This is a genomic window from Flavobacterium sp. HBTb2-11-1 (assembly GCF_009826975.1).
Lineage (GTDB): Bacteria > Bacteroidota > Bacteroidia > Flavobacteriales > Flavobacteriaceae > Flavobacterium.
This window is the reverse complement of the sequence record NZ_WUMO01000012.1, coordinates 57,672-115,342: the sequence shown is the minus strand read 5'-3', so window position 1 is coordinate 115,342 and position 57,671 is coordinate 57,672. Positions and strand designations below refer to the sequence as shown.

At 34.6% G+C, this 57,671-nt stretch carries 45 protein-coding genes and 2 other RNA genes (2 of these 47 cut by a window edge); 15 read left to right on the top strand and 32 right to left on the bottom strand.

Annotation, left to right across the window (positions count from 1 at the left end; genetic code table 11):
* On the bottom strand, window positions 1-59 hold the start of the coding sequence (locus GR162_RS20890; protein WP_160783704.1) for a cation:dicarboxylate symporter family transporter. Its footprint begins 1,189 nt before the window's first position; the window shows 59 of its 1,248 coding nt (coding positions 1-59); its start codon is at window positions 57-59; its stop codon lies off the left edge, out of view.
* 30 nt (window positions 60-89) lie between these two features.
* Window positions 90-422: RNase P RNA component class A (rnpB, locus tag GR162_RS20885), an RNA gene on the bottom strand.
* 125 nt (window positions 423-547) lie between these two features.
* Between rnpB and GR162_RS20880 the strand changes: the two genes are divergently transcribed.
* Complete coding sequence (locus tag GR162_RS20880) at window positions 548-841, top strand: hypothetical protein (protein WP_008467915.1); 294 nt, start codon at window positions 548-550, stop codon at window positions 839-841.
* Window positions 842-943: 102 nt separating this feature from the next.
* On the opposite strand, the gene GR162_RS20875 is transcribed toward GR162_RS20880, so the two are convergent.
* From GR162_RS20875 to GR162_RS20860, 4 genes are all read right to left on the bottom strand, one after another.
* Entirely contained in the window at window positions 944-1,315 is a 372-nt protein-coding gene (locus GR162_RS20875; protein ID WP_066034114.1) for a LysM peptidoglycan-binding domain-containing protein, read from the bottom strand.
* A gap of 7 nt (window positions 1,316-1,322) precedes the next feature.
* Window positions 1,323-1,802, bottom strand: coding sequence for a BON domain-containing protein (locus tag GR162_RS20870; protein ID WP_160783703.1), 480 nt, complete (start codon window positions 1,800-1,802; stop codon window positions 1,323-1,325).
* Window positions 1,803-1,987: 185 nt separating this feature from the next.
* Window positions 1,988-2,383: an NIPSNAP family protein gene (locus tag GR162_RS20865; protein ID WP_160783702.1), complete on the bottom strand. Its 396-nt coding sequence runs from the start codon at window positions 2,381-2,383 to the stop codon at window positions 1,988-1,990.
* Between the two features lie 14 nt (window positions 2,384-2,397).
* Complete coding sequence (locus GR162_RS20860) at window positions 2,398-3,198, bottom strand: peptidase (RefSeq protein WP_160783701.1); 801 nt, start codon at window positions 3,196-3,198, stop codon at window positions 2,398-2,400.
* Between the two features lie 111 nt (window positions 3,199-3,309).
* Between GR162_RS20860 and GR162_RS20855 the strand changes: the two genes are divergently transcribed.
* From GR162_RS20855 to GR162_RS20845, 3 genes are all read left to right on the top strand, one after another.
* Window positions 3,310-3,972, top strand: a complete 663-nt coding sequence (locus GR162_RS20855) for a hypothetical protein (RefSeq protein ID WP_160783700.1) — start codon at window positions 3,310-3,312, stop codon at window positions 3,970-3,972.
* Window positions 3,973-4,033: 61 nt separating this feature from the next.
* Window positions 4,034-5,119: a DNA polymerase III subunit gamma/tau gene (gene dnaX / locus GR162_RS20850; protein ID WP_066034110.1), complete on the top strand. Its 1,086-nt coding sequence runs from the start codon at window positions 4,034-4,036 to the stop codon at window positions 5,117-5,119.
* A gap of 275 nt (window positions 5,120-5,394) precedes the next feature.
* Window positions 5,395-5,811 (top strand): DNA polymerase III subunit gamma/tau, encoded by a 417-nt coding sequence (locus tag GR162_RS20845; RefSeq protein WP_129747649.1) that lies wholly within the window; start codon window positions 5,395-5,397, stop codon window positions 5,809-5,811.
* Window positions 5,812-5,854: 43 nt separating this feature from the next.
* Here GR162_RS20845 and GR162_RS20840 read toward each other — a convergent pair whose 3' ends face one another.
* The 7 genes from GR162_RS20840 to GR162_RS20810 all read right to left on the bottom strand — a co-directional run bounded on the left by GR162_RS20840 (window position 5,855) and on the right by GR162_RS20810 (window position 12,192).
* Window positions 5,855-6,433, bottom strand: a complete 579-nt coding sequence (locus tag GR162_RS20840) for an NAD(P)H-dependent oxidoreductase (RefSeq protein ID WP_160783699.1) — start codon at window positions 6,431-6,433, stop codon at window positions 5,855-5,857.
* A gap of 4 nt (window positions 6,434-6,437) precedes the next feature.
* The gene (locus GR162_RS20835) at window positions 6,438-7,466 is read right to left on the bottom strand and encodes a saccharopine dehydrogenase NADP-binding domain-containing protein (protein WP_160783698.1); all 1,029 of its coding nucleotides are present in this window, start codon (window positions 7,464-7,466) and stop codon (window positions 6,438-6,440) included.
* A gap of 61 nt (window positions 7,467-7,527) precedes the next feature.
* Window positions 7,528-8,088: a Crp/Fnr family transcriptional regulator gene (locus tag GR162_RS20830; protein WP_160783697.1), complete on the bottom strand. Its 561-nt coding sequence runs from the start codon at window positions 8,086-8,088 to the stop codon at window positions 7,528-7,530.
* An 11-nt stretch (window positions 8,089-8,099) separates the two neighbouring features.
* The gene (locus GR162_RS20825; protein WP_160783696.1) at window positions 8,100-8,681 is read right to left on the bottom strand and encodes a TMEM175 family protein; all 582 of its coding nucleotides are present in this window, start codon (window positions 8,679-8,681) and stop codon (window positions 8,100-8,102) included.
* Window positions 8,682-8,696: 15 nt separating this feature from the next.
* Window positions 8,697-9,587, bottom strand: a complete 891-nt coding sequence (locus tag GR162_RS20820; RefSeq protein WP_111363603.1) for a Ppx/GppA phosphatase family protein — start codon at window positions 9,585-9,587, stop codon at window positions 8,697-8,699.
* A 35-nt stretch (window positions 9,588-9,622) separates the two neighbouring features.
* On the bottom strand, window positions 9,623-11,701 hold the full coding sequence (gene ppk1 / locus GR162_RS20815) for a polyphosphate kinase 1 (protein WP_160783695.1): 2,079 nt from the start codon (window positions 11,699-11,701) through the stop codon (window positions 9,623-9,625).
* Between the two features lie 5 nt (window positions 11,702-11,706).
* Entirely contained in the window at window positions 11,707-12,192 is a 486-nt protein-coding gene (locus tag GR162_RS20810) for a histidine phosphatase family protein (protein WP_160783694.1), read from the bottom strand.
* Window positions 12,193-13,006: 814 nt separating this feature from the next.
* On the opposite strand from GR162_RS20810, the gene GR162_RS20805 reads away from it, so the two are divergent.
* From GR162_RS20805 to GR162_RS20795, 3 genes are all read left to right on the top strand, one after another.
* Complete coding sequence (locus GR162_RS20805; protein WP_160783693.1) at window positions 13,007-21,988, top strand: gliding motility-associated C-terminal domain-containing protein; 8,982 nt, start codon at window positions 13,007-13,009, stop codon at window positions 21,986-21,988.
* 116 nt (window positions 21,989-22,104) lie between these two features.
* Window positions 22,105-23,022, top strand: coding sequence for a type IX secretion system membrane protein PorP/SprF (locus GR162_RS20800; protein ID WP_160783692.1), 918 nt, complete (start codon window positions 22,105-22,107; stop codon window positions 23,020-23,022).
* Window positions 23,023-23,034: 12 nt separating this feature from the next.
* The gene (locus tag GR162_RS20795; protein WP_160783691.1) at window positions 23,035-24,978 is read left to right on the top strand and encodes an OmpA family protein; all 1,944 of its coding nucleotides are present in this window, start codon (window positions 23,035-23,037) and stop codon (window positions 24,976-24,978) included.
* A 116-nt stretch (window positions 24,979-25,094) separates the two neighbouring features.
* Here the strand turns inward: GR162_RS20795 and GR162_RS20790 are convergent, their stop codons facing one another.
* The 6 genes from GR162_RS20790 to pyrR all read right to left on the bottom strand — a co-directional run bounded on the left by GR162_RS20790 (window position 25,095) and on the right by pyrR (window position 29,727).
* Window positions 25,095-25,601 (bottom strand): CAP domain-containing protein, encoded by a 507-nt coding sequence (locus GR162_RS20790; protein ID WP_202393978.1) that lies wholly within the window; start codon window positions 25,599-25,601, stop codon window positions 25,095-25,097.
* Window positions 25,602-25,786: 185 nt separating this feature from the next.
* Window positions 25,787-26,431, bottom strand: a complete 645-nt coding sequence (gene pdxH, locus GR162_RS20785; RefSeq protein ID WP_160783690.1) for a pyridoxamine 5'-phosphate oxidase — start codon at window positions 26,429-26,431, stop codon at window positions 25,787-25,789.
* A 139-nt stretch (window positions 26,432-26,570) separates the two neighbouring features.
* Window positions 26,571-27,476 carry a ribonuclease Z gene (locus GR162_RS20780; RefSeq protein ID WP_160783689.1) on the bottom strand — a complete coding sequence of 302 codons (906 nt, stop codon included), beginning with the start codon at window positions 27,474-27,476 and terminating at the stop codon, window positions 26,571-26,573.
* Between the two features lie 82 nt (window positions 27,477-27,558).
* On the bottom strand, window positions 27,559-27,891 hold the full coding sequence (locus GR162_RS20775; protein ID WP_066034102.1) for a ribonuclease Z: 333 nt from the start codon (window positions 27,889-27,891) through the stop codon (window positions 27,559-27,561).
* 214 nt (window positions 27,892-28,105) lie between these two features.
* The gene (locus GR162_RS20770) at window positions 28,106-29,032 is read right to left on the bottom strand and encodes an aspartate carbamoyltransferase catalytic subunit (protein ID WP_160783688.1); all 927 of its coding nucleotides are present in this window, start codon (window positions 29,030-29,032) and stop codon (window positions 28,106-28,108) included.
* 155 nt (window positions 29,033-29,187) lie between these two features.
* Window positions 29,188-29,727 carry a bifunctional pyr operon transcriptional regulator/uracil phosphoribosyltransferase PyrR gene (gene pyrR / locus GR162_RS20765; protein WP_008468864.1) on the bottom strand — a complete coding sequence of 180 codons (540 nt, stop codon included), beginning with the start codon at window positions 29,725-29,727 and terminating at the stop codon, window positions 29,188-29,190.
* 219 nt (window positions 29,728-29,946) lie between these two features.
* On the opposite strand from pyrR, the gene GR162_RS20760 reads away from it, so the two are divergent.
* From GR162_RS20760 to GR162_RS22195, 3 genes are all read left to right on the top strand, one after another.
* Window positions 29,947-31,221: an AAA family ATPase gene (locus GR162_RS20760; RefSeq protein WP_160783687.1), complete on the top strand. Its 1,275-nt coding sequence runs from the start codon at window positions 29,947-29,949 to the stop codon at window positions 31,219-31,221.
* Window positions 31,214-31,810 (top strand): retron system putative HNH endonuclease, encoded by a 597-nt coding sequence (locus tag GR162_RS20755; RefSeq protein ID WP_160783686.1) that lies wholly within the window; start codon window positions 31,214-31,216, stop codon window positions 31,808-31,810. Before GR162_RS20760 ends, GR162_RS20755 begins: the two co-directional genes overlap by 8 nt.
* 101 nt (window positions 31,811-31,911) lie before the next feature.
* Complete coding sequence (locus GR162_RS22195; protein ID WP_165352393.1) at window positions 31,912-32,085, top strand: hypothetical protein; 174 nt, start codon at window positions 31,912-31,914, stop codon at window positions 32,083-32,085.
* 197 nt (window positions 32,086-32,282) lie between these two features.
* On the opposite strand, the gene GR162_RS20750 is transcribed toward GR162_RS22195, so the two are convergent.
* From GR162_RS20750 to GR162_RS20740, 3 genes are all read right to left on the bottom strand, one after another.
* On the bottom strand, window positions 32,283-33,902 hold the full coding sequence (locus GR162_RS20750) for an ABC-F family ATP-binding cassette domain-containing protein (protein ID WP_091132969.1): 1,620 nt from the start codon (window positions 33,900-33,902) through the stop codon (window positions 32,283-32,285).
* A gap of 301 nt (window positions 33,903-34,203) precedes the next feature.
* Window positions 34,204-34,977, bottom strand: coding sequence for a TlpA disulfide reductase family protein (locus GR162_RS20745; protein WP_160783685.1), 774 nt, complete (start codon window positions 34,975-34,977; stop codon window positions 34,204-34,206).
* 148 nt (window positions 34,978-35,125) lie between these two features.
* Window positions 35,126-35,356 (bottom strand): helix-turn-helix domain-containing protein, encoded by a 231-nt coding sequence (locus GR162_RS20740; protein ID WP_066034095.1) that lies wholly within the window; start codon window positions 35,354-35,356, stop codon window positions 35,126-35,128.
* A gap of 82 nt (window positions 35,357-35,438) precedes the next feature.
* Here GR162_RS20740 and GR162_RS20735 point away from each other — a divergent pair, with 82 nt between their 5' ends.
* Entirely contained in the window at window positions 35,439-35,669 is a 231-nt protein-coding gene (locus GR162_RS20735) for a hypothetical protein (RefSeq protein ID WP_160783684.1), read from the top strand.
* 196 nt (window positions 35,670-35,865) lie between these two features.
* Here the strand turns inward: GR162_RS20735 and chiA are convergent, their stop codons facing one another.
* The 5 genes from chiA to GR162_RS20710 all read right to left on the bottom strand — a co-directional run bounded on the left by chiA (window position 35,866) and on the right by GR162_RS20710 (window position 49,977).
* Window positions 35,866-40,602, bottom strand: coding sequence for a T9SS-translocated chitinase ChiA (gene chiA / locus GR162_RS20730; RefSeq protein ID WP_160783683.1), 4,737 nt, complete (start codon window positions 40,600-40,602; stop codon window positions 35,866-35,868).
* 487 nt (window positions 40,603-41,089) lie between these two features.
* A complete protein-coding gene (locus GR162_RS20725) occupies window positions 41,090-43,156 on the bottom strand; it encodes a beta-N-acetylhexosaminidase (protein ID WP_160783682.1) in 2,067 nt (688 codons plus the stop codon).
* Between the two features lie 155 nt (window positions 43,157-43,311).
* Complete coding sequence (gene nagB / locus GR162_RS20720; protein ID WP_160783681.1) at window positions 43,312-45,249, bottom strand: glucosamine-6-phosphate deaminase; 1,938 nt, start codon at window positions 45,247-45,249, stop codon at window positions 43,312-43,314.
* 104 nt (window positions 45,250-45,353) lie between these two features.
* On the bottom strand, window positions 45,354-46,934 hold the full coding sequence (locus GR162_RS20715; protein WP_160783680.1) for a RagB/SusD family nutrient uptake outer membrane protein: 1,581 nt from the start codon (window positions 46,932-46,934) through the stop codon (window positions 45,354-45,356).
* A 10-nt stretch (window positions 46,935-46,944) separates the two neighbouring features.
* The gene (locus GR162_RS20710) at window positions 46,945-49,977 is read right to left on the bottom strand and encodes a SusC/RagA family TonB-linked outer membrane protein (protein WP_160783679.1); all 3,033 of its coding nucleotides are present in this window, start codon (window positions 49,975-49,977) and stop codon (window positions 46,945-46,947) included.
* Window positions 49,978-50,255: 278 nt separating this feature from the next.
* Between GR162_RS20710 and GR162_RS20705 the strand changes: the two genes are divergently transcribed.
* The 3 genes from GR162_RS20705 (at window position 50,256) to GR162_RS20695 (ending at window position 53,644) form a co-directional block, all read left to right on the top strand.
* Window positions 50,256-51,308, top strand: a complete 1,053-nt coding sequence (locus GR162_RS20705; protein WP_160783678.1) for a sensor histidine kinase — start codon at window positions 50,256-50,258, stop codon at window positions 51,306-51,308.
* Window positions 51,298-51,999, top strand: coding sequence for a LytTR family DNA-binding domain-containing protein (locus tag GR162_RS20700; RefSeq protein WP_160783677.1), 702 nt, complete (start codon window positions 51,298-51,300; stop codon window positions 51,997-51,999). The genes GR162_RS20705 and GR162_RS20700 overlap by 11 nt, the downstream gene beginning before the upstream one ends.
* Before the next feature lie 175 nt (window positions 52,000-52,174).
* Window positions 52,175-53,644 carry an MFS transporter gene (locus tag GR162_RS20695; RefSeq protein ID WP_160783676.1) on the top strand — a complete coding sequence of 490 codons (1,470 nt, stop codon included), beginning with the start codon at window positions 52,175-52,177 and terminating at the stop codon, window positions 53,642-53,644.
* 124 nt (window positions 53,645-53,768) lie between these two features.
* Here GR162_RS20695 and GR162_RS20690 read toward each other — a convergent pair whose 3' ends face one another.
* From GR162_RS20690 to ffs, 5 genes are all read right to left on the bottom strand, one after another.
* Window positions 53,769-54,266 (bottom strand): hypothetical protein, encoded by a 498-nt coding sequence (locus GR162_RS20690; protein ID WP_160783675.1) that lies wholly within the window; start codon window positions 54,264-54,266, stop codon window positions 53,769-53,771.
* A gap of 93 nt (window positions 54,267-54,359) precedes the next feature.
* Entirely contained in the window at window positions 54,360-55,016 is a 657-nt protein-coding gene (gene fsa, locus GR162_RS20685; protein ID WP_160783674.1) for a fructose-6-phosphate aldolase, read from the bottom strand.
* Between the two features lie 249 nt (window positions 55,017-55,265).
* Window positions 55,266-55,457 carry a hypothetical protein gene (locus GR162_RS20680; protein WP_160783673.1) on the bottom strand — a complete coding sequence of 64 codons (192 nt, stop codon included), beginning with the start codon at window positions 55,455-55,457 and terminating at the stop codon, window positions 55,266-55,268.
* 4 nt (window positions 55,458-55,461) lie between these two features.
* A complete protein-coding gene (locus GR162_RS20675; RefSeq protein ID WP_160783672.1) occupies window positions 55,462-56,265 on the bottom strand; it encodes an SDR family oxidoreductase in 804 nt (267 codons plus the stop codon).
* 174 nt (window positions 56,266-56,439) lie between these two features.
* Window positions 56,440-56,537, bottom strand: an RNA gene (ffs, locus tag GR162_RS20670) — signal recognition particle sRNA small type.
* 88 nt (window positions 56,538-56,625) lie between these two features.
* Between ffs and GR162_RS20665 the strand changes: the two genes are divergently transcribed.
* Window positions 56,626-57,671 carry the 5' portion of a glutaminyl-peptide cyclotransferase gene (locus GR162_RS20665; protein ID WP_160783671.1) on the top strand. The gene runs 4 nt beyond the window's last position, so only the first 1,046 of its 1,050 coding nucleotides appear in the window; its start codon is at window positions 56,626-56,628; the stop codon falls past the right edge of the window.

The window sequence follows — 57,671 nt, the reverse complement described above, 5'->3', positions numbered from 1 at the left end:
ACAGTTCTAAAAAGACTTTTTTTAGATTTTGAAGATGGATTTGGAGCAGTAATATTCATGAAAGTAAGTTAGATAGTTCACAAATATATAAAAAATGCAGACCTATAAGCCGGATTCTGTTCTCGTCTTATTTTGCAACAAGACAATACCTTATCATTTATCTAGATCCACCATTACTGATGGACTCAATCTACCTACCCTTCGGCAACGAACGAGAAGCCCTTAAATGCCGATATACTTGGTATTTCACCGCATAGAGTTTACCTGGTTTCACTACAGCATTACCTGTACATACTTTCTGCTGCACTTGTCCTAACTCCGATAAATCGGAGCCGACGGGCGTTACCCGCTATGCCTCTCTATGGTGTCCGGACTTTCCTCCCCTCCGATAAAATCGGAGCGACGATAAGGCGGTCTGCGCTGCAAAAGTAGCGATTTAAGAACTAACAATAATGATTTTAAATTTCAGATTTTATGAATTTTATCATAACTTTTTAATTTTAAAATAGTTATCTTTAGAAATATATAATTTTAAATTCAGTTTATCATGAAAAGAATGTATCATTACGCAACTGTTTCAAAAGCTTTAGATCAATTGAATGAGAAAGGATTTACGTGCGATTTTAATCGAAATGCAGACGCGATTAAAAAAAATCCTGAGAAATTTGAAATTGTTCATGTGTATCGATACGAGGGTGAGTCAGACCCAGCAGATGAGGCAGTTGTATACGGAATTAAGTCGACTTCGGGCAAAAAAGGAGTTTATGTTGCTGGTTTCTCAGCCGATTCAGACCAGGAAACAGCAAAGTTTTTATTTGATTTAAGCATTAGAGGAAGGTAATTTTAAAAATCCAATCCAGAGCTTGAAAATAAAAAAATCCAAATTCCAATTGTATTAATACACATCTGGAATTTGGATTTTTTTTATTGGAATTTGCCAATTTTAGGGTGTTGGAATTTTCAATTTCCAACCTGGCTGAATTAAATCGGGATTTGAAATGATGTCTTTATTGGCTTCAAAAATATCTTGCCAGGAAACTCCATACGCTTTTCCAATCTTCGAAAGAGAATCTCCTATTTCGACTGTATATTCTCTAGAAACACCTTCCTCAACTTCGATATTCATCACCACATCAGCCGATCTATATTCTGGATCTAGTTTTTCATAAGCATTCCAAAGCTTATTTTTATCTGCAGCAGATTTTGCTGTCCCATCAATATAAAGCACATTATCTTGTTCTCTTACCTGTAAATTTTCGATTCCTAATTCAGATGCTAAATCGATTACTTCTCTGTATTTATCCTGTATACTCATGACATCCTTATTTAATAGTTAATTTATTGTCTACTTTTTTCGGATGCAATTCTTGTATACTTTGCATTAAAGGCTGTAATTTGTCTTTTTTAATTTCACCCGAAAGCGTGACAACACCGCCAACAACAGTAGCGCTAACGCCGTCGTAAGCATCTACAACTTTGCTAACCGATTTATCTAAATCGGCATCAGAATTAATAACAACAGTAGCCGCAGCTGGCTCTTGATTGGCTCTTGCTAATTCGCAGGTATTTATTACAGATTTTACCCCTTTGGTTGCTCTTACGCTTTTTTCAATATTTTTCTTGAAAATTTCGTCTTCGCAAGTTCCCGCTATTGTTGCAACCCCATCATGTACAGCAACTTGTATCGTTGCAACGTCACCGAGTTTTTCTCTAATTGCTGCTTCAATATCAGCATCGCTAGGTTTGCATGATATCAAAGCAATACTAAGGCTCATTCCTAATAAAATGGATCTCATTTTCATAATACTCTCTTTTAATAATTTACTTTTTAAAATTAAAACTATTAACTATCAAAAGGTTATATGATATTGGGGTGAGTTTTATAAGTTTTTCAGTTAATTGAATTTTGCTGTTTTCTTAAAAGAGGTGCATAAAAAAACCTCAAATTTTTCAATTTAAGGTTTAAATAAATTCGATCTATAAAACTTTAATTAGGCGAATAATCAAGTTTTGTCAAAACCCGATCTTCGATATTGCCTACAACATCGCCATATTTTTCGGTATATAGTTTTTTGATATCAATCCATTCCTGGTCTTTTCTAAAATCTTCCCAAGCTTTTTTCATCGTTGTTTCATCTGGCCATTCCAAAAAATATACAAATTCAGTTTTCTTATCTGATTTTGATTCGTAAATAGAAATAATCTTAAAGTTATATTTCTTCATAATACGCATGGCATGATCGCGAAAGCGTTCGTGAAATTCTTTTTTATTGCTTTCGAAAATCTCATAGATTCGCAATTGATAAATTGGACTCGTTCGAGTTTTTTGTGCTTTTACAGTAAATGCTGCAAGCAAAACTACTAGTAGAAAATACTTCTTCATAACTTAAAAATTTATCAGCTCCCTATTTTACCGTATCGCTGCTGTTCAGAAAAGTAGATAATAATTGTTTTTCCATTCTTTTTATAAGGATAAAACAATTCATAATTTCCTTTACTCGAACTATATCTTAATTCCTCATTGTTTTTATCAAAAACCTCATTCAAATAAGCTCTTTCTTCTTTAGTTGTCTTATAAATATAATTCGCTTTATGGGGCTGTATGCTATCATTTGTATCCAAACTTTCATTGTAATATGCATTAAAACCAAGAAAAACAGGCGAATCTTTAATAGAATCTTTTACAATTAAAGTCACACTCGGAAAGTTTTTATCTGTTGAAGACAAGACTCTTAAAATTCCAGTTGTCTCCTTAATGTATGATTTAGAAAATGTATAATTCAGAAGTTTGTCACTATTTGCTTTGTTAGATTCTAAAATAGATTTTGCAGAGCTAATGAGCATTTTTTCTTTTTTGGCAGAAGTCAAATAATCACCGCCAAAAAGTATAATTAAAATTAATGGGAAAATTAAAAGCAAGACAGCAAACTTGCGTCGGTTTGATTTGGTGTTTACTTCATCTTCATTTTTTCTTTCGGCAATTCTTGTCAAATTAAACATGAGATTTACTATTAGAGATCCAGCCATAAGAGCAAGAATTCCGAGAATGCTCAAATAAAAGCTTTCGGTCATATTTTCTCTGAAAACCTTTAGTCCGAAAACCTGAATTACAATAAATGTAAAGACCCAATACACTAATAAAAGTATAGAGGTAATACCAATAATATTACTTAGTTTGACTATTTGTTTTGCGTTCATAAATTATAAAAAATTATGTTTATTTTTAAATAAAACTATTTTAGTTTGGGATTAAAAATAGTACTTTTTTTATTACAAAAATTTATTATTATTGTATTTAAAATCTAACCTATGAAGTTTAGTCCTATTCTCTTTTTTTTATTTATTTGCTTGCCTAATTATTCTTTTTCTTGTGAATGCATGCCTATTGACAGAGAAAATATGATCGAAAAAGGGTTAAAACAATCTGAAATTGTATTCTACGGAGAAGTCATAAAAGTGGATTCAATAAAAAGAACTTTTACTTTTAGAATTATAGAATTATTCAAAGGAAAATACAATTCTCAATATATTAAAGGGAAAGAATTTACTAGCTGTTCTATTTTGCCAATCCAAAAACAACTTTGGATTATTTATGCCGATTTTAAAAAAGGTAAAATTATTATTGACATAAGCGGTTGTTCACCAAGTATGGGATTCAAACCATATCAAAATTACTCCTTCCCTCCACCGCCTCCAAAAGATCATCTATTAATTTCAAAAGATGAAAAAGTAAATTTATTATCAAATTACGTCTGGGAACTAAAATACGAAAATCAAAATATACAAGATTGGATTTATCATCTAGAAAAACTTAGAGCATATAAAACTTTTGAAAATCAAAATTTAGAAAAAGAAAAGCAATCAAAAATAGAATCCTACAGTCAATATATTATCATTTCTTTGATTGTCAACATCGTATTATTTCTTATTTTACTCTTTGTTATTTTAAAGAAAAAGAATTTCTCTAAATAACTAAAATCGGTTTTAAACAACGAAACAAAAGTCATATATTTGCTATCCAATAAAAGAGAATATGGAACAATTTGTAGTATCGGCAAGAAAATATCGCCCGCAGACCTTTAAGGATGTTGTGGGGCAAAAAGCCATTACAAACACTTTGTTGAATGCTATCGAAACCAATCACTTAGCATCTGCTCTTTTGTTTACAGGACCGCGTGGAGTTGGTAAAACTACTTGCGCCCGTATCTTGGCTCGAAAAATAAATCAGCCGGGATATGATGATCCTACCGAAGATTTTGCTTTTAACGTTTTTGAGTTAGATGCTGCTTCAAACAACTCGGTTGATGATATTCGTAACCTTATCGATCAGGTTCGAATCCCGCCACAAACTGGGCAATACAAAGTATATATCATTGACGAGGTTCATATGTTGTCTTCGGCTGCTTTTAATGCTTTTCTTAAAACATTAGAAGAACCGCCAAAACACGCTATTTTCATTTTAGCAACAACAGAAAAACACAAAATTCTTCCAACGATTTTATCTCGTTGTCAAATTTTTGATTTCAAAAGAATTACAGTAAAAGATGCTAAAGAACATTTGGCTGATGTTGCTGAAAGTCAAGGAATCGTTTTTGAAGACGATGCATTGCACATTATTGCTCAAAAAGCAGATGGTGCTATGCGTGATGCTCTATCTATTTTTGACCGTGTAGTTTCGTATTGCGGAACCAACTTAACGCGTCAGGCAGTAACAGAAAATCTAAACGTTTTAGATTACGAAACCTATATTTCGATTACCGATTTACTTTTAGAGAATGAAATTCCGAAGCTTTTATTAGCATATAACGATATTCTAGCAAAAGGTTTTGACGGACATCATTTTATTGCTGGTTTGGCTTCACATTTCAGAGATTTATTGGTAAGCAAAACACCTTCAACTATTGCTTTATTAGAAGTTGGTGAACAGGCGCAACAAATGTATGCAGTTCAATCTCAAAAATGTTCTCAAGAGTTTTTACTGAAAGGAATTGACATTGCAAACGACTGCGATTTAAAATACAAATTAAGTCAGAATCAGCGCCTTTTAGTTGAATTATGCTTGATGCAATTGGCCTCTATCAACTTTGATGGAGAAAAAAAAAAGCTGAGCAATTCATAATTCCACCCGTTTACTTTAAAAACGGAGGCTATTCTATAGTTGAAGTTGAAAGTCCAAGTAAGGAAGATTCAAATACAAAATCCCAAATTCCAAATTCGGAAGAAAAAAATAATGCCAATAGCATTAATAATACCGCATCTGTAAATACCCAAAATGCAGTTCAAGCCCCTACTGAAACTCCAAAAGTTCAGACTCCTGAAGCTCCAAAAACAGAAACAAACGGCGCTCCAAAAGTTTCTGCGTTTTCTCTTGCCAGCATTCGGAAGAAAAAAGAAATGGAAGAAAGCAGCAAATCGTATGTTAAACCTTCTTCTGTTTTGCCTACCGAAGAATTTAATGAAACCGATATGCGTCTTCATTGGAACAAATATGCAGAACGTTTAGGTCAAAAGGGATTAAAGATCATGGAATCCATCTTGTTGATCAACGATCCTATTTTGGATGGAACAAGAATTACGTATGAGCTGCCAAACGAAGGTTCTAAACTGGAATTTGAAAGCCAAATGAATGGTTTATTGGGACATTTAAAAGGCCATTTACATAATCACGACATTACTATCGAAGTAATTGTAAATGAAAAAGTAGAAATGAAACGAAGCTATAACAATCAGGATCGCTATAATCGTTTCTTGGAAATCAACCCAAATATTGAGCTTTTACGCACAACATTTGGATTGGATTTGAAAGATTAATTTTTTTTCACAGCCTTTTTTAAACTGAGCTTTCTTTTTAGAATTATCTGTTTTTAAGTCCGAAATTGTAGATTTTTTCGAGCCATTTTTTTCTTTGTTCTTCGTTAGAGGTTTTTATAATTCCGACATAACTTACTTTGACTGGTTTTACCCCACAGAATTCCAAAGTCGATTTTTTTAATTGATTAACGCTTGGTCTTCCGAACATTAATCTATAATACCAGCCTGGCTGATCTAACGTTGTTATGATGTGAGCCGTTTTTCCTTTAAGCAATTTGTCCCACCAAACAGAGTTATCGCGGTATCGAAAAGCCATTCCAGGCAAAAATAATCGGTCCAAAAAACCTTTGGTTATAGCAGGAAGTCCGCCCCACCAAACAGGATGAATCCAAACCAAGTGATCGGCTCTTTTTATTTTCTCCCAAGATTCTAGTAAATCTGGTTCTAACTCAGTACGTTTTTGATACCCAAACTGCAAGTTGGGATTGAATTTTAAATTGGCAATTGTAATCGTTTCTACTTCAGCACCCGAAAAAATTGCTCCATTTTTATAAGCTTCTGCAATTCCGAAATTGAAACTTTCGGCATTTGGATGTCCGTTTATAATCAGTATTTTTTTCATAATGCTATTTGTCCATTTTAAGATTGAATGTACTGTAACTATTTAATGCTTCATAAACTTCTTTCGAGGAATGTATCTGATGACTAAAATAAACTCCGCCAGACAAAGACTCACTCAGCATTTTCTCGATATGCAAAACAGTAGAAAATGCAGTTAACTCGGCTTGACCTTTTAAACTTTGCAAACTAATTCGTCTGGTTGTGTTTTGAGTTTTAATTATCACTTCAAAAGCAGTCTGATCACCGTTTCCACTAGAACCAAACAACAATTGCCTTTCTCTCAAAAGCATGATATTGAAAATTTTAAGCGATTGAAAGTATCCCATTAAACGGGTTATAAACTTAGAATTGTACGTCATCTTAACAGAAACTGTTGGAATTTTTTCTATCTGATTTAAAACAAACAAATCAGGCACATCTAGATTATAAACCTGACGATCTCCTATTCCAAATGAAAAATTAAATCTTTCAGAATCTAGAAAATGTTTAACTTTTAACGGTTTGTCATTTTTATACGTTAGAAATGGTTTGCATACATTTTCAGCTAAAAAATTGGCTGAACTTTTACCTGCCAGATCTTTTACAGAATAGTAGATATAAATACCTGTTTCCTGAATTTTAGTTTTGTCAGATTCAGCAAAATCAATCAAGCTAGGTACAATTCCGCCCATCCATCCAGAACTGAAAACAATTCGGCTTTGCACATTTAGCATTGTTCTGGCTAAATCATAAGCAATAGTTAACTCTGGAGTTGGTTTTGTAATATCTATGTAATCGACTTTGTTTTTTATTGCAAACTGTAAAATTTCATTATTGCTGTCTTTTGTACATAATACAATCAGGTCAATTTTGTTATCTGTAATAGCATCAAAAGTTTTTGAATTGGTTACATCGATAACGAGATTGTTAGCATTTTTTCCTGATTGGCGGCTGCCGATAAAAAGGTTAAAATCAGGATTTCTTGCTTCTAGAATACGCAATATAACTTTTCCAACCAATCCGGTTCCTCCGATTACTAAAATATTTTTTCTCATTATATATATTGTTTTCAGCAAAAATAATGAGGCAATATCTTAAGACAACTAGACAAATGTCCTATAAAATAGCTTTACGGATTCGGCTTAAATGCCTTGGGGTAACGCCTAAGTAAGAGGCTAAATACTGAAGCGGTATTAACTGCAAATATTTCTGATGGTTTTTATAAAGTTCTTCATAGCGCTGTGTTCCCGATAATTTCTGAAATGAAATCATGCGTTTTTGAAGTGTCACATATTCCATTTCAGTCAATTTACGTCCAATTTCCTGCCAATGTGTGCCTAATTCATAAAGTTTAAATAATCCTTCACGGCTTAAAACTTCTAGCTCTGTATCTGCCAGAGCCTGAATATTTTCTTCGGCAACATTCTGCGTTATAAAACTTGAAAATGAAGCCATAAATTCATTTTCAAAAGCAAAACAATTGGTAATTTCATCTCCTTGATGGTTGAAAAAAAAAGAACGCAAAATGCCTTTTTTAATAAAGTATATTTCTTTACTAATCTGATTTTCCTTTAATAATAACTCTCCTTTTTTGAGTTTGCGTGTGATAATTAAATCATCTAACTGATCTAATTCACTTTGCGGTATAAACTGAATGGATTGAAATACGGATTTCATTTTAGGTAAAATTAATCTCTTGAGTCAAAAACGCGCTCAATTCTTTTATCAGGAATAAGCCATAACATTGCAACGATAAAATAAGCCGCGCCAGAAATCCACTGGTTGTAAAATGCTGTAACAATTCCTATTACGTATAAAACTAAGGAGATTTTACCTTTATAATCTTTGTTAAGCGCTTTTCTCAAAGCAGAATTCTTTCCTTCGCTACACATAATCGTGTACTGCAAAATAATATAAGAGATTGCAGAAAGAAGCAACACAACACCATACATTGTCATTGCGGCTTTCTCAAAATTATGCTCTCCCATCCAAGCAGTTGACACAGGAATTAAGGAAAGCCAAAACAAAAAGTGCAGATTACTCCACAATACTTTTCCGTTTACTCTTGATAAACTATGTAGTAAATAGTGATGATTGTTCCAGTATATTCCAACATAAATAAAACTTAAAATATAGCTTAAAAACTTCGGAATAAGCGGTTTTAGATCTGCAAATTGATGCCCCTCTGGCGCTTTAATTTCCAGAATCATAATCGTTATAATGATTGCCAAAACGCCATCACTGAAAGCTTCAAGTCTGCCTTTATTCATTTAAAAAAATAGATATTAAATTTTACCGTAATACATTGCTTTTACGATACCATCAGAAAGTCCAATTTTAGGAACATAAATTTGGCGCGCTCCACTCCATTTCATCGCATTCAGATAAATACGAGTTGCGTGGATAATTACGTCGGCACGGTCAGAGTTTAATCCTAATTCGGCAATTCTCTGTTCGTAGGTCAACGAATTTAAAAAGGCATATTGCGAGTTAACATAAATGTACGAAAGCGGTTTTTCCTGCTGTTTTCCAGACATTTTAAACAACTTGTTAATGTTTCCTCCAGAACCGATCAACGTTACTTCATCGTAATCCGCCGTGTTAGTTTTAATCCATTTTTCGATTTCATCCCAAACTGAATCATGAACCATGTTGTTCAATAAACGAACAGTTCCCGCTTTGAAAGATCTTGACGTTATCATTTTTCCGTCAGAGAACAAAGTAAACTCGGTACTTCCGCCACCAACGTCCACAAAAAGATAAGTTTCGTCAGATTTAATTAAGTGATGCAAATCTGTAGAAGCAATAATTGCGGCTTCTTTTTTACCGTCGATAATCTCGATTTTAATATCGGCTTTTTTCTTTATTAAAGCCACGACTTCTTTCGCATTATAGGCTTCACGCATTGCAGAAGTTGCAAATGCCATATAACGCTCTACTTTATGTACTTTCATCAAAAGATTGAATGCTTTCATGGCATCTACCATTCGATCTATATTTTCTGGTGAAATTTCTCCAACGGTGAAGGCGTCTTGCCCTAAACGAATTGGCACACGAACAAGGGAACTTTTGTTAAACTGCGGTTCTTTACCTTCTTGTTCCACAACGTTAGCGATCAAAAGCCTCATGGCATTTGAACCGATATCTATCGCTGCAAACTTCCTAATATTAATCATGCTCACTTTATGATTTTGAAAATTGGTATTTAGTATTAATTTACTTTTTGAGGGACCTCTTCTAGTAGGGCTACCTTATTCTGATAATATTTATAGGTTTCAAATTGCGCTCTAAATGGGGCATGATGATTTTTGGGCTTATATTTATTATCTAATTTATAAGAATGATATCTCACTTTTACATTTCCTCTCCATGCAATATTGAAATTATCAATCAGTTCTTTTTTAATTTCAAGATCATAAATCGGGCAGGTTACTTCGACTCTTCCGTCTAGATTTCTGGTCATAAAATCGGCGGACGAAATGTAAACTTCGGTCAAGCCAGCATTTCCGAAAATATATACTCTTGAATGTTCCAAGTAATTGTCTACGATACTTATCGCTTCGATGTTTTCGCTCATTCCTGGAATTCCTGGAATTAAAGAGCAAATTCCCCTTACCTGAAGCTGGATTTTTACTCCCGCATTACTTGCTTCATATAATTTATCGATCATTTTAAAATCGGATAAACTATTCATTTTTAATTTAATGTGAGTTTTTCTTCCAGCAAGCGCATGAAGAATTTCACGATCAATCAATTTAATGAATTTAGTTCTGGTATAATGAGGTGACACAATTAAATGTTTGTATCTGTGTACTCGATAATTAATATCAAAAAACTCAAATATTTTGGATGTGTCTTTTAAAATTCCCTGATGGCAAGTGAAAAGCGTTACATCGGTGTAAATTTTTGCTGTTGATTCGTTGAAATTTCCAGTTGAAATAAATCCATAACGACGGTTTTTGCCCTCTTCCAATCTTTCGATTACACAAATTTTACTGTGCACTTTCAGTCCTTTGATACCAAAAATAAGTTCGATTCCCTCGGTCTGCATTTGTTCTGCATACGAAATGTTTGAAGCTTCATCAAAACGTGCCTGAAGCTCGATTTGCACCACTACTCTTTTTCCGTTTTTGGCAGCATTTATAAGCGAACTGATAATCTGAGAATTCTTGGCCAAACGATATAAGGTAATTTTAATGCTCGTTACTTTTGGATCTAAAGCAGCTTCGCGCAAAAATTTAGTCAGATACGAAAATGACTGATATGGAGCATGAACCAAATAATCTTTTTTAGAGATTTTTTCCAGAATACTTCCCTCCAAACTCAAACCCGGAACTGGCAGTGGCTCGTTTGGCTTATACAACAAATCGTATCTACCAAGATTTGGAAAACTCATATAATCACGACGATTATGATACCTTCCTCCTGGAATTATACTGTCTGTTTCTACAATTTTCATTTTATCTAAGAAAAATTGCAGGGTATCTTCTTCAATTAAATTATCATAAATAAAACGAACAGGCTCTCCTATTCGGCGATCTTTTACAGACGAAGCAATTTTTTCAAGCATACTTTTGCTTAAATCACTGTCTATGTCCAATTGCGCGTCACGAGTAATTTTGATCATGTGGGCAGAAACGCTCTTATAATCAAATATATTAAAGATGTTTTTCAGTTTAAAACGAATCACATCATCAATTAAAATAACGTATTGTTTTTCGTCTTCAGATGGAAGCACAACAAATCTGTTGATGTTTTTTGGAATTTCAATTAAAGCATAACGAACCTCATCGTTTGCCAATTCTAAACGAACTGCCAAATATCCTAAAGTATCTTTTAGAATTGGAAAAACAGCTAAATCATTTAAAATGATGGTTACCAATTCTGGACTTAACTTTTGGGTATAAAAGTCTTTTAAGAAACACTCTTGTTTTGGTGTAATCTGTGTTTCGTTGATGATAAAAATATTTTCAGATTCTAGCTCTGCTTCAATATTTCCGAGAATACGCAAACTTTCAGATTGCTGCTGAATTACGATTTCAGTAATATCTTTAATTAATTGGTGAGCAGAAATACCTCCTAAATATTTTTCGCCAGAAATACCTGAGAGACTTAATCGTCGAATGGCCGCGTACCGAACTCTGAAAAATTCGTCTAAGTTGTTTGAAAAAATTCCAACAAAACGTAGTCTGTCTAAAAGTGGCACTGTATTGTCTGCTGCTTCTTGAAGTACTCTTGCATTAAACGCTAACCAGCTTTTTTCTCTATCGATATATTTCTGTTCGTACACTGTAATTATTTTAAATCTTTGGGGAAAATAGTTTTATGTGTTTTGCCCTTATGGATCGTGTCCCAACTTTCGGCATCAAACTGTAACGATACAAAGCCCGAAGTTGGTACATTTTCTATAAAAACATCCCCAAATTTATTAACAAAATTTGTAATAGCCTCGTTATGTCCGAAAAGAATAACGCTTTCAAAACTATTATCACACGATTTAATAACTTTTTCGAGTTGCTTCTCATCAAAAGTGTATAAATCGTCTCTAAAAATGATACTCTCTAATGGATAAGATAAGTTTTGCGCAAAGATTAAAGCAGTCTCTGTGGCTCTCGCAGCTGTACTGCTCCAAATAATATATGTTTTTGGAAGATACCCTGAAATATTTAATGAAACATCATGCGCATCTAAAATTCCTCTTTTCATTAATGGACGATCGAAATCTTTCAATGGTGCTTCCCAGCTAGATTTGGCATGACGAATTAATATAAGATTTTTCATAAGTAGCAAATTTTAAAACCCTGAATTGCAGATCATTTTTTAATTAAGTTCTAATTTACAAAAGATATTTTAAACCTTTTCTTTTTTTTATTTCTGTTAACATTATAACAAAATTTTAACAAGAATAAATTGCTTATAAGACTTTCGGACAACAAAAAGAAGAAAAGTCAATTTTCGGTCAATTCATGTACTTCATCTATGAAATTAGTATTTAATCGATACTCTACTATTTTCCAATATTTTAACTAAATAACTGATTATTAATCACTTAAATCAAAGCATACAAACTCAATATCAGCAAAAAAGCAAAAAAAGGCATAGAAAAATTTTACTTTTTGGGGTTAAAAAAAAGTGTTTTTCGGTCAATTTTTAATCAAAAAATAACATTTCAACGAGTTTTTAGGTTAGTTACAGATAAAAAAATAATATTAGAAAAACTCTAATATAACTTTGATTCTGTTAAAATATTAAATATATCACAAAGCAAAGAGAAAATTTATAAAGAATAAAAAGTGTCACTTCAACGGTCCTAAAAAGTGTCAAAATTGTAAGTTATTTTTTTGTTAGAAATGCACGATGTGATGAATAACTATTTGCGTAAAAACAAATAGAATTGTTTTTCCATCTTCTTAAAGATTTATAATAAACATTAACCCAAAATCTTAAAAAAAACATCTTCTTTTTTTACAAGCCTCTAAATCGATTTATAATTTTTATTAAGAACAGCCTAGGCAATTTATAATCAGTTTAAAAAAACGGATTATAACTTAAAGAATCTCAAAATATGATTACTAAAGTTTAAAAATTAGAGATTATGAAAAACATTACTTTAATGAATATGAATATTAATATTAAATACGTTTATATTACGTTGCTTTTAATATTTATTACAAGTGGTTATTCTCAAAATACATATGATGGCAATTACTGCCCTGGCCCAGGTGCAGTTGGTGATGAATATGCGACTGGAACGGTTTATAGCACAGTATTATTAGCTAACCCTTCTTCAACATGTAACATCGGGACGATTCACGCTAAAGTTGATACCCAAAATCAAATTTTAAGATTAGGTATGGACATTGGTAACGGTGGTTCGGCACTTTTTAGATTGTACTTAGATACCAATAATGATCCATTAACAGGATTAACCTCTGACTCATTTGGGGGAACCATTAGTGTAGCTGGTGCTGAGTATATTTTAGAAATTAATTCTAACGGAAGTGGCTTTACTTTATACACAGGAAATGGTAATGTTAAAACTCAAACTAATGTTATCCCTGCAGGTCTTGCCGCTCAGGCAGGTCGTGCTAATTGTAATACAGGCGCCACATTTTTAGAGTTTAATATTCCTTTTGGAAGTTTGGGAATTAACATTTGCGATCCCAATAATCCTGGCGTAATTAACGTTACAAAATTAGCTTCTGTTAGTGGTAACTCACCTAATTCAAGTCTATGTACTAATACTCCACTTACTTTTGGAATTCCACTAAAAGGAACAGTTGGACCAAACTTAACTATATGTTCAGGAGCTAGTGCTGCTTTAACTATAACAGGCCTCGATGCTGGCTCTACTGTAAGTAAATGGCAATCATCTGTTGCTCCATTTTCAGTGTGGGTAGATATTGCTAATACTGCAGGTTTAACAACTTACAATACAGGTAATTTAACAGAAACCACAAAATTCAGAGCAATTTTCTCTAATTCAGGTTTATGTTCTGGAAATAATATTGCGACAAGTGAAGCAACCGTAACGGTAAATGCGCCAACTGTTTGTTCTATTACTGGTACTAGTGGTCCTGTTTGTTTATCTTCTTCTAATGTTTATAGTGCTCCAGCCAATATGACGACCTATTCGTGGTCCTTGCCTCCGGCAACTGCAAATGGTGCTATAATAACATCAGCGACAAATTTACAAAACGTAACTGTTCAAGCTGGTTCTACTTGTAATACAACGTTTAAATTAGTATTAACTACCACTTTAAATGGATGCAGTTCTACTTGTGAAAAAATAGTAACTGTTAACGACACCACTGCGCCAACTTGGACAACTCAAGCAGAGGCTTTAAATGTTACTTTGCAATGCAGCGATGCGACAGGATTGGCAGCAGCCCAAAATCTGGCTCCTGTTGCCGCAGACAATTGCGGCGGAACTGTAACCTATACAAAGGTGAGTGGGACTTTCACAGTTGGTACTTGTGCAAACTCTGGAACTTACACCAACACTTGGACTGCTAAAGATGCCTGCAATAATACTTCTGACACTTTTACTCAAGTAATAACCATTCAGGACACAACAGCGCCAACCTGGACAACTGCTCCAACAGCTTTAAATGTAACTTTACAATGCAGTGATGCGACAGGATTGACAGCAGCCCAAAATCTGGCTCCTGTTGCCACAGACAATTGCGGTGGAACTGTAATCTATACAAAAGTGAGCGGGACTTTCACAGTTGGTACTTGTGCAAACTCTGGAACGTACACCAACACTTGGACTGCTAAAGATGTCTGCAATAATACTTCAACAGTTTTCACTCAGGTAATTACTATTGAAGACACTACTGCGCCAACTTGGACAACACAAGCTGGTTCTCTAAATGTGGCCTTAGAATGCAACGATGCTGCTGGACTTGCTGCTGCTCAGGCTCAGTTTCCAACAGCTTCTGACTTATGCGATGCAGATGTTTCTAACATCACAAAAGTAAGCGGACAGTTCGTGGCTTCTCAAGGATGCGGAAACGCAGGAACTTATACCAACACTTGGACGGTTAAAGACGATTGTGGCAATACTTCTGCTACTTTCACACAGATAATTACCATTCAAGACACTACTGCTCCAACTTGGACAACTGCACCAACAGCATTAAATGTTACTTTAGAGTGCAGCGACACTTCTGGATTGGCAAATGCTCAGGCAATATTCCCTTTAGCTTCTGATCTTTGCGATGCTGATGTTTCAAATATCACAAAAGTAAGCGGACAGTTTGTAGCTTCTCAAGGATGCGGAAACGCGGGAACTTACACCAACACATGGACTGTAAAAGATGATTGCGGCAATACTTCTGCAGTTTTTACACAGGTAATTACCATTCAAGATACCTCTGCTCCTACTTGGACAACAGCTCCAACAGCTTTAAATGTGACTTTGGAATGCAGTGATACTTCTGGATTGGCAAATGCTCAAGCCATGTTCCCAACAGCTTCTGATCTTTGCGATGCTGATGTTTCAAACATCACTAAAGTAAGCGGACAGTTCGTTGCTTCTCAAGCTTGCGGAAATGCCGGAAGATACACCAATACTTGGACTGTGAAAGATGATTGCGGAAATACTTCTGCTACTTTCACTCAGGTAATCACCATTCAGGATACCACTGCTCCAACTTGGACAACAGCTCCAACAGCTTTAAATGTGACTTTAGAATGCAGCGACACTTCTGGATTGGCAAATGCTCAAGCAATGTTCCCTGTAGCTTCTGACCTTTGCGATGCTAATGTTTCTAATATCACTAAAGTAAGCGGTCAGTTTGTAGCTTCTCAAGGTTGCGGAAATGCCGGAACATACACCAACACTTGGACCGTAAAAGATGATTGCGGAAATACTTCTGCTACTTTCACTCAGGTAATAACCATTCAGGATACTACGGCACCAACTTGGAATACTGTTGCTGGCTCTCTTAATGTAACTTTAGAATGTAGCGATGCATCTGGACTTGCAAATGCTCAAGCAATGTTCCCTATTGCTTCTGATCTTTGCGATGCTAATGTTTCTAATATCACTAAAGTAAGCGGTCAGTTTGTAGCTTCTCAAGGCTGCGGAAACGCCGGAACATACACTAATACTTGGACTGTAAAAGATGATTGCGGCAATACTTCTGAAACTTTCACTCAGGTAATTACCATTCAAGACACTACTGCGCCTACTTGGACAACAGCTCCAACAGCTTTAAATGTGACTTTAGAGTGCAGTGATACTTCTGGATTAGCAAATGCTCAAGCCATGTTCCCTGTAGCTTCAGATTTATGTGATACAAATGTTTCAAACATCACTAAAGTAAGCGGGCAGTTTGTAGCTTCTCAAGGATGTGGAAACGCTGGAACTTACACCAATACATGGACTGTAAAAGATGATTGTGGCAATACTTCTAGCACTTTCACTCAGGTAATCACTATTCAGGATACAACAGCGCCAACTTGGAATACTGTTGCTGGTTCTCTTAATGTAACTTTAGAATGTAGCGATGCATCTGGATTGGCAAATGCTCAAGCAATGTTCCCTATTGCTTCTGATCTTTGTGATACAAATGTATCCAACATTACAAAAGTAAGCGGACAGTTTGTAGCTTCTCAAGGCTGCGGAAACGCTGGAACATACACCAATACTTGGACTGTAAAAGATGATTGCGGAAATACTTCTGATACTTTCACTCAGATAATCACCATTCAGGATACGACAGCACCGACTTGGACAACTGCTCCAACAGCTTTAAATGTGACTTTAGAATGCAGCGACACAGCAGGTCTTGCTGCCGCTCAGACTCAGTTCCCAACAGCATCTGACTTATGCGATACAAATGTTTCAAACATCACTAAAGTAAGCGGGCAGTTTACAGCAACTGAAGGATGCGGAAACGCTGGAACATATACCAACACTTGGACTGTAAAAGATGATTGCGGGAATACTTCTGAAACTTTTACACAAATAATTACAATACAAGATACAACTGCTCCTACTTGGAATACTGTTGCGGGCACTTTAAATGTGACTTTAGAGTGCAGTGATACCGTAGGTCTTGCAGCAGCTCAAGCTCAATTCCCTATTGCTTCTGACTTATGCGATACAGATGTTTTAAACATCACTAAAGTAAGCGGACAGTTTGTAGCTTCTCAAGGTTGCGGAAACGCTGGAACATATACCAATACTTGGACTGTAAAAGATGATTGCGGCAATACTTCTGCGCCATTTAGCCAAGTTATCACAATACAAGATACAACTGCTCCTACTTGGACAACTGCACCAACAGCTCTAAATGTGACTTTAGAGTGCAGTGATACAGAAGGTCTTGCTGCAGCTCAGGCTAAGTTCCCAACAGCTTCTGACTTATGCGATACAGATGTTTCAAACATCACTAAAGTGAGCGGACAGTTTGTAGCAACTGAAGGATGCGGAAATGCAGGAACTTACACCAACATTTGGACAGTTAAAGATGACTGCGGTAACACTTCTGAAACTTTCACTCAAGTGATTACAATTCAGGACACAACTGCTCCAACTTGGAATACTCAAGCAGGTTCTTTGGATGTGACTTTAGAGTGTAGTGACACAGAAGGTCTTGCTGCAGCTCAAGCGCAGTTTCCAATAGCTACCGACTTATGCGATGCTGATGTTTTAAACATCACTAAAGTAAGCGGACAGTTTACAGCAATTGAAGGATGCGGAAATGCGGGAACTTACACCAACACATGGACTGTAAAAGATGATTGTGGAAACGTTTCTCAAACTTTCACTCAGATAATCACCATTCAGGATACCACTGCTCCTACTTGGACAACTGCTCCAACAGCTTTAAATGTAACTTTAGAATGTAATGATACAGAAGGTCTTGCAACAGCACAAGCACAGTTTCCAATAGCTACCGACTTATGCGATGCTGACGTTTTAAACATCACTAAAGTAAGCGGACAGTTCGTGGCTTCTGAAGGATGCGGAAATGCGGGAACTTACACCAACACTTGGACAGTTAAAGACGATTGCGGAAATACTTCTGATACTTTCACTCAGATAATCACCATTCAGGATACAACAGCGCCAACATGGAATACTGTTGCTGGCACTTTAAATGTGACTCTAGAATGCAGTGATGCAGAAGGACTTGCTGCCGCTCAGGCTCAGTTCCCAACAGCTTCTGACTTATGTGATGCCGATGTTTTAAACATCACTAAAGTAAGCGGACAGTTTGTGGCTTCTGAAGGATGCGGAAATTCTGGAACTTACACCAATACTTGGACAGTTAAAGATGACTGTGGAAATACTTCCGACAGTTTTACTCAAGTAATCACGATTCAAGATACAACAGCACCTACTTGGAATACTGTTGCTGGTTCTCTAGATATAACTTTAGAATGCAGCGATGCAGAAGCACTTGCCAATGCTCAGGCTCAGTTTCCAACAGCTTCTGACCTTTGCGATAATGACGTTCTAAATATCGAAAAAGTAAGCGGATCATTTGTTGCCTCTGAAAGCTGTTCTAACGCCGGAACTTACACCAATACATGGACTGTAAAAGATAACTGCGGTAATGTTTCTGATACTTTTACTCAAGTAATTACAATTCAGGATACTACAAAACCAACTTTCGCTGGTGAACTTCCTGCAGATATTACTGTTTCTTGCGACTCTGTTCCTGAACCATTTAATATGGAAGCTTCTGATAATTGTAATGGAGACTTGCCAATTGTTTTCAATGAAACTAAAAGTGATATTAAAAACGAATGCGGTACAGAATATACCTTAACTCGCAACTGGTCTACAAGTGACTGTGGAGGAAATTCAATTTCTTATACTCAAATTATAACAGTAAGAGATACTACTCCTCCAACTGGTACAGCGCCAGCAGATGTTGCTAATATTGAAAGTGCAGCAGACATTCCAGCAGGAAGTCCAAATGACATAAAAGATGCAGCAGACAATTGCTCAGGAACTGTAAACATCACTGTAAGTGACACTAACAATGGAGGAACCGGATGTAATGGAGAATCTTACATCTTAACCAGAACTTATACGCTAACAGACTGTGCAGGCAATAAAACTGAATTAGTTCAAACCTTTACAGTTGAAAATAAAGTTTCTGTAAGCGGTATTGCTACAAATGTAAGCTGCCAAGGAGAAAGCGACGGTTCAATTGCAGTTACAAGCAGCGCTGGAGCTACTGTAGTTATTACCAATCAAAATAATGAAGTAGTAGGAAATACTAATCTACCAGCTGGAACCTATACGCTTACTGCGACATCTTCAGTAAATACTGAAAATGAAACTTGTACAGCTACTGCAACAGTTGTGATTACAGAACCAAATTATAGAGTTAAAATATCTGGACAAATCATCAATGTTGACACTAACACTCCTCTTGCAAATGTACCTGTAACATTGATCCCGCAGGGAACCACTACAGGAGCAATACAAATGCGTATTACAGGTGCAGACGGAATGTACAGTTTCACAGGGATGCCTGCCGGAAGTTATTTGGTACAAGTACAAGACGCTAATTTAAATAATGCATACCAATTATTCCCAGTTGATTCTAGCTTATTCTTTACCACTCTAGAAGAATGTGCCTTCCAAGTGCATAACTTCGAATATGGAACTTCTAAACTTCCTATTCTTGGAGATTATGTTTGGTATGACACTAATAGCAACGGAATTCAAGATGAATGGTACGATGCCAATAATGATGGCGCTGTTACCAAAAACATTCCAGATTCAAATGGAGCTATTGACTACAGCCAATGGGAATGGATAGATCTTAACGGAGACGGAAGCTATGCTGGTCCTCAAAATATTGGGGAATTAAATGCCGGTGGTTTTGGAAACGCACTTAGCCCTAATGTAATTGTTGATGGACCTAACGGATATCACAAAGAAGTTATTGTGGGGATTGCGGGATATTGGAGAGATCGTCCAGAAATAGCAAATCCTTACGGACAATATACCGTAAAATTAGTTAGAGATGCAAATTTCGATACTGTAGCAGCAAACTTTGGATTTACTGGTTTAGTAAAAGTTATCCCTTCAATGTCTGCTAAAAACATTGCGGGTAAAACAAATAAAGCACAATTGCACACCGTGTGTAAAACCACAACAGATAGCAATTATGTCGTAACAGTTTCACCAGAAGATTTGATCCATTTAAATATAGATTTCGGCGTAAGCTGTAAAGAATACAAAGATATTGTTGCTAATGATGATAGCGCTGGCCCAATTGCAGGTGTAAATCACACTACAACCAATGTACTTAATGTATTGCCGAATGATACCTTAGAAGGAAATGCCATAACAGCATCTGATGTTATTATTACAACTGTAACACCAAACGAGTTTTTACAATTAAATGCTGACGGTTCTGTTGATGTATTGCCAAATGCTCCAGTTGGAACATTAACAATGATATATCAAATCTGCGAAGCAGATCAGACAGATAACTGCGACACTGCAACTGTTACCATCACAATAGAAGCTCCTGTTATGACTGTTACAGCAACATCAATATGCGTAAACGACGTTCCTTACATAGATTATGTTGTAACACCTGTGAACTTCACTCCTGTAAATGGCGTAACCCTTGCTTGGGCAGACAGTAACAACAATGTGGTAACCACAATGAACAATCTGCCATTAAGCGGCCGTGTATTATGGCCAGGAGCTGTAATAGATGACCAAGGCAAAGGAATTGACTGGCCAGGCTGGATTTTTGAAAACAACAGATGGATCGAAGGTGCTGACGGATTTGAAAAATTGCGTCCAACTACAAATGTAACTTTCACTCTAAATCCGAGTCAGACTATCACAGTTAGCTATCCTCCTGCTGATCCTTTTTGTACTGCGAGACCAACATTTGCTATAGTGGCAAACGATGACAATCCCGCACCAATAATAGGAAACTCAGGACAAACTACAGTAGGCAATGTTTTAACCAACGATACCTTAAATGGTTCAGCGGTAAACATCAATGATGTAACCTTAACAACAACAGTTGCTGATCCAACAGGATCAATAACGATAGCTCCTGACGGAACAATAAACGTCGCAGCAAATACACCTGGCGGCACTTATACATTAACATACCAAATTTGCGAAAAAGCCGATTTTGGAAATTGTGATACTGCTATCGTGACTGTTATTGTAATTTCTCCACTAATTGCAAATGATGATACTTACAGTAATATAGGATGCAACTCTTTTGGACTAGTAGGTAATCTATTAAGCAATGACTTAAAAGGAACAAGCCCAATCACAATAGATTTGGTAAACTTTACTCTTATTGCAGAAGGAAATAATACAAAAACAGATCCACACATTAGTGTTGATGGCTCTGGAAATGTAAATGTATCCAGCTTGACACCTGCGGGCACTTATATTTACAACTATACAATCTGTGACAAATTAAGTTCTCAAAATTGTGATTCTGCCACTGTAACGATCATAGTGGTTCCAAATGGTGTTGTAGAAGTAAGCGGAACAGCATGTACAGATGATTCGACATTGCTTAACTTGAACAGCCTGCTTCCTGAAGGAAGCCCATTGACAGGAGTTTGGCAAGATCGAAACAATACTAATGCACTTCAGGGAAGTGTCCTTAATCCGTTCGGTTTAGCATTAGGCAATTATGCTTTTGAATATATAATAGCTGACGAAAGATGTCCGAGAAGCATAGTTTTAAACATGGAAATCAATGACGATTGTAAAGTCTTAGCTTGTGGTAATGTGTTAGTACATAATGCTTTTTCTCCAAATGGCGATAACATAAACGATTTCTTCAAAATTGACAATATTGACGAAACAACTTGTTATCCAAGCAATACTGTAGAAATATATAATCGCTGGGGAGTTTTAGTATTTGAAACTACAAACTACAATAATACAACGAATGCTTTTGATGGAACTTCGAGAGGAAGAACAACTGTTAAGCAATCTGATGGACTACCAACTGGAACTTATTTTTACATTATAACTTATAAATCTCTGGATGGAAACAACAATGTTCAAGATCATAAATTAGACGGATATCTATATCTATCTAAGTAGTATAATAAATATGCTGTAAAGACTTTTACAGCGTATTTAAAAAACTCAGATTAAGAACACATTGAATTTCAATGTTTTAAAAATCAATAGTAATTATTAAATTAATAAAATCTACTATGAGAACAAAATTATTTTTCTTCGTCATTCTGTTAGTTACATGTTCAGGGTATTCACAGCAAGATGCACAGTATACGCAATATATGTATAACACAATAAATATAAATCCTGCCTATGCAGGTTCTCGTGGAGCACTTAGTGTTTTTGGCCTTTACCGCACCCAATGGGTAGGTCTAGACGGAGCACCAGAAACAAGCACTTTTTCAGTTAACTCTCCTATAAATAATAGCAAACTAGGTGTAGGCGCTTCATTAGTAAATGACAAAATTGGTCCTACCAATGAGAATAATATCTCAGTCGATGTCTCTTATACAGTTCAGACATCTGCCGATTTCAAACTTTCATTTGGTATTAAAGGAACTGCAAATATCTTCAATTTAGATGTAAATAAATTAAATCCTGCTGATCAGGGAGATCCTCAATTTCAGGATTTAAACAATAAATTCAGTCCAAATGTTGGAGCTGGAGTCTACTGGCATTCTGATAAAGCATATATTGGTTTGTCTGTTCCAAATTTTATTGAAACAAATCGTTACGACGACAATGACGTGGCAATTTATAAAGACAAAATCAATTATTATTTAATTGCAGGTTATGTATTCAATCTTGACAAATACGAATATGTAAAATTTAAACCAGCTGTTTTAACCAAAATGGTTCAGGGCGCACCGCTTCAAGTAGACCTTTCAGCCAACTTTATGTTTTACGATAAATTTATGCTGGGTGCAGCCTATAGATGGAGTGCTTCTCTAAGCGCTATGGTTGGATTTCAAATCACAGACGGACTTTATTTAGGTTATGGGTATGATAGAGAAACTTCCAACTTAAACAATTATAATTCAGGATCACACGAAATTTTCCTTCGCTATGAATTCTTCTCAAACAAAGGTAAAATGACAACTCCTCGTTTCTTCTAAAAATTAGGTATCATGAAAAACTATACACTACTTTTAATTACAATTATAGGTGCTTTTTCATTTAACAGCTATGCACAGCAGTCAAAAATAAATAATGCTGACAAAAAGTATGATGGCTATGCTTACATAGATGCAATCAAAACCTATGAAAAAGTTGCTGCAAAAGGCTACAAATCTGAAGACATGTTTAAAAAACTGGGAAATGCCTATTACTTCAATTCAGATTTTCAAAATGCAGCGAAATGGTATGGCGAATTATTTGCAATGAACACAAATGTTGAACCAGAATACTATTTTAGATATGCGCAATCTTTAAAATCTACTGGTGACCTCAACAAAGCCAATAAGCTTCTGGATGAGTTTAATGCTCTCTCCAAAAATGACAGCAGAGGAAAACTTTACAAAGAAGATGTAAACTACTTGGATCAGATTAAAGCAAATTCTGGGAGGTACCAGATAGAAGACGCGGGTATAAATAGTAGGTACTCAGATTACGGATCATTTATTTACAACAACAAAATATATTTTGCTTCAGCGCGAGATACGGGAAATTTCACAAAACGCAAACACAAATGGACGGGAGAATATTTCACCAATATTTATAACGCTGATCTAGATCCTGCAACAGGAAGCACATCGAAAGTAAATAAATTTAAATCAGCTATTAATACCAAATTTCATGAAGCGTCTCCTGTTTTTACAAAAGACGGAAAAACGGTCTATTTTACCAGGAACAATTATATTGATGGAAAAAAAGGAAAAGACGAAAACAAAGTTACCTTAATAAAACTTTACAAAGCAGAGCTGGGAAAAGATAATAAATGGACCAATATTACAGAGCTACCTTTCAACAGTAATAATTACAGTACGGCTCACCCAGCTCTTAGTCCAGATGAAAAAACACTGTATTTTGCTTCTGATATGCCTGGATCAATTGGAGAGTCAGACATATATAAAGTCAGTATCAATCCAAATGGAGGTTATGGACCGCCAGAAAATCTCGGAAATAGCATTAATACGGAAGGGAAAGAAACATATCCTTATCTGACCAGCGAAAATGAGATTTATTTTGCATCTGACGGGCATCCAGGTTTGGGAGGTTTGGATGTTTTTGTTGGCGATATCGACAATAGCGGAAAAGTTAGCAATATCCAAAATGTGGGAGCAGATGTCAATTCGCCAAAAGATGATTTTGCGTACATCATTGATCCCGAAACAAGAAGAGGCTTTTTCAGTTCCAACAAAGAGGGCGGACAGGGTTCTGATGATATTTACAAATTTCTAGAAACTAAAAGGCTCAGATGTGTTCAGGAATTGTATGGCGCTATAACAGATGCTGAAACCGGTGCCGTGCTGCCTGGAGCAAAAGTTACTTTGTACGATGATCAGATGAATCTCAAAAACTCCGCTGTTGCAGATGGTGCTGGACTTTACTCCTTTGCTGTAGATTGCGGAAAAACCTATTATGTAAGAGCTGAAAAACCAGAATACACAACCAGAGAATTAAGTGTTACCATTGAAAAAACAAGCGGTAAAACAAACTTGCCAATTGCATTGGAAAAAGCTACCTGCAAAGTTACTGTGGGTGATGATTTAGGAAAATGTTTCGGCATTAAAATGATTTATTTCGATTTGGATAAATCAAATATTAGAACCGAAGCTGCATTGGATTTAGAAAAAATACTAGCGGTTCTGAACGACTATCCTAATATGAAACTAGACATTCGTTCGCACACAGACAGTAGAGCTTCTCACCAATACAACGAAGCTTTATCTGACCGAAGAGCAAAATCAACTATTCAATGGCTTGTTAAAAACGGAATTGCGCCAAACCGATTAACTGGAAGAGGATATGGCGAAACAGAACTTGTAAATAAATGCGCAGATGGCGTTCCATGTACCGAAGAAGAACATCAGGCCAACAGACGAAGTGAATTTATTATCACTGCTTTATAATCTTAACAATAGACCGAAAAAAAAGCTGCTTTTAAGCAGCTTTTTTTAATTTAAAAAGTCGTTGCAATTCTATGAATCACAACGACTTCTAAAAAACCAACCTGTTCAATAAATCTTTAAAGCTTAACAAAAATGTTAGTGTAATATTTTTTTCCCGTAGCAGGATCTGTCGTTACAGACAATCCAAAATGAGTAAAATCTCCTTCAATATTTTCTTTGTGGCCAGGACTGTCAAGCCAAGCTCTTACAGCTGCCTCCGGAGTTTTATAATTGTAGGCAACATTCTCTCCTACTTTCTTTGCTCCTAATACACTAGTCATATTACTAGATCTAGCCGCAAAATCATTATGATTCACAACATTATTCTCAATCATATATTTGTTATGCTCTTCGCATTTAAAAGATATATGATTCACCCTTTCCAAAGCATTTAAACCAATACTCACACGGTATTCGTTTATCAGCCTCATCGTTTCTATTTCGGTATCATTGTATGTGTAATTTGCAACAAGCGTTTCTGTTGGACTAGGAGTATCCAAGCTTGCTTCGGCAGCGTCAGCAGAACATGCGTTCATTGCGACTAAAATCGCAATGAACAACATGGTGCGCGTAATCTTTTTCATAATCATCAGCATGGTAGCGGTTTAAAGTAAATGTTGGGGCAAATCCTTTAAATTTATTTTTGAATAAATATCGTTTGCTTTATTGTATTCCAAACGTATTCAATTTACCGTTAAAGTGCAAAAATAATCGATGAAATGCACTTATTTTATATTTTTACCTATAAAATTCCTACGTAAAAATACTTTTATGAAGATAATCTTTCAATCTTCCAAGAAAAATCTGACTGGCTAGTATAACGAATTCTATCATGAAGTCGATTTGGTCTTCCCTGCCAAAATTCAACTTGAAGTGGAGTCACAATATATCCTCCCCAGTTTTCAGGTCTAGGAATTGGCTTTCCTTCGAACTCAGCTTCTAGTTTTTTTAAGTTTTCCTCTAAAAAAGTTCTCGACGGAATCACTTCGCTCTGATGAGAAACAATTGCTCCAAGCTTACTTCCATCTGGACGTGAATCAAAATAATTGTCTGAAATAATTTCAGAGGTTTTTTGAGCAATCCCTTTAATAATAACTTGGCGTTCCATTTCCTGCCAAAAAAAAGACAGACAAATGTTTGGATTTGCTTCTATCGCTTTTCCTTTTTCCGAATTATAATTGGTGTAAAATATAAATCCTTCTTCAGAGAATTTCTTCAATAAAACCACACGCGATTTCGGAAAACCATCCAATCCAATCGTCGAAACCGTCATAGCATTTACCTCTCCGCTTCCGCCAAAATCTTCCACTTCATGAAACCATCTGTTAAAAAGATTAATCGGATCCTCAGGAATATTAGTTTCTAATAATTCGCTTTTCTCGTAAGATTTTCTATAATTACTTAAATCGTTCATGATTTATTATTTTAGATTATTGACTTTAGATTTTATTTTTTTTCAGGTTTCAAGTTTGTCAGGTTGAGCGGAGTCGAAGCCTTTCTAATTCCAATAATAAACTTAGCATCTTAAAACCTTAGTATCTTAGCATCTTTTTTTAAAACTCAAAACTCACCCCATCATCTCCTAATAGAACATTTGGAAAAACTTCCTCAGCTTCTTCCTTAAAAGGCTCTATTCCATCATATCGTGTTGAATAGTGACCTAAAATCAATTGCTTTACATTAGCTTTTAAAGCAATATTTGCGGCTTCTTTTGCTGTCGAATGCAGTGTTTTTTCTGCCAATCTAGCTTCAGATTCCAAAAATGTCGATTCGTGATACAAAATATCTGTGTTCTGTATAATCGGAATTATCTCTTCGTTATAAACCGTGTCTGAACAAAAAGCATAACTTTTTGCTGGTGGCGGATCGAAAGTAAGTTTTTCGTTCTCTACTACTGTTCCATCGTCAAGCGTAATATCTCCGCCATTTTTTATTTTCTGATAATACGCCACATGAATATTATAACGCTGAACTGCTTCGACGTCTAACTTTCTCTCATCTGGTTTTTCTTGAAAAAGATAGCCATTTGTATAAACACGATGTTTTAGCGGAATCGTTTTTACAATAACCTTCTTGTCTTCAAAAATAACTTCACTTTGATTAGATTCTAATTCGTGAAAAAACAAAGAATAAGTGGTCCAAGATTCAGTGAGTTTTAATTGAATTAAAATCAATTCTTTTATCCCTTTCGGACCATAAATATGCAAATCTGTAGTTCGTCCTAAAAGTGAAAAAGTAGAAATCGTTCCAATTAATCCAAACAAATGATCGCCGTGAAGATGCGAGATAAAAATGTGATTGATTTTGGAAAATTTAATCTTATTTTTTCGAAGCTGTACCTGAGTTCCTTCGCCACAGTCAATTAAAAACAAACGATTCTTTATTTCTAAAACCTGCGAAGTCGGATTAGTAAGTGTTCTGGGAGTTGCGGCATAACAGCCAAGTATAGTTAACTTCATTTTAGATTGTTGATTTTAGATTTTAGATTGTTTTTTAGACTTCAACATTCAAAATCTAAAATCTGAACTCTAAAATCTACAATTAAAACCCTAAGTCTCTTTCTATTTCTTCCATTTCGATAATATCGTGAGCTTCCAAAAGAGAAGGCACTACCACCAATTTATCTGAAATAGCATTAAAATCAAGGTCAGTTGCTACAATTACAAACGATTTTTTGGCTTTTTTCTGAACTTTAGAAAGCGGTAAAAAAGCTTTTAAATCATTTTCAGAAATATTAGAATCTGATGATAAATCGATTATAATATTCTGTTTTTCAAAGGTTTTAAATTGTTGCGTTACTTTTTCCAAGAAAGCATTTACATCTCCTTGCGTATCTTTAATCGTAACAGTATGTCCTTTTTGATCTACTTTCATTTTATAATGTATGGGGCTTATATTTTATGATGCTAATTTACTAAGTTTTTTGTTGTTGTTTCAAGTTTCATGTTCGAAGTTTCAAGTTTGTCAGGCTGAGCGGAGTCGAAGCCCACGTTTGCACAACACATTTCGTTTTCAAAAGCACTTCGACTCCGCTCAGTGTGACAAGTAGGTATTCACGTTCCAAAACTTGAAACTTGAAACAAAAAACTTATTGAATCTTAGAAGCCAGCAAATAAATAACCGCCATTCTAATCGCTACACCATTCTCCACCTGATTCAAGATTACGGAATGATCAGAATCTGCCACTTCAGAAGTAATCTCTACTCCTCTATTGATTGGCCCTGGGTGCATGATTATGATTTCTTTTCCTAGCGAATCCAAAAGCGGTTTATCCACTCCGTATTGCTGAGCGTACTCACGTGTCGATGGGAAGAAATTCACATCCATACGTTCGTTTTGCACACGAAGCATATTCGCCACATCACACCATTCTAAGGCTTTTCTTAAATTCGGTTCAACCGTAACTCCAAGCGATTCAATATATCTCGGAATCAACGTTTTTGGTCCGCAAACTTTTACTTCTGCGCCTTGCATCTGCAAAGCATATATGTTTGAAAGCGCTACACGCGAGTGCAGAATATCGCCTACAATAACTACTTTTTTTCCAGCAACATCTCCCAGTTTTTCTCTGATAGAATAACTGTCCAATAAAGCCTGAGTTGGGTGTTCGTGCGCACCGTCTCCTGCGTTTACAATGCTTGCCTTGACATTTTTAGATAAAAAATAAGCCGCTCCGGGATTAGAGTGGCGCATTACAACCATATCCACTTTCATCGAAAGGATATTGTTTACAGTATCAATCAAGGTTTCTCCTTTTTTAACCGATGACTGAGCTGCAGAAAAACTGATGACATCAGCAGATAAACGTTTCTGCGCTAATTCAAAAGAGAGTTTGGTTCTGGTACTGTTTTCGAAGAAAATATTGGCAATAGTAATATCTCGTAATGAAGGAACTTTTTTAATTGGTCTATTAATGACTTCTTTAAAATGATCTGCCGTTTCAAAAATCAGGTTAATATCATTCTCGTTGATATATTTGATTCCTAATAAATGATCTACGCTTAATTCTTTCATGTTTAATGTTTAACTGTTTATTTGTTGAATCGTTTAATCGTTTGCTTTGCGATTAAACAGTTAACCGATTTAACGATTAACTATTTTTATAATTTTTAATTGAGTAATCGAAATGAATCGATTAAACAATTAACCGATTAAACGATTAACCAAACTTAATTCGTCACTAAGTGAACAACATCTTCACCATCATTTTCTTTCCAGCTTACAATTACTTTCTCGCCATTAATAGCATCTACCTGACGGCCTCTGTAATCGGGCTGAATTGGTAAATGACGGCTGAAACGTCTGTCTATTAAAACCAATAATTCAATTTCTGATGGTCTCCCGAAAGATTGAATGGCAGTTAAGGCAGAACGAATGCTTCTTCCGGTAAACAAAACGTCATCAATAAAAATGACTTTTTTGTCTTCGACTATAAAATTGATTTGGGTTTTATTGGCTTCAAGCGGTTTATCAGTACGACGGAAATCATCTCTAAAAAAAGTGATGTCCAGATATCCCAAAGAAATTTCAGGAACCTTGTATTCGTTTTCTAATATTTGTTTTAAACGTTCAGCTAAAAAAACGCCTCTTGGCTGAATTCCAACTAAAATAGTTTCAGAGAAATCAAGATGTTTTTCGATTAACTGACAAGCCAAACGATGGAGTATGATAGTAACTTCTTTAGAATTAAGTAATACTTTTTGACTCATAAGTGAATGTAATGTTTGGTTGCGCAAATATACGGAATCTGATTTTATTTGTTGGGGTGTTGGGGTTGGAAATATTTTTTTACATTAACACAAAATCTAAATTTAATTTTCATTTTTTTAGAACTGAATTTAAAATTAAAAATTCTAATTTAGCAGAAAAAGCAATATTTACTATTTAAAATACCTAATTTTAAGAGTAAAGTTTAAAATTACAAATGAATGGATAAACTAAGAATCACAGAACTTTTTATTGAAAATGTAGGGCCATTTGAGTACCAGCATTTTGTCTTTCCAGAAAAAAAGAATACTTCAAAAGCTGAAATTCATTTAATCACTGGAGAAAATGGTACAGGAAAGACAACATTGCTTCTTATGCTTTCATCATTAAATGAGAATCACCAAGCTCGCAAAAGATTTCTTTTTCCAAATGGAACTAGTTCTTACACAATAAAATTTTCAAATTCTCAAGAATATACTGTTAGCTCGAAAAGTGGAAGCGGACGCATGGCATATAGTAAAATGCCAAAATTCCTCTCAGAATATAATCAAAAAACTGAATCGCGAGGAAACACATTTAATTTCGCTTTTTTTGCTTATTCTGGTAGCAGAAATTTAAGTAGTGGTAATCTTCAATCAATTCAAGAATTAACGAATAATCCATTTGAAAATGCATTAAATTTTGGGAGTTCTACAAATACACAAAATCTAATACAGTGGATTGCAAATCTTAAAACAAAAGAGGCATTAGCTCTAGTTAAAAATGAAAAAAGCAGAGCTAGTATATACAGTTCTTCGATAAGTCGAATAGAAAATAGTATTAGCAAAATTATTGATAAAAAACTCACATTTGTATTGGAAGATGACCCATTAAATGTAGTTATTCAACTTGATAATAAATTTCTATCATTCGACCTCTTACCTGATGGTTTAAAAGCTATTATTAGCTGGATTTCAGATCTTTTAATGAGATTAGACAGGATAAAATGGACGGAAGAAATTGAACCACTAGACAGAAATTTCATTTTATTTTTAGATGAAATTGATGTGCATTTGCATCCTGCATGGCAAAGAAAAATACTCCCTGTAATCCAAGATTTATTTACTAATGCTCAAATTTTCATTTCAACTCATTCCCCATTTGTTGTTGGCTCTATAGATGGTGCATGGATTCATAGAATTTCATTATCAAAAAATAGCGCAAAAAATGATGAACCATTATTATCTGAAGACTCTAAAAGTTACAATCTAGTTTTAAAAGAAATTTTCAATATTCATTCTTTTTTTGGAATAGAATTAGAGAAGAAACTAGAAGAGTTTCGTGAGGTAAGAAATAAAATAATTCATAAAGGTCCTGATGATAATTCTTTAAACCAATTAAAAACATTGCTTAAATATTTTAAAGAGCAAGAAAGTATTGAATTAGAAAATATGATAGGAATGGAAATTTTACAATTGAAACGAATAATAAACGATGACAATATACTAAATGATTAATTTTAATAGATCAAATATTCCCGCTGAACTTAATAGCAAATGGGTTCATTATACAAAATTATTTTTAGGACGAAGAAAAACAGGACAAGGAACATTTTATTGGAATAAGTATCCAAATTCATCTGGAATCCCAATCAGCCATTTTATAATTAAAGAATTATTAAACATTTCAAATTATCATTGTGCATATTGTGAAAAATTCCCTCTATGGACATCTGACGAAACAATAGATCATTTTAAACCAAAGAGCATTTATCCTCTAGGTGCTTATCAATGGTCCAATCTTTTTCCTGCCTGTGACAATTGTCAAACATGTAAATTGAACAAATTTTCAGTTGAATTATTAAAACCTGATGAACTAACCTTCAACTTTAACAAATATTTTATGATCGATTATACAACATTTAAAATTTTAGCTAATCCGAGAGCTATAAAATTTGATCGTAAAAGAGCTAATAAAACTATCGAAATTTTCAATTTAAATGAAAAAGCGCATTTAATCTCTAGAAGGCATCAGTTTCAAAGATACCATGGAACTAATGCTCAAAATAGAGATCTAAATGATTTTGCATATAGATACATGTTTTAGTGTTATTAAAATCCAAATCCTAAAACATTTCTAAAAAATTCTATAACACATTTTCCTGATTCGTGAAGTAATTTTAAGTATCAATTTAAAACATCAGAATCATGCAAAATAAAATACTAAGATTGTTAATGGTATTCGTAATACTGTTTTCATTTTCAAGCTGTGAAGTTATAGGAGACATTTTTAAAGCCGGAATGGGATTCGGGATATTTATCGTAATTTTTATCATTGCGATTATTATCTGGATTTTCGCTAAAATGTTCGGAAGCAAATAGTAGTAAAATAAACAAATAAAAAATCCCAAATTCCAATTTTTATAGCGGGATTGTTTTTTTGCCACAAATTACACAAATTAGCATAAATTTAATTCGTGGAAATTCGTGTAATTAGTGGCTATATTTTTAAATACAAAAAATCCCAAACTCCAAGTTTTATTTGGAATTTGGGATTTTAATATATTGGAATTTAAAGATTAAAGATTGTACATCTTCTTTCTTTGTTCTTGAATTTTTTCATCATCAAGATATTCGTCAAATGTCATGTAACGATCGATAACTCCGTTTGGTGTCAATTCTACGATTCTGTTACCTACAGTTTGCGCGAACTCGTGGTCATGCGTTGTGAAGATTACAGAACCTTTAAAGTTCTTCAATGAGTTATTGAAAGCTGTAATAGACTCCAAATCTAAGTGGTTTGTTGGCTCGTCTAACATTAAAACGTTTGCACGCTCCATCATCATTCTAGAAAGCATACAACGTACTTTTTCTCCTCCAGATAAAACTCTAGACGTTTTAAGAGCTTCTTCTCCAGAGAAAATCATTTTCCCTAAGAAACCTCTAATGAAAACCTCGTCACGCTCTTCTTCTGTTTTAGCGTATTGACGTAACCAGTCAACTAAAGTCAAATCGTTTTCGAAATATTTGTGGTTTTCAGCTGGCAAATACGCTTGGTTGGTTGTAATTCCCCAATCAAAAGTTCCTGCGTCTGCTTTTTGTTCTCCGTTTAAGATTTCGTAGAAAGCTGTTGTTGCGCGTGAATCTTTAGAGAAAAGAACGATTTTATCGCCTTTTGCCATATTCAAATCCACATCTTTAAATAAAACCTCTCCGTCTACAGAAGCCGCTAAATTTTGAACGTTCAAAATCTGATCTCCCGCTTCGCGATCCTGATCGAAAATAATCGCAGGGTAACGACGGCTAGAAGGTTTGATTTCGGCAATGTTTAATTTCGAAATCATTTTTTTACGAGAAGTAGCTTGTTTCGATTTCGCCACGTTTGCACTAAAACGACGAATAAATTCTTCAAGCTCTTGTTTCTTCTCTTCTGCTTTTTTGTTTTGCTGCGCACGCTGTTTTGCCGCTAATTGGCTAGACTCGTACCAGAACGTATAGTTTCCTGAGTAGTGATTGATTTTTCCGAAATCAATATCAGAAATATGAGTACAAACCGCATCTAAAAAGTGACGGTCGTGAGATACAACGATTACAGTGTTTTCGTAGTTTGCCAAGAAGTTTTCTAACCAAGCGATTGTCTCAAAATCCAAATCGTTGGTAGGCTCATCCATAATTAGCAAATCTGGATTTCCGAAAAGCGCCTGCGCCAAAAGCACACGTACTTTCATTTTTCCTTCCATATCAGCCATTAAAGTATAATGATCTGCTTCTGTGATTCCTAAGTTAGATAACATTGCTGCAGCGTCAGAATCGGCGTTCCATCCGTTCATTTCTTCAAACTGAACTTGTAACTCCCCTATTCTGTCTGCATTGGCATCATTATAATCTAAATAAAGTTCATCCATTTCTTTTTTAACAGCGTACAGAACTTTATTTCCCATTAAAACGGTTTCCAAAACAGTATGTTCGTCGAACATGTTGTGGTTCTGGTTTAAAACCGACATACGTTTTCCCGGCTCTAAATGAATGTGTCCAGAAGTTGGGTCGATATCGCCCGAAATCACTTTTAAGAAAGTAGATTTTCCAGCACCATTTGCTCCGATAACTCCGTAAATATTTCCATGAGTGAAAGTTGTATTTACTTCATCAAATAAAACTCTTTTACCAAACTGAACTGATAAATTATTGACTGTTAACATGAATGTCTTTTTAATTAATTTGGTGCAAAAGTACGGAAAAAGGTTCAGAGTTGCAAAGAGGCAAAGGTTCAAAGTTTTTTATGCTGATGATGGGTTCTCGCAGAGGCGCAAAGGCGCAGAGTTTTGTTTCACCAAATTGATTACTACGTAATCTTGTCATTTCGACGAAGGAGAAATCTTCACAAGTAACTCTACAAAGATTGGCAATTATTAGGACCGGAATTTCTCGCGAAGATTTCTCCTTCGTCGAAATGACAAAAATGAGGTTACTTTGGTATAAAACTTTGCGAGATTAATTTAGCTAGAGCTTACTTTCCTTTTCTAAAGCCACTTCTAAACTTTCAAAATTAGGAAGCACTTTTGCAATCATTCCTTCTTTGTTTAGAATAAAATGTGTTGGAAATGAATTCAATTGCAAAGATTCATTCATATAGACTTTCATGTCTGGAATTACAGAATACAAAAGAGGTTTTCTAGCTAAAAACGTTTTTAATTGTTCTGCTGAATCTTCGGCTAAACTCATAAAAACAATATCTTTTCTGTCTTTATATGCTGAAACTAGTTTGTTGACTTGAGGAAACTCTCTGATGCATGGCGTGCAGTGAATGTACCAGCATTTTATCACAATGATTTTTCCTTTCATGGATTCGTTGGTTACCAGATTTCCGTCTAGATCTTTAAAAGAGAATTTTGGGAAAGCGGTTCCTTCCATTTTGTAGTTTTTATAAGCATCAAAACCAATTTGATTGATTGTGGCTTTTATGCTTGTATCTGTTTTTGGTAAAATTTTAAAAAGCTTATAAAAATATGCGCTTTCTTCAGATTTTAATCGAATTGGAATATAGTTTTCGTTTGCTAATTTATCTAAAAAGGCTTCTTTTGTTATTTCTTTTGAAGCTTCGTCTAAAGCGGTAAAATCTCTCGAAAGCATTATTTTTTTATTCTGATAAACGGACCATTCTGGGTAAGTCTTTTGGATTTGAATGGGATCGACTTCTGGATTTCCGAATTTATTTTGGCTGAAAGAAAGAGTTGAAACTAAAAATGTGATTAAAATAATGAATGATTTTTTCATGAAGTTTTATGCGATAATTGTAATTTCAAAAGTACGGATTTCTTTTTAACCACGAAGTTCGCAAAGGATCTACGCAGAGTTCGCAAAGGGTTTCTCGCTCCCGATAGCTATCGGGACTGCAGATTTAGCAGATTTTTTTCTTCAAAAATTATTTTAATTGAAAACTGAGCAAATCAGCAAGCTCAATATCTAAAGCATTTGCTATTCTAATAAGAGTTTTTATACCTGTATTTATTTTGGCTCTTTCAATTCTACCAATTTGATTTCTGGGAATACCACAATCATCAGCCAAATCCTGTTGAGATAAGCCTTTTTTTTCACGCAATTGTCTGATGTGAACTCCAAGATTTATAATAAAAACTTCTTCTGAAATATCCATATTTCAAAAGTCATAACAAATATTTTTTAATTTGACACAAATTTGTGTCAAGTTTTAATATATTTACAAAAATTATAAGATTATGATTACAAATGAATTTTCAACCGAACTTGAAACAAGATTAAACGATTTCTTTACAGACAAAATTGATTGTAAAGAAATGGCAAAAATGATACGCGAAGTCAATAATGTACTTTCATTATCAGTTATGAGAAAATGCGAAACGATAAAATCGGGAATAAAGAATGTCGATGATAATTTTTACTGGCTTAATCAACTTGCAGAAGTTTTAGATCCTTATTTGGAGGCATAAAAAAATGTTTTAGCCATAAAAAAAACCCGACAATAAAATTGTCGGGTTCATAATGCGCTACTTGAGGCAAAAACCAAATAACAAATTACCTCAATTCACAGCATTTAAGAAATAAAAATTAGGTTAAAAAATAAATAACCAAACTCAATTTTAACCGTCCCAATTTTCTTATTTCTAAATTTTCAATACTTTTATTTTAGTTTAAAAAGTTCATTACTTTCAATGACTTTTTGTGTCCTGATTTATTGGTTACTATCACAACAAAAATCTGTTTACTAGCAAAACTTGGGCTATTAAGCAACACTTCTTTATTGTTTTGAATGTTTCTGTGACTTGTAACATTTTGTCCTATCGTATTGAATACGTCAACCTGAGCAATTTCTTCTGTTTCATTAGATACCGATAAAGTATTGTTTCTAAAATAAGCAACAGTCGTATTGCTATCAGGCGTTATATCTTCTACAGCCAATGTTTTAGCCGTAGCTTGCGATGCAAAATAAGCTGCATACGCTTTAGACAATTCAGATGAATTACCGCAAGAAGAGGCATCCCAGTTTACAGACCAAGTCATTAAACCTCTTAAAGAAGGATATGGTCCGCCTGGCTGCATAGTGTAGGTTCTTCCAGTGAAATTAGTTCCATTTCTTAAATAATCCATAGCGTTAATTCCTTCTGTTGGAGTTAGATATCCGCTACCTGCTGCACTTGGACAAGCTGGCAATGCAATAAGAACTTTTGAAGCTGGCAATCCATCAAAATGCATTCCTGTTGAAGCAATGTTATACCCTTTTATGATCATATCAGTTAAAGCAGTAACCATATTTGCTTTCTTAGCTGTACCATAATATTGACCGTCTAATCCGTTTTCTCCTCCTGTGTTGTACAATTGTACCGCTAACAAATCCAATTCGTTACGCAAGTTTTGAATGATTGGCAAGAACGAACCGAAAGTATCTGTATAAGTAGTATAACCACCTTGTACATATTGTGTTTCTGGAGCTGCAGTTAACAAGAATCCAGGGCCATAGTACGCTTTTAATTCTTTGAAAGCATCTACTACGTTTTTCAATCTTGGGTAAGCAGAAATACCTGCATAAGAAATGTCTCTTAAACCTCCTGCGCTAAAATTCATAGATCCGCCTTCAAAATCAATATCAACTCCATCAAATTGATACTCGTCAATAATCGCTTTTAAACCATTAACGAAAATATTTTTCTGAGTAACATTTTCTAAAACAACATGTCCATTTTGACCTCCAATAGAGACAATAACAGGAACACCGCTATCTCTTAAAGATTTTATATCATTTTTCAATAATTGCTTATCGAAAACTCCATTGGTCAAATATCTAGCATCATTTGTAGTTAGTATTGGAGTATAACCATCACGATTAACGGTTTCTACGAAAGCATAATCGACTACGTTAAATTTGCTTCCCTTTATTTGAGAAAAATATAAAAATGGAGCTGCAGTATTTTCCCAAGAATGTGCATAACCCAAAATAATTTTAGATGGAAGCGGAATAAATCTATTACCACTTATTGTAGCAATTTTAATAGTATTGTTTAAAGTAGTAACAGCAGCTTTATTATCTGTTGCTTTGATTACAATTGGATAATCCTGATAAGCAGTTGGCGTAAAATTATATGTATAAGTATTATTTGTACCTGCTGTCATATTAAATGTTCCTCCATTTATGGTAATAGTAACACCAGAAACTGATCCGTCGCTGTCAACCGCTGTAACTGAAATTGGCACAGCTTGGAAAGAGCTTTGGTAAACAGTTGTATTTGATGGCGAATTCCAAGTAATTACAGGTAATGTATTTGGACAATTTGCACCTGAACAAGTTAATGTAAAACTATAGGTTTTTGAATCTGTTTGTCCGTTTGATGCAGTAGCAGTAACGGTTAACGTATGAGAAACTCCAAACTGATTTGCTACCGGTGTCCAAACCGAAGTATAAGTTCCAGAAGAATTGGTAGCACTTATGGTTTGTCCATCTAAACTAAATACAACAGATGAGATTGTAGTCGCATCGGCAGCACTTAATCCAACACTTGCAACAAAATTAATTGATGATCCTAAATTTATAGCAATCGCCGAAGCTGTTGGCGCTGTAATGGCAACTACTGGCTTAGTCACAACCGTAGTTTGTGTATTAAAATTATAAATTGTTGGCGTTGTTGGAACTGCGAAGTTTGCCAGATTATTTGGATAATAAGCTACTTCCCCATTTTGCCAAGAATTTAATTTCAAGCTTAAAATTTGCGTATATCCTGCTACAACTGAATTATCAAAAGTATAATTTCCTGATGCATCTGTTGTCGCTAGAACGCTTTTCCAATTGTGTGTATTATCGGTCCATGGTAAAACGATTTCTACTTTAGCATTCGCTACAGGCGTTGAACCATTTTTCACAGTTCCGCTGATTAGATTTGCAGCTGCTGCTAATGCTACTTTAGCTGTTGAACTCGTATTGAAATTATAAACCGTTGGAGTTGCAGGAATTGCAAAGTTGGCTAGATTATTTGGGTAATACGCTACTTCGCCATTTTGCCAAGAGTTTAATTTCAAACTCAAAGCCTGTGTATAACCATCTATAACCGAATTGTCAAAGCTGTATTTTCCTTGTGCATCTGTTGTTGCTAAAACGCTTTTCCAGTTGTGGTTATTATCTGTCCAAGGTAAAACCAATTCTACTTTCGCTCCAGCAACAGGAATTGTTCCGTTTTTAACTGTTCCACTGATTTTGCTCGTAGTTGTTGCAACATCTTGAGTAAAATTCAATGTTTTATTAGCATTCAAATTAGAATAAACTGTAGATGCTGGCGTGAATGTTTGGCCTGTTAAAGCAGCCGTAACTGTATAATTTCCACCAGAAGCTAAAGTCAATGAATATGCTCCGCTTGCATTAGTCGTTGCAGTAACATTCCCTGCTGTAGATGATGCAGTTACTGTTACACCAGAAACTGGAGTTGTTCCGTTAAGAACTGTTCCGCTTACGGTGTATGTTACTACCGCTGCTCCTTGAGTGAAATTAAGCGTTTTATTCGCGTCAATTGCATTGTAAACTGTTGAAGCTGGTGTGTAAGAAAACCCAGATTTTGCAGCCGTAACGGTAAAGTTTAAACCAGCTGTTAATCCTGCTACGCTATACGCTCCACTTGCGTTTGAAACCGCTGTTAGTGTTGTGCTTCCAGAAACTGCAGAAATGGTTACACCAGAAACTCCTGTTGTTCCGTCTAGAACTGTTCCGCTTACTGTGTAAGTTGGTTGAGTTCCGTTAATTATAACTCCTGTCTGATTTACAGTTACATTGTTTAAAGATACTGGGACAAATGTATAACTTGCTTTTGCTGCTGTAAGCGAATAATTTTGTCCTGAAGTTAAATTATTGAAAGCAAAGTTTCCTGTAGCAGAAACTACTGTTTGGATTACGGCATTGCTTGCATTTCGCAATTCAACCGTAACATTTGTAACCAAAGCTGATCCGTTTTTTACAGAACCAGAAATACTAACTGTTCCTGGAACAACGCTTCCAAAAGAAGTATCAACTTGGTTTAATAATGAATTTGGAATTGAGCCTCTTGTATCTTGAGACAATTCCCAAATCATACCTCCTGCTAAGTTTTTAGATTTTATATATTGCACTTTTAAATCCATTGACTGTTTATCTTCATAAGAGATAAATTCTTTTGTCGTAGCATTATATAAATAAGGAACTTTAGTAGTATTATCAAAATAACGAACCCATCCAGCAGAAGCTGCAGAAGGCGTTACCATCATAGTATTTGGATCTAAGTAAGGATGTGAATTGGTAACTGGGTTTCCTACTAAATCGCAGATTTCGATACTTCCTGATTTTTCACAAGCTCCAGAACCATCCCATGTACCTGTTGGGTTTTGCGGATTTGTACATCCACCAACTATATATCTTGGTGCTGAAACAAACAATCCGTTTGTTGAATTTGCGGCAACGTTATCGAATTTTTTTCCGTAAAAAGGCAATCCCATAATTAATTTATTGGCAGGAAAACCAATTACATTCAAATATTGATTAGTCAATTCGTCTAATGATTCTGATTGCGTTGCGCCATACAACGGGTCATTAGGGTTTCCGCTTGCATATAAAGGTGCGTTGTAACAAGTTTTATCGTACCAGTTACCGCCAAAATCGTATCCGAAATAAGTGATATAGTCGCAATAAGTCGAAATATCTTCTGTCATTCCGTATTGTGCTCTGTTGTTTGGCCCTAAATACTGTTTAGAAACATTTCTAACATTGTTTCCAGCAGCAATTGTCACCAATTTATTTGGCATTGCCTGACGCATCGCTTTCAATAAAAGCACTAAATTTTTATTATCGTCAGGGCTATATTTTTGTGGAGGAACAGGCGCACCATTTACTATTTCTGTACCGTCAGTTCCGCCAGAAAGAGGATACTCCCAATCGATATCGAAACCATCAATAAACGGGTATGTAGTAATGAAGTTTGCCATGTCTGCTGCTAAAGCCGCTCTTGCTACAGGACTTGCAGCAATTGGAGAAAGATCTTGACCTTTTGTCCAGCCTCCGACAGAGATTAAAACTTTTAAATGCGGATACTTTTCTTTCAATTTCATTAAATCATAAAAGTTTCCTTTTACTGGTGCATCCCAAGGGATTCCACCTTCCATATGCTCAAAATCAGCATAAGTGTCTAAACATTTTAATTTTGTATTCTCAGGATGGGCAGGATCATAAGTGGTCCCATAAAAAGAATAATTTAAATGCGTCAATTTACTTCCATCAATCTTCGGAACATTAAAGTCCCTGGCATAGATAGACCATTGTGCATAATACCCTACTACTTTTTTTCCGTGGGCTGGTTGCGCCAACGCAAGTAAGGGAAACAGTAACAAAAAGAGCAATCTGTAAAAATGTTTCATAATTAATAAATATTAGTTAATAGAAAATAAGTAATTGGGCCGCAGCAGCATCTAGCTTCTGGGTTTCGCTCAACTGCAGGTTGGAAGGCTGCTGTCGATTGGAAATAAACTCAAATTAAATTCTATAGATAAATATTACTATTACTGATTCATACATAATCATTAGCCAATAGTAGTGATTGATATTTATTTATAATTTTTAAAAAATTAATGTTAAATACAAATGATAAATTTGGGACTACTCATCAATCTATACTCTTTTATTGTCATGTTTTGTGGTATTCTTTCTATTTGGTTTTTAAAAGGTTAATACTCCGTTATTGGTTATTTTTTTTAAAATTTTTACTGATTATTTCTGATGTGTTTGTTCTAAAAATTCAAAGTTGTCATTGTAATTATCCCTGCCATAAATATGGCAGAGATAATTATCACTCTAAAAAAACATTAGTAACTCAAAAACGTACTAAATACTAATTCAAATCCAACTCTAAATTAATTTCTTTAAACTCTCATAAACAGACAGTTCTACATCTGCATGATCTTTTGTGTTGCATTGTTCAATCAATTTTTTCAGATCTGCAGGCGCTAAAGTTGATTTATTATCTAAAACCAATAATAATTCCTGAGAAGCATCATTTAATTTTTTAGATAATGGTAATATTGGCTGCACCAACGGTGCGTTATTGCTTAATTCTGTTAATCCTTTATGAACTGCAATCCACTTCGTAAAAAATGCAGCTACTTTGGCTTTATTGTCTGCCGATTTATTAGCTAAATATTGGTTTACAGCTGCGTCAAATGCTAATGCATCTTTTGCATCTGGTCCGCAGGCGTCTGCAAACAAGGTAAACGGAGAATACATTTGGTACTCTGTTCCTCCTTTGTTACGAGTATATCCTTTTAGGGGTTCGCTTACATTAGAAAACTCTTCCAATGATTTGATATCCTGATTATTTGCAATGTTTCTTAAAATCACATCTTTATTACGAATATGTGTAATCCCCAATTCTTCCAATCTAAAAGAAATATTTTCTAAACGCTTGCGCATATTCTCAACATCTACTAAATCTTCTGCCGACCATAATCTTTCTGCAATTGCAGCAGTTCTTGGCCAAATTCTAGAATCTATTGTTGTTGGGGTAACCAGCTCTGTCCACATTGTAGCTTCACCGCCTAAAATTCTTGCTTTTTCGTCACTAGTTAAATTAGCTCCTTTTGGCATTGGGTCATTTAGGTAATGGCTCGCGATTGGATACATTAAATCGATATAATATCCATTTGATAAAACTGTTTTGTATCCTTTTTTAACGGCATCTACAAGAGATTGTCCTGCCGGCATTCCTTCGTTTGGACCTCTCCAAGAATGCACAATGGCTTCTTTAGATAAATTTTTGGTTAAAATTTCTTCCCAACCCATTAATTGTTTTCCGTGTTTCTTTAACATCGGTGCCAATTGCATCGTGAAATACGTTTGCAGTTCGTGGTTGGTTTTTAAATTATGCTTCTTTTTGAATTCTTGAATTTTAGGGTTTGCATCCCAGTCTTTTCCTTCGTTTTCATCTCCTCCAATGTGGAAATAAGCACCTGGAAACAACGGACAAACCTCATCAAAAACTTCACTTAAAAGTTGGTATGTTTTAGGATTTGAAGGATCTAATGTTGGCGAAAAAATTCCAGCATTTCTTTCAATTCCATAGGTAGCAATTGCTGTACCTTGAATATTTTTTTCGGATGTTCCTCCTGTCAGCGTAATCACTTTGCTTCCAATTTCTGGATAAGCTGTTAAGATTGCAGATCCGTGACCTGGAACATCTATTTCTGGAACAATTAAAATACCGCGCTCATCGGCATATTTTACGATATTTTTAATTTCCTCTTGTGTGTAATACATTCCATCCGAAGCTACTTGCGTAAATCTTGGATGCTTTTTCATTTCAATTCTCCAACCTTGATCGTCAACCAAATGCCAATGGAAAACATTCATTTTCATTGCTGCCAATGCATCAATATTTCTTTTCACTACATCAATAGGCTGGAAATGTCTTGAAACATCCATCATTAAACCTCTCCATGTAAATCTTGGAAAATCTGCAATTTTTGAAGCTGGAAAATAAAATGTTTTTGAATTGTTTTGAAGCAGTTGCAACAAAGTCTCCAAACCATGTAAAGCTCCTAAATCACTTGAAGCGTTTAAAGTGATTTTGTTTGAAGTAATATCTAAATGATAACTTTCGTCTTCGTATAAACCAATTTTACCGCTTTTGGTGCAATTAATCTGTAATTCCGCATTTGGAACTTCATTTAATTTTTCAATAAAACCCTGTTCAAAAAATATACCTGTTCTACCATCTAAACGGCGCAAAAAACGTGTTACTCCTCCAAAAATTCTTGGATTTGGATTTCCAGTAATATTTACTTTAAAATTTTTGCTTAAATTAAAATTACCTTCATTAATAACAACATTCTGAGGCCAAGGCATAAGATTCAGCTGCTCTTTCTGGACTTGAGCACCTGCAGATATGCCAGCAAATAATAGTACAAATAGATATTTCATTTTTCTTTTTTTTGGTTGGATAGTTTTTTAATAAGTATCCGAAATTTATATAAAAAACAAAACTCAGAATGATTCCAGCTTTTACCTCACTTTCGCAATGAGATCAATCTGAATTTTGCTATTTGATTCATTATAAAATGAATCGGAAAAAATTTTTAGTAGTCAAAACGTTTAAAAGCTTCAATCGCTTCATACTCAGCCAAACCTAATTCATCGTATAATATGGCTGTGTTTTTGTTTCGATCTTCTGCCCTAACCCAGAATTCACGAGAATCATTTCCTTGAAACATCACTCTATCTTTTTGAGACTGGTGGTGTAAAATAGCATGACGTTTCAATAAAACCTCTGACGGACTTAACGGAACTGCCATATCAATTTCATGAATATCCCATTCGTGCCAAGCGCCTCTATAAAGCCATAACCAGCAATCATCCATGTAAGGTTCTGATTTAAGTTCTTTTAATGCGGCAAAAATAGCATTTAAACAAACCTCATGAGTTCCGTGTGGATCTGCCAAATCTCCAGCAGCAAAAACCTGATGCGGTTTTATTTTAGCAATAATGTCTTTTACAATAGCAATATCCTCTGGTCCTAACGGATTCTTTTTAACTTGTCCTGTTTCATAAAAAGGAAGATCTAAAAAGTGGGTATTCTCATCTTTCAGTCCAATATATCTTGTTGCTCCGTACGACTCTCTTCTTCTAATTAGTCCTTTTAATTTTCGCACTTCTAAAGAATCTATCTGGTTTTCTGATTTATTATTTAAAAACTCAATAACCGATTTGAAATTGATATCAGCTTGGCCTTCTCCGATAAAATCACTGGCAACTTCTGCAAATTTTAACGCTTCATCATCTGAAACGGCAATATTTCCTGAAGTTTGGTACACCACATGAACATCGTGTCCTTGCTTGATTAATTTTGAAAATGTTCCTCCCATAGAAATCACATCATCATCAGGGTGAGGACTAAAAAGTATGACTCTTTTTCTAGCAGGATTTGCTCTTTCTGGACGAAATGAATCATCTGTGTTTGGTTTTCCTCCTGGCCAACCGGTAATAGTATGCTGTAAGATATTAAACATATTAATGTTCATATCATAAGCAGAACCTTCCTGAGCCAAAAGATCAGACATTCCGTTATTGTTATAATCACGATCTGTCAATTTTAAGATAGACTGTTTTGTTTTTTGGCAAAGCCAAACAATCGCTTTACTTTTTAATTCAGGTGTCCAAAGACATTCGCCAACTAACCAAGGCGTTTTAAAACGAGTTAATTCTGAAGCTGCAGACTGGTCTAAAACAAAAGTTGCATTTGGATGATTTTGCAAAAATGTAGCCGGAACTTCTGAACTAATATCTCCTTGAACAGTTCTTTTAATAATGTCCGCTTTATTTTGTCCCCAAGCCATCAAAACAATGCGTTTTGATCTCATGATGGTTGAAACACCCATTGTAATGGCACGTTTCGGCACATTATCAATACCATTAAAAGCTGATGAAGCATCGACTCTTGTGATATGATCTAAAGTGATAATTCTTGTTCCTGAATTAATATGCGAACCTGGCTCATTAAATCCAACGTGTCCTGTACGTCCAATTCCTAATAACTGAAAATCAAGACCGCCAGCGTTTTTAATATTCATTTCATAATCGATACAGTATTGATTAATTTCATCAATTGCTACTGTACCATCAGGAATATTAATATTTTCAGGTTTAATATCAATATGATTAAAAAGGTGCTCATGCATGAAATAATGATAGCTCTGATTATTCTCTTTAGTCATTGGATAATATTCATCCAGATTAAAGGTGATTACATTGCTAAAACTAAGTCCTTCTTCTCTGTGCATTCTCACTAGTTCCTCATAAACTTTGATCGGAGAAGAACCTGTTGCCAAACCTAAAACACAAGATTTATTTTTTTCCTGCTTAGATCTAATAAGCTGCGCAATTTCCTGTGCTACAATTACAGAAGCTTCAATAGAATTTTTGAAGATTTCGTTGTGGATTTTCTCAAAACGAGTTTCTTCAAATTTTCCAGCGCTTTTATAACTGATATCAGGTTTTATTTCTAAAGCACTTTTCATTTTTTTCTTTTTTTGTAGTAATTACCCTTTTGGTTTTAAGATATGGTATAGACAGCTTACACCATCTATACCATACTACTAACCAAACTTAATATTCTTTTTTTTTAGAAGTTTGGAGCTGTTGTGTCCCACCACAACCTTGTTCCTCCATTATCAGGACCATTTAATTTAGCGACTCCTGTTGCCACTCCACCAGCATTACCAGCTTTCTCAGACTGAACAAAATTGATTCTTCTTACACCTAATTCAGTTGAGATTGTTCCTCCACTATAATTTTTAAGAACTGGGAAAAGTTTAGGGTATCCTGTTCTTCTATAATCAGACCAAGCTTCTTGTCCTTCTGGGAATCCAGCAATCCATTTTTGAGTAATAATTTTTTGAAGTTTCACCTCATTTGTAGCCGCAGCATCCCATGCAACAGTAACATTATTTACAGCTGGCGAATTGTTTTCTGGAAAATTAGGATCTACATATGCTATTGGAGTCTTAACATTATCAGCAATGTAATTTGCAGCACCCGAAACACCTCTTTGCTCAAACGACACTTTAATGCCTGTTTCATATAATTCTTGAGCAGTGCCACCCATATTCCAACCTCTTAATGCCCCTTCAGCTCTTAAGAAATAAGCTTCTGCAGCATTCATAAGGTAGATTTCTTTTGATCTTACAACAGCACCAATTCCAGAAAAATCCTGATGATCTGATTTTCCAACAATATTAATACCAGTACGAACACCTTTGTACTCTCCCGGAAATTGTTTAGAAACATCAAAATAAGAAGCGATTCTAGGGTCTTGGTAACCTTTTAGAATAGACTCCATATCGGCTGACATACGAATATCTAACCATGCACCACTAATTGTTGCAATTGGATTTGTGTAAACCGGTGAAACGATTTTAAACGAATCGTCATTAACTTTCATTACTCCAAATTTTTGTGCAATGGCTTTTTCTGCTTCTGCCTTAGCTAAAGACGGTTTAACTTTTACAATACGCATCGCTAATCTCAGACGCAAAGTATTAGCAAACCTAACCCATGATTCATACTTTCCTTTGTATCCTGACATATCTGTCGATTCAAATGTAGAAGCCTCTCCTGCATCAATTCTTTTTGTCAATTCAGCTACTGCAGTATCTAATTCAGCAAACATTTGAGTGTAAACTTCCTCTTGAGAATCGTACGGAATAGTTGCGTCATTAGAACCAAATTTAGAATAAATAATTGGTCCAAAAGTATCGGTCATTCTATGCATTCCCTCCACTTTCAAAATCAATGACAACGCATAAAATTGATCGTATTTTCCTTTAGATTTATTAGCTATATCATATGCATTAAACATCACATTTTTATAACCATAATCCCAGATAAATCCATTCCATCCATCAACTAATGAATAAGTAGTATTATTAATTCCCCCAGCAAATCCTGTTGGAGTTGACATATAACCAGACCAAATATCGCTATTTAATCCTTGTTGCAATTGGTACACCCACTCAGGACTTAAAACCTGAATATTATTAAACATCGGTGCAAATCCTCCTTTGATGTGATTAAAATCTTGCTCAAAATCAGGAAGCGTAATACCATTTGGATTAGTATTAATGTCTTCAAAATTATCTGTACACCCTGCTGCAGTGAGTAACAAGGCACAAATAGTTGCTTTTGTTATATTATTTAGTTTCATGTTTTTAGAATTAGAAAGTTACATTTAAATTTAGACCAATACTTCTGGTAGAAGGCAAACCATAAATATCTACCCCTTGTAAACCTTGACCTGTACTTAATGCAATATTTGGATCAAAAGGAGCATCTTTATAAATAAAGAATAAGTTTCTAGCAATAAATGAAATACTCGCTGTTTGAATAAATGGCAGTGTTTTAGGATTGAAATTATAACCAATAGAAATCTCTCTTAAACTCACATTTGTAGCATCATACACATATTCTCCACTGATTCCGGCTCTACCTCCAACTTGAGAATAGTAAGATTGAGCATCAATCATTGAAACCGCAGTTCCGTCTGGTTTTACAGCATTTACTGCAACTCCTCCAGCATTCCTAGCATCTCCCGTAGCCTTAGAAACACCAAACGCATCATTTTGAGCTTGAGTTAAACTCATAACATCACCTCCAAAACGGCCATCAATCAATACATTTGCAAAGAAAGAACCAAATTTGAATGAATTAGAAAAACCAAGCATGAAATCAGGATTAGAATTACCAACTTCTTCCCAGTCAGTTCTTTGAATTGTTCCATCATCATTCAACAACATTCTGCCTTGAGCATCTTTTTTAATATTAAATCCTTCAATAACTCCATAAGGCTTCCCTTCTACTAAAGCATATCTATAGCTATTTACACCTGGATCTGTTAAGTTTACTCTTCCTCCTAATTCTTCTGGAATTTCTTTTACCTTATTCTTGTTTTGTGAGAAGTTAATAGCTGAATCCCAAGTAAATTTATCTCCTCTAATAATTCCTGCATTTAACACAACCTCAAAACCTTTATTTTCTATGCTTCCAGCATTAATACCATAAAAATCAGCACCTGCACTATTTCCAACTGGAGCAACAACCTGTAAATATTGGTTTTTAGTTTCTGAATTATAGTAAGACACCTCAAAACCTAATCTATTATTAAACATTCTCCATTCTGTACCAAACTCAAACTCTGATTTAAGCTCTGGTTTTAATGTCGTTCCAGGTTTTGGTGCAACTAAAGGATTATATTTTGCACCACTTCCGCTAGGATAGTAATTTGTTGGAACAGAAATAAAAGGATAGATATCATTACCAACTTGTGCATAAGTACCACGTACTTTACCATAATTAATCCATTCAGGCAATGTTGCCATTTCGCTGATGATTGCAGTTAAACCCACAGATGGATAAAAATAACTTGATGTACCTGTATTTACTAAGGTAGATGACCAGTCATTTCTTCCTGTAAGGTCTAAGAATAACATGTCTTTGTAACCAAATGTCGTTGCTGCAAATATTGATTGCACTTCTCTTCTTGAATCGATTGTTTGGTAGTTTCCATCATTATTATTGAAATTATGCAAAGTAAACCAGTTAGCATATTTCAATCCTCCTCCGATACCAGAATCTAAAATTGTTTTTTGATTCGTTAAAGTATTCGTTACACTAGTACCTATGTTTGCATTAAAACTAAAATCAGATCCAATTTTTGTATTGATTGTTGCAATCAAATCGGCATAACGTTGTGTGCTCAATGCATTCTCAGAATAATATCTACCATTCATATGAGATAAAGTTCCTTGCGTAGTAGCATATATTTTCTTATCAAATAAACTTGTTACTCTATTGTAGCTGTATCTAGAAGCGATAGATAACCAATTAGTTGCTTTATACGTTAAAGACAAAGCTCCATTGAAGAAATCATTTTTATCTTCAGATCTATTTCTGTTAATTGCCCAATATGGATTTTGCATAATATCTCTATTAGTCATCCAATTTTGAGCCATTAAATTTCTTGATGGATCAAACTGCTCATAATTATCTTTATAATAATTAAAATCATTTCCTCTTGGCATCAAATAGACACCTGTAAGTGGGTTAAAATAAAATCCATTAACCGGCTTGTTTGCTATAGTTTGACTTGTGTAATTTGCATTTGCAGCAAATACTAGTTTATCATCAAAGAATTTAGCTGTCTGACGAATACCAAAGTTGTTTTTCTTCAAATTATTTCCTGGAATAATACCGCTTGAAGAAGTATTTGCATAAGAAAATGCTGTAGAAGAATTTTCAGAACCAATTGAATATCCTAAAGATGTAATTTGTGTTGTTCCTGTAGTGAAAAAGTCTTTTACATGATCATCAGACTTTCCTTTTGCTCCCCAAGACTCATCAGCGCCATCAGCAGCAAGATAGTCTGTTTGGAATTTAGGAAGGTACGCTGCTGTTTCAAATGTTGTTACAGACGAAAGCATAATGTTTGCTTTTCCTGTTTTTCCTTTTTTAGAAGATAATAAAATTACCCCGTTTGCTCCTTGGCTACCATATAATACAGAAGCCGCAGCACCTTTAAGAACTGTCATACCTTCATAATCATCAGGATTTACTAAAGAAATAACGTCTCCACCATCACGGTTACCTCCTGCTAAACTACCAAATGAATCATTCGGCTGGCCCGAACCTGAATTCAACATAGGAATACCATCAATTACATACAAAGGCTGGCTATTAGAAACAGATGAATTTCCACGAATTACAACTTTAGTAGACCCCCCTGTTCCACCAGCACTCTTAGTTACAGCAACACCGGCAATCTTACCTGCAATTGTATTGATAACGTTGGCATCTTTCACACGTACTAACTCATCTCCTTTAAGTTCTTGAGCAGCATAAGTTAAAGATTTTCTTGTCTTTTTGATACCTAAAGAAGTAACAACCACCTCGCTTAAAGCATTTGATGCAGCAGTTAACATTTTAACATTAATTGTAGCAGCATCTCCTACAACTATCGTTTGAGTTTCTAGTCCTACATAAGTAAATACTAAACTCTGACCTTTTTGAACTTCGATAGTATACAATCCGTCAAAATCGGTAGTTGTTCCCTTTTGACCTCCTTGTACAGCAACAGAAGCTCCTGGTAATGGCATACCGTCAGAATCTGTAATCACACCTTTGACACTTTTTACTTGTGCAAGCGAAACTTGCGCCGTAAAAACAATCATAAAGATTAAGAAAATTTTTTTCATGTTTATTTTTATTTTGTTAGTTATGAGGTAAAATTATTCTTAAGGCATTGTTAAAAAAAATAAATTAAACCAACAGCAATAAAATTTAAACGAACGACATAAATCATTCAATAATACGCTTTACGAAAACGTTCTAATAGAAAAATTAAGCACCAATATCCTTTTTTTGCGAAATTTTATTCAAAAAAATTGGCTTTTTGCAGTTAATTGTTTAAAGTTGCACAATATTTCGTTATTGTTAAGAAAAACCCAAAATCTCGTAAAGAACTTAAAGCCAGTTGAAAGAAATACGAAAAGTTAAATTTGATATTAAACTGCAAAATCATGTTTGGTTTTGGGGAGTATACTTTACTTTAAACTTTTTAAGATGGGGTGCTTACTTTAATGATTACCCTTATTCTTTCAAATCAAACCTAATTGAATTTTCTCTGGTTATTCCTTTAGTGTATCTGAATTTATTTGTCTTGGTTCCGAAGTATGTATTGAAGCAAAAATATATTATGTATACATTTTTATTGCTTCTAAGTTTATTTGGAATTTATTTGGCTAAAACTGCCCTGACTTATTATATAATATCTGAAAATATATGGCCAGAAGCCAACAGAGAATATCATCCTTTTGAAATCAATCATATCGTTGCCGTTTGTATTGGAGAGTTGTATGTACTAGCAATGGCATCATCAGTTTATCTGACGCTGACATGGTTACGAGAAAGAGAAAGAAACAGATCGCTAAGAGAAAACCAATTTAAGATTAAACTGAAATACCTCGAAAATCAAATTCAGCCACATTTTTTCTTTAATACATTAAACAACTTATACGCACTATCATTAGAATCATCCAAAAAAGTTCCTGATGTAATCATAAAACTTTCCAATTTAATGGAATACGTTTTGTATGATGTCAAAGGAACCAAATTTGTTCCGCTAATAAAGGAAATAGATTATATTCAGAATTATATTGAAATTGAAAAGCTGCGTTTTGAAAACGTTGAAGTTACCATAAATTTAGAATCGAATATAGATGATGTTGTTGTGCCTCCTTTAATCTTTATTTCATTGGTAGAAAATGCATTCAAGCATGGCGGTTTGAATAACAAAAATTTGAAAATAAAAATCAATTGCAGAGTTCTTGAAAACAAAACGCTCGATTTTGAAATCTTAAATAATTTTGTACTTTCACAAAATCATAATCCAAAAAGAGGAATTGGTTTAGTAAACACAAAAAAGAGACTAAAGCTGATTTATAGAAACAATTTTAGCCTAAAACATACTACCAAACTAAATTTCTACATAATCCGATTACAAATACCTACTCAGAATGAAGATTAAATGCGTGTTAATTGATGATGAGCCTTTAGCTATTAAAGTCCTGGAAAATTATTTTACCAATTTTACAGACTTTGAAGTTATAGCTACATTCACTAACTCTCTAGAAGCGCTTGATTTTATAAACAGCACAGCTGTTGATGCCGTCTTTCTAGATATTAACATGCCGATGATGACAGGTTTTGAACTTATCAGTCTTATTGAAAATAAAACTAAAGTTATCATTACTACTGCTTTTAGAGAATTTGCTGCCGAAAGTTATGATTTGGATGTATTGGACTATTTAGTCAAGCCGATTCCGTTGCCACGATTTATAAAATGCATCAATAAAATTACAACCGAATACAATCTCAAAAACAACATTAAGGTCGAAACTGCAAAAGGCGATTCTCATATTTTTATCAAAGTCGATAAAAAAATGATGAAGATTAATATTGAAGAGATTTTATTCGTTGAAGGAATGAAAGAATACATAAAAGTTGTAACACCAGATAAAACCTATATTACTCATAAATCTCTCACTTCATTATCAGAAGAATTACCAGCTGATCGCTTCCTTAGAATACATAAATCGTATGTGATTGCCCTAAATAAGGTAAAATCTATAGAAGGAAATCGCGTTCAAATACAATCTTATAACATTCCGATCGGCAGAAACTACAGCAAAGAGGTTAAAAACAAGATATTGGAATAAAATATAATTACGAATTACATTTTCTAACTGGGTTAAAATTAACACTTTGTTGAAAAAACATAGCCGTTGGTTTAAATTTAACATTATTTATACCTTTTTATTTTTTTTTGATAATCCTAACAAATATATTTACGGTCTTCAAAAAACAATAAAATAAAAAATTAACCTTATTATTATGAGTTCAGAAAATGTGCAAACCAAATGGGGGCAATTTATCTCTTTGATAATCGTCTTCTTCTTTTGGGGTTTTGTTGGTTCAGCCAATGACATCCTGATTCCAGTATTCAAAAAAGTATTTACGTTATCGCAAGTACAATCTCAATTAGTAGCTTGGGCTTTCTATGCTGCTTATTTTGTTGGATCAATCATATTCTTTATCGTTTCTTTAAAAGTAGATGTTTTACAAAAATACGGATACAAAAGAACCCTATCAGCGGGATTAGTTTTATCTGCTGTAGGTTCGTTTTTATTCGTTCCGGCAGCTACAATCCAAAGTTTCCCTTTCTTCTTAACAGCCTTATTTACAGTTGGATTAGGATTTTCTATTCAGCAGATTGTAGCAAACCCTTTAGCCATTAAAATGGGAAGTCCAGAAACTGGAGCGCACCGTTTAACGCTTGCAGGAGGAATCAACTCTTTTGGAACAACAATTGGAGCTATTTTGTTAGGGATTGCTTTATTCGGAATGGGAGACAACAAAAAAACAGCTCTTTCATTAGAAGATATTAAATTGCCGTTCATCATTTTAGGTCTTGCATTTATTGCTGTTGCAGTTTTCATGAACTTTTCTAAAATTGAAGATCCGGTAAAAGAGGAAGAAGCAATCATCAAAGACAAACATAGCAGTTTTAATATTCTTGACTATCCGCAATTATACTTGGGTATGTTAGGAATTTTTATTTATGTTGGAACTGAAGTTACAATCATCAGTAACTTGCCTGCTTTATTGCACACACACGAATTCGGAAATATATTAGAAGATGCAGTTGCACCATTTATTGCACTTTACTGGGGAAGTTTAATGATTGGCCGTTGGAATGGTGGAGTAAACGTTTTCAATACTTCTAATTTGGTTAATACGGCTCTCAAATTTATTGTGCCAGCTGCTGCTTTTGGAGTAATTATCGGAGCTAATATCTTCGCAGCCCACGATGTTTCTTCATTTTACATCTACCCAATCTGGATTTTACTATTTATTGCTGTAAGTTTTGTTGGCGGTAAAAACGCTGGAAAAACATTAATGCTTTTCGGAATTTCAGGATTGACTATGATGGTTTTAGGATTGGCTTGGCCGGACCCAGAAATCGCTAAATTCTTCTTTATTTCTGGAGGATTGTTCTTATCTATCATGTGGCCTTCAATCTTCGATTTAGCGATTGCAGGATTAGGAAAAAATACAGGAAAAGCATCATCTTTCTTAATCATGATGATTCTTGGTGGTGGAGTAATTCCATTATTGCAAGGAAGCATCTGTGATTTAGATGCGACAAATCCAAACGGAATTTTTGGTATCACATATACGCATTTCTCATATATTGTACCGCTTATCGGTTTCGCTTATTTAGGATTCTACGGCTTCTACTGTCCTAAAATCTTGAAAAAACAAGGAATCAGCCACATCGAAAGTGCTGGTGGAGGACACTAAGAATTAAAAAAATCCAATATATAAAAAATCCAAATTCCAATTTTACTAATCGGAATTTGGATTTTTTATATTTACAGAGAAGAGAAAAAAACTTAGATCCTTAACATCTCAGAATCTTAGAATCTTATTTCGCATTAATAATATTACTTAAGTTCTTCTTAAAAACAGCCTTGTTTTGTGCCGATAAAGGATAAACGACATCTTTGTCCGCATGGACAATTATCTTATCAATATCAGCATTTAAAAGCGCTTGCGGATCTTTTATTTTTAAGGTGCAAGCTCCATCAAAAAAGCCATCATCTTCAATAGTCTTTCTTGCTTCTATTTTCGTTCCATCACTTAAGATTGCCGAAATAGTCATTTCACTATTTAGCGTTTTCGAATAAAACCCATCCATTACCAGCAAAAGGCGGTACGAGTTTTTTAATTCCGGACCTTTAAATTCATGTCTCGTAATATTATACCGAAGACCTTTAGCGAGGGTTTGAAATTTAACCGAGCAATCCAACTCATAAGTTGCAACATCTCCAGCCTCATTTACCGAAGTAATAACTTTAGCGGCCTGAGCGTTTATAGAAAAACTCGCTACAAAAAAAGACAAAATAAATAAGATAACTTTCATATTTAACTATTTAAGATTCAATATAAAAGTAAAAAAAAAACCGCCTTTTCTCGTTAGAAAAAAGACGATTTTAATTTTGTAAATATCTAAGGATTATTTGTTTCCTTTTTCAAAGTCAGCTACGAATTGAGCTAAACCGATATCTGTTAATGGGTGTTTCAATAAACCGTAAATTGCAGAAAGAGGTCCAGTCATAACATCAGCACCAATTTTTGCACAGTTTACAATGTGCATTGTGTGACGCACAGAAGCTGCTAAAATTTGAGTTTCGTAACCATAGTTATCATAAACCTCTCTAATTTCTTGGATTAAGTTTAATCCGTCAGTAGAAATATCATCCAAACGGCCAACAAACGGAGAAACATAGGTTGCTCCAGCTTTTGCTGCCAAAATAGCTTGTCCTACAGAGAAAACAAGAGTTACGTTAGTTTTAATCCCTTTATCTGAAAAATATTTTGCTGCCATAACGCCTTCTTTAGTCATAGGAAGTTTTACAACAATCTGCTCATGCAATTCAGCTAGCTCCTCGCCTTCCTTAACCATACCTTCAAAGTCAAGGGCGTTAACTTCAGCACTTACATCACCATCAACAAGGTTGCAAATGTCAACATAATGCTTAAGGATATTGTTTTTTCCAGCGATTCCTTCTTTTGCCATTAATGACGGATTAGTCGTCACACCATCCAAAACACCTAAAGCTTGTGCTTCTTTAATTTGAGCTAAATTAGCTGTGTCAATAAAAAATTTCATAATTTATATTATTTAAATTGTGTTGATTTATTCAGGGCGTGACCAGATTTGCAAAAGGCGCACCAATCAAACCGCTTACAAGCGCCTTTTCCAAATCCGGTCGGGCTATCCGTACTACTTCGGTAGTTTACTCCTATCCCTCACGCAAACGCAGCTGCAAAATTACGAAATCAATACCAATAACAATTTCAAAAACGAGATCAATTTGTAAATTATACAAAAATTCACAAAATATTTACAAACCGTAAATTATTTATTTCTATTTAGCTCTTTCAATTCATCTCGAATTTCTTCCAAAACTCTCAAAGTATCTTCCTTGTAACTTTCTGAATTATTTATCTTATCGCTTACTGCTCCTAATATCCTACGAATTACAAACCAAATAATCAGTAAAACTAAAACGCTAAAAACAGCTGGTAAATACTCTGCAATCTTTTCCATAATTCTATAATTTATAATGATTCATTAGCATTTTCTCGTAAACTTTATCTGGAAGTGCACGTTTTAAAACGATCGAAAACTTTTGCATAAATGCACCAACTTTATAGTGTACATTCGGCTTTTTGGTCTGAATGATTTTGTAAACCGCTTCTGCCATTTCATTTGGATTACTTCCCGCATCAACATGATCATTCATAGTTGCCAGAACTTCTCCATAAACCTTTTCGTAAGCCGAATCTTTTATAACTGGTGCATGATAACGTCCTGCTGCAATATTTGTAGCAAAATCTCCAGGAGCAACGTTGGTAATCTCAATTCCAAAAGATTTTACTTCCATTCTTAAAGCTTCAGTAATTAATTCTAAAGCTCCTTTTGAAGCCGAATAAACACTTCTGTAAGGAAGTCCCATATAACCAGCAATTGAAGTAATATTTATTATAAGTCCCGAATTCTGTTTACGCATCTGCGGAAGCGCAGCTTTCATAACTTCAATCGGTCCGAAAAAGTTCGTTTCAAAATTATTTCGAATTTCTTCCGTAGGAATTTCTTCTAATGGCCCAGTAATTCCAACTCCAGCATTATTGATTACAATGTCTAATCTTCCAGAGGTTTCAATAATTCGGTTTACAGCATTTTTAATAGAATCAGAATTTCGAACATCTAATGCAACCAAAGGAAAAATAGAATTTAGAACTTTCTCAGGATTTCTGCTCGTTCCGTAAACAACGAAACCTTTCTGATGTAAAAATTCACCAATAGATTTTCCAATTCCTGATGATCCTCCGGTAATTAAAACGACTTTGCTCATTTTTTAGTTATAAATTATGGATTATGAGTTATGAGTTTTGGAGAATGGTAATATTTTGAACGCTATATAATATGTTCAATCTTTACTTTTAACCAATAACGTCTAACTTAAGATTGGGTAAAAATAAAAAAATCCTCCATAAAGGAAGATTACAAACTAATTAAATTCTAAAAAAAATGGCAAGCGACCTACATCGCACCGCTCAACCACGTACCCTTGCTATGTTCCCATCCTGGGGGAGTCTGCAGGAGCTGGTCGTGTAGGACTTGCCGGTGCAAATATACAACCTTTTTATATTTTTGCAAGACCTTTGTTGCTATAAAAATAACGTCGTATATTGGCATATTGAAATTTTAAACTATGAAAAAATATAACTTCCTAGCTGTCATTTTATTAGGAATCACATTAATTGGATGTAAAGAAAAAAATAAAGGTGAAAATTCTTTATTTACTATCGATGATTCTGCTTTTCCAGCCCATTTTACACAAAAAGAATCGCTTTCAATCGGAGTTTTAAACCCAAATTCGAAAGAAATCGACAGCATTGCTTACTTTATAAACGATAAAAGAGTGGGAGGTACAAAAGGTGCCGAAAAATTTAAATTTGAATTAAAAGATCAAAAATTAGGCTACCAATACCTAAAAGCTTCTGTATATTTTGGTGGAGATTCTTCTGATGCAACTAAAAGAATTGAAGTTGTATCTGACATCGAACCTAAATTATTAAACTATAAAATTGTAAACACTTTTCCACATGATACAACAGCTTTTACTGAAGGTTTAGAATTTCATGACGGAAGACTTTTTGAAAGTACAGGACAAAAAGAAGATTCATACTTCAGAGAGGTAGATTATAAAAATGGAAAAGTAATCAAACAAGTTGATCTTCCGAAAGAATATTTTGGAGAAGGAATTACTTTCTTCAATGGGAAATTATATCAGCTTTCATGGCAGGAAAAAACCGGGTTTATTTATGATGCTAAAACTTTCAAACTAGAAAAAACATTCAAATACGATAAAGATATTGAAGGTTGGGGAATGACACATGATGACCAATACATTTATCATTCTGATGGAACAGAGAAAATCTGGAAAATGGATCCTGCTAATCAAAAACTAATTGATTACATTAATGTTTATTCTGGCAGTTCAAAAATTAAAGCATTAAATGAACTAGAATTGATCAATGGAAAATTTTATGCTAATGTTTGGCAAAAAGACGCCATTGCTGTTGTAGACCCAAAATCTGGTGCAGTTGAAGGAATTATCAATTTATCTGGACTACGTAAATTTGTAAAAAGCAAAAATGCTGAAGTTCTAAACGGTATAGCCTACAACCCTACTACTAAAACCATTTTTGTTACTGGTAAATATTGGGATAAAATATTCGAAATAACAGTTTCTGA

Coding starts and splice junctions, on each gene's coding strand:
- GR162_RS20880 (WP_008467915.1), top strand. CDS start 548: ATGAAAAGAATGTATCATTACGCAACTGTTTCAAAAGCTTTAGATCAA.
- GR162_RS20875 (WP_066034114.1), bottom strand. CDS start 1,315: ATGAGTATACAGGATAAATACAGAGAAGTAATCGATTTAGCATCTGAA.
- GR162_RS20870 (WP_160783703.1), bottom strand. CDS start 1,802: ATGAAAATGAGATCCATTTTATTAGGAATGAGCCTTAGTATTGCTTTG.
- GR162_RS20865 (WP_160783702.1), bottom strand. CDS start 2,383: ATGAAGAAGTATTTTCTACTAGTAGTTTTGCTTGCAGCATTTACTGTA.
- GR162_RS20860 (WP_160783701.1), bottom strand. CDS start 3,198: ATGAACGCAAAACAAATAGTCAAACTAAGTAATATTATTGGTATTACC.
- GR162_RS20855 (WP_160783700.1), top strand. CDS start 3,310: ATGAAGTTTAGTCCTATTCTCTTTTTTTTATTTATTTGCTTGCCTAAT.
- dnaX (WP_066034110.1), top strand. CDS start 4,034: ATGGAACAATTTGTAGTATCGGCAAGAAAATATCGCCCGCAGACCTTT.
- GR162_RS20845 (WP_129747649.1), top strand. CDS start 5,395: ATGGAAGAAAGCAGCAAATCGTATGTTAAACCTTCTTCTGTTTTGCCT.
- GR162_RS20840 (WP_160783699.1), bottom strand. CDS start 6,433: ATGAAAAAAATACTGATTATAAACGGACATCCAAATGCCGAAAGTTTC.
- GR162_RS20835 (WP_160783698.1), bottom strand. CDS start 7,466: ATGAGAAAAAATATTTTAGTAATCGGAGGAACCGGATTGGTTGGAAAA.
- GR162_RS20830 (WP_160783697.1), bottom strand. CDS start 8,088: ATGAAATCCGTATTTCAATCCATTCAGTTTATACCGCAAAGTGAATTA.
- GR162_RS20825 (WP_160783696.1), bottom strand. CDS start 8,681: ATGAATAAAGGCAGACTTGAAGCTTTCAGTGATGGCGTTTTGGCAATC.
- GR162_RS20820 (WP_111363603.1), bottom strand. CDS start 9,587: ATGATTAATATTAGGAAGTTTGCAGCGATAGATATCGGTTCAAATGCC.
- GR162_RS20810 (WP_160783694.1), bottom strand. CDS start 12,192: ATGAAAAATCTTATATTAATTCGTCATGCCAAATCTAGCTGGGAAGCA.
- GR162_RS20805 (WP_160783693.1), top strand. CDS start 13,007: ATGAAAAACATTACTTTAATGAATATGAATATTAATATTAAATACGTT.
- GR162_RS20800 (WP_160783692.1), top strand. CDS start 22,105: ATGAGAACAAAATTATTTTTCTTCGTCATTCTGTTAGTTACATGTTCA.
- GR162_RS20795 (WP_160783691.1), top strand. CDS start 23,035: ATGAAAAACTATACACTACTTTTAATTACAATTATAGGTGCTTTTTCA.
- GR162_RS20790 (WP_202393978.1), bottom strand. CDS start 25,601: ATGAAAAAGATTACGCGCACCATGTTGTTCATTGCGATTTTAGTCGCA.
- pdxH (WP_160783690.1), bottom strand. CDS start 26,431: ATGAACGATTTAAGTAATTATAGAAAATCTTACGAGAAAAGCGAATTA.
- GR162_RS20780 (WP_160783689.1), bottom strand. CDS start 27,476: ATGAAGTTAACTATACTTGGCTGTTATGCCGCAACTCCCAGAACACTT.
- GR162_RS20775 (WP_066034102.1), bottom strand. CDS start 27,891: ATGAAAGTAGATCAAAAAGGACATACTGTTACGATTAAAGATACGCAA.
- GR162_RS20770 (WP_160783688.1), bottom strand. CDS start 29,032: ATGAAAGAATTAAGCGTAGATCATTTATTAGGAATCAAATATATCAAC.
- pyrR (WP_008468864.1), bottom strand. CDS start 29,727: ATGAGTCAAAAAGTATTACTTAATTCTAAAGAAGTTACTATCATACTC.
- GR162_RS20760 (WP_160783687.1), top strand. CDS start 29,947: ATGGATAAACTAAGAATCACAGAACTTTTTATTGAAAATGTAGGGCCA.
- GR162_RS20755 (WP_160783686.1), top strand. CDS start 31,214: ATGATTAATTTTAATAGATCAAATATTCCCGCTGAACTTAATAGCAAA.
- GR162_RS22195 (WP_165352393.1), top strand. CDS start 31,912: ATGCAAAATAAAATACTAAGATTGTTAATGGTATTCGTAATACTGTTT.
- GR162_RS20750 (WP_091132969.1), bottom strand. CDS start 33,902: ATGTTAACAGTCAATAATTTATCAGTTCAGTTTGGTAAAAGAGTTTTA.
- GR162_RS20745 (WP_160783685.1), bottom strand. CDS start 34,977: ATGAAAAAATCATTCATTATTTTAATCACATTTTTAGTTTCAACTCTT.
- GR162_RS20740 (WP_066034095.1), bottom strand. CDS start 35,356: ATGGATATTTCAGAAGAAGTTTTTATTATAAATCTTGGAGTTCACATC.
- GR162_RS20735 (WP_160783684.1), top strand. CDS start 35,439: ATGATTACAAATGAATTTTCAACCGAACTTGAAACAAGATTAAACGAT.
- chiA (WP_160783683.1), bottom strand. CDS start 40,602: ATGAAACATTTTTACAGATTGCTCTTTTTGTTACTGTTTCCCTTACTT.
- GR162_RS20725 (WP_160783682.1), bottom strand. CDS start 43,156: ATGAAATATCTATTTGTACTATTATTTGCTGGCATATCTGCAGGTGCT.
- nagB (WP_160783681.1), bottom strand. CDS start 45,249: ATGAAAAGTGCTTTAGAAATAAAACCTGATATCAGTTATAAAAGCGCT.
- GR162_RS20715 (WP_160783680.1), bottom strand. CDS start 46,934: ATGAAACTAAATAATATAACAAAAGCAACTATTTGTGCCTTGTTACTC.
- GR162_RS20710 (WP_160783679.1), bottom strand. CDS start 49,977: ATGAAAAAAATTTTCTTAATCTTTATGATTGTTTTTACGGCGCAAGTT.
- GR162_RS20700 (WP_160783677.1), top strand. CDS start 51,298: ATGAAGATTAAATGCGTGTTAATTGATGATGAGCCTTTAGCTATTAAA.
- GR162_RS20695 (WP_160783676.1), top strand. CDS start 52,175: ATGAGTTCAGAAAATGTGCAAACCAAATGGGGGCAATTTATCTCTTTG.
- GR162_RS20690 (WP_160783675.1), bottom strand. CDS start 54,266: ATGAAAGTTATCTTATTTATTTTGTCTTTTTTTGTAGCGAGTTTTTCT.
- fsa (WP_160783674.1), bottom strand. CDS start 55,016: ATGAAATTTTTTATTGACACAGCTAATTTAGCTCAAATTAAAGAAGCA.
- GR162_RS20680 (WP_160783673.1), bottom strand. CDS start 55,457: ATGGAAAAGATTGCAGAGTATTTACCAGCTGTTTTTAGCGTTTTAGTT.
- GR162_RS20675 (WP_160783672.1), bottom strand. CDS start 56,265: ATGAGCAAAGTCGTTTTAATTACCGGAGGATCATCAGGAATTGGAAAA.